Below are 51471 nucleotides of genomic sequence, written 5' to 3' on the forward strand. Positions count from 1 at the left end.
CGTTTGTCGACAGCAACCAAGAGGGGCGTTTTCCCTGCGGCCCGTGCTGCGGCGAGTCGTTCACGGAGCGGCCCGACATCGAAACCTCGATCCTCCATCAGCTTCTCGTTGCCGATGATAATCTCGCTCGTCGCCGTATGCGCGACGATTCCTCGCCCGGCGATCGTCGACAGCCGATCGGCTGCCGGAATCGCGAGGCCTCGTTCCTCGGCCGCTTCCACCACGGCGCGGGCCAAGGGGTGCGAGCTCAGCCTTTGTGCGGCGGCAGCCACGCTGAGGATTTCTCGTTCGTCGGTGCTTGCGTTCGCGACGACGAGATCGATCACGCGCGGCTTACCCTCGGTGAGCGTTCCCGTCTTATCGAAGACGACATGCGTGAGACTCGCCGCGACTTCGAGTGCCGAAGCTTCTTTGATTAAGATGCCGGCTTCCGCACCTCGGCCGGCTGCCGCGACGATCGCCGTCGGCACGGCCAAGCCGAGCGCACAAGGACACGCCACGACCAGCACCGAGATCGCGGCCGACAAGCCGGTACGCCAGTCGCCCGCTAGGAGCCAGGCGATCGCCGTAACAGTTGCGACTAAGAGCACGCCGGGCACGAACACGCGCACGATCCGATCGGCAAGACGCTGGATCTGCGGCTTCGTTTCTTGCGCGTGGCGCACGAGTTCAATCGTCTTGGCGAGGGTCGTTTGTTCGGCGCGGCGCGTCGCTCGAACGGTGAGCGAACCGGCGCCGTTGATGGTGCCGGCGAAAACTTCATCGCCGGGGTTCTTCTCGCTCGGCAACGATTCCCCGGTCAGCCAAGCCTGATCGACCGCGGTCGTGCCGGTGAGCACGAGCCCATCGAGCGGAATTTGAGCGCCGGGCCGAATGAGCAAGGTCGTCCCGATCTCGACGTCCTCGACGCGAACGGTTCGCAACCGAGCGCCGTCGACGAGCGTCGCTTCTAGCGGAGCGAGCTCGAGCAGGTGGCGAATCGCGGAGCCGGTGCGATGCTTCGCTTTCGCTTCGAGCCATTTGCCGAGCGTGACGAAGACGAGGATCATCGCTCCATCCATGAAGTACATCGAATGCCGATGCGTTGCGAAGTCGAACACGCCGGCCGTGAACGCCGCTCCGACTCCGAGCGTGATCAGCGTGTCCATATCGGCCGAGCGTTGCCAGGTTCGTCGCCAAGCTCCGAGAAAGTACGGAGCGCCGAGCACGAGGAGCGTCGTCGTGGCTGCAAGCAGCATCGTCCAGCGCGCGAGAGCGCCGTGCGGTTCACCTGTGAGGTGCAAGATCACGAGCGGCAGCAACAGCGCGAGGCCTGTGAAAAAACGGATCTTCCAACCGGTCGCTTGGCGTCGTTGGCGAGCGGCGCGCTCGTCGGCCGATTGAGGATCGTCGAGCGGGGTTGCGCGGTAGCCGGCCCCGGCCACAGCCGATTCGAGTTGCGCGAGCGATGTGCGCGCGGCATCGAATCGGACGGTTGCTTCGTGGAGCACCATATTGACATCGGCCGACGCCACGCCCGCGACTTCCATCAACGACCGCTCGACCCGCCCGACGCACGCGGCGCAGTGCATCCCTTCGATCGCGAAACGAACGCGCTGCGTGCGCGCGGGAGCGGCGCGAGGTCGATTTTCGCTCGCCGGCCGGGCGTCGTCTCTGGTCGCCCGCTCGTCGTCGGGCACACGATAGCCGGCCGCCGCGACGGCTTCGGCCAGCGCCGGCCGATTCGTCGAGTTAGCGTCGAATTCCACCACGGCGGCGTGCTCGCTCAAAAGCACGTCGGCGCTGGCGACTCCGGGCACCCCGCGCAAGGCTTCGCCGACGTGGTCGGCACAACGCCGGCACGTCATCCCGGCGATCGGTATTTTGATCCGTGAATTCATGCTCGCATTGTATGCGCGGGAGGCAAGCAGCGGCTTAAAGAAGCGAATTTCATCCGGATCGAGAAGCGGGACATCGGTCGTCGTATTCACGGATACCGCATGTTACGATGGAGGTAGCGGGAGGCGCAGATCCGTTCGAAGGAGCGAAACAGAGCCTTTTTCGCCGATAGGAATAACGCCTTGTCGGCAAGTTATCGGGTCGTAGAAGTCGAGAGTTCGCATGCCCCCCTCGCACAGTCGCCGCCGTCGCCGTTCGTCGAGCTCGCATTCGAGTTCGAGATCGAGATCGCGCTCGTCTCGCGCGGCGGCTCCGGCGATCGATACGGCTAGTCTGTGGCTGGTCGTCTCGGGCTTTTATTGGCTGATGCTCGTGATGGCGATGCATCTTCCCGGCGATACGATCCCGCGCGAACTTCGGCCCGAGCCCGGCACCGACGGCACCGTGCATAGCATCGCCTACGCCGGTTTCGCGTTCTTGCTTTGCCGGACGTTCGACGCTTGGCACCGTCGCAAATATCCGACGGTGAATCCTCCGCTGCTGTTCTACGTCTTCATCTTTATCTCTTGCATCACGTACGCCTATATCGATGAAGAGACGCAGCCGTTAACCGGTCGTTCGGCGGACCCGGCCGATTGGCAAGCCGACGTGTTCGGTGCCGCGTTCGGTTGCTGCTGCGATCTGTTTCTCACCATCTTCCTCGGCCGTACTCCGCAGGGCTTGAAGAAGCGGCGCAGGCGTCGACATCGCCACCGGCATCGAACTCGAAGCGAAAGCGGCGAGCATCGCCATCGCCGACGTCGGCGGAGTAATTCGCGTCCGTCGGAGTTGCCCGAGGTGCGCCCGGAAGAACCCAACGAAGGGCTCGACCCGGGCCTCGCATAATCGCGCGTCGAGAGAATTGATTTCTCCGGAAATCGGCCGTCATTCCTCGCATTGCCGGCGGTTTATTCCGTTATTGACCCGCTTTCCAGCCGTTTCTATAATCCCGCCCTTCACGGGCCGGATCGATCGTTTTTTTCGGTCGAAACGCTCGCAGAAGCGGATCGTCGACTGCTCTCAGCGTCGTGCTACAATGGCGGCGTAATGACAGTCTTCGGATCGCGTGAAGTCGTGGGAAGGGGGAGGGGCACGTGTCGTTCGATTGGGCCGACGCCAAACTTCGGGTCCGTCAGGCGGTCGACATCGTCGAGCTAGTCGGCGACTATCTCCCGTTGCGCCGTGAAGGGCGCGGCTACAAGGCGCTCTGCCCTTGGCACGACGACACGAAGCCGAGCTTACAGGTCAACGCCGAACGGCAATCGTTTAAGTGTTGGGTCTGCGACATCGGCGGCGACATCTTCAGCTTTATCATGAAGATGGAAGGGATCGACTTCCCGGAAGCGGTTCAGCTTCTCGCCGACAAGGCCGGCATTAAGCTCGAGCCGAAACGTTCGCCCGACGGCTCCCTGGCACCGGTCGACGATAAACGCGAGCTCCTGCAAGCCCTGGCTTGGGCCGAGCAGCGTTTTCAGGCCTATCTCTTGAACGATCCCGAGGCGGAGCCTGCGCGGCGCTATCTCGCCGAGCGCGGCATTACCGACGAATCGATCCATCACTTCCATTGCGGCTACTCGCCGAATCGTTGGGACTGGCTCGTGCAAGAAGCTCGCAAGACGGCGTTCTCGGCACGCACGCTCATCGGCGCCGGCCTCATCGGCGAACGAACCAACGGCCCCGGCCACTACGACCGATTTCGCGGTCGCGTATTGTTCTCGATTCGCGATCCGCAGGGTCGGCCCGTCGGTTTCGGCGGCCGCGTGTTGCCGGGTATTTCCGACGATAGCCCCGCGAAATACGTCAATTCTCCGGAAACGGCCCTGTTCCAAAAGAGCAGCCTCCTCTACGCGCTCGACCACGCGAAAGAAGCGATTACGCGGACGCGCACGGCCGTCGTGATGGAGGGCTACACCGACGTCGTCATTGCGCATCAGTGTGGGTTCAAGAACGCCGTGGCCGTGCTCGGCACGGCATTAGGCGAACGGCATGTGAAGCTGTTGAAGCGCTTTGCCGATCGGATCGTGCTCGTGCTCGACGGCGACGAGGCGGGGCGCAAGCGAACGGATGAGATCTTGGAATTGTTCGTCGCCGAGCAAGTCGACTTGCGCGTGCTGACGTTGCCGGATGAACTCGACCCGGCCGATTTCTTGTTGCAGCACGGCTCCGCTGCGATGGAGTCGCTCATGGGGGACGCGATCGATGCGCTCGATCATAAGTTTTACTCCGTCACGGCCGGACTCGGATCGCAGCCGAGCACGCATCAGATCAGCCAAGCCCTGGAAAGCATACTCGGCGTGTTGGCGAAAGCGCCTCGTTTGGCCGATAGCCCCGACTCGGCCGCAAAGATGCGCGAAGACCAAACGCTGGTGCGGCTATCACAGCTTTCCGGCATTTCCGAAGAACGGATTCGGCAGCGCCTCGCGGCGATGCGCCGCACGGCAACGAAGCCGCGTGCCTACGAATCGCGCTCGAATAGCGATAAACCTGCCGTACCTGAAGTGGAATCGCCGTTCACCCCGGTGCCCGACGAGCAGCTTTTCGATTCGCCGAAATATGCCCAAGCCGAGCGGTGGTTGCTGGAGATCGCGGTGCATGCGCCGGAGCATATCGCCGAGTTGAAGACGTTGGTCGCGGTGGAAGAGTTGCGTCATCCGGCGCATCGCGTGATTCTCGCAGCGGCATTCCGGATCAGCGAAGAAGGGATTTTGCCCGACTTCGATCGGCTGATGTTGGAGTTCGACGATGCGCGGGCGAAGAACTTTTTAATCGATCTCGATGAAGGCAGAAGAATTAAGGCGCGTGCCGCTACTTCGCAAGAGCTATCGGAGCTAGTGCGAGTATTGCAAGATCAGTCGCTCGCTTTTCGACGACCGCGCAGAACTGCGATTGCCGAATCGGGCTCTAAAGATTCAATTGAGAGAGAGGAAGAATTAGTCGCTCGGCTCAAAGCATTGCACGAGCGTGAGCGCAGCCGCCAAGGCATTTCCGCACCCATGGATGGGTAGGATGTTCGGACGCGGCGGTCACTGCAGGCCGGCCCAAATCGCACGCTTGATTCGGCCGTTTCGGTGACCATAATCGATTGTCTAAGAACCACGAACGGGAGGGATATCGCGTGGACTATTCGGACAAAGATCTACAGGTTTTGATTTCGACGGGCAAAGCGCAAGGCTACCTCACCTACGATCAGGTGAACGACTACTTGCCCGACGAAGCGGTCAACCCCGAGAAGCTCGACAACCTGCTCATCGCGCTCGATGAAATGGGGATCGAGCTCGTCACGGAAGCTCCGGCAGCGAAAGGGAGCGTCGACGTCGCCGCCGTCGAGCCGGAAGAAGAACTCGGCCCCACACGCAGCATTGCGCAAAAGAAGGGCCTCGGCGATTCGCCTCGTTGGAGCGACGACCCGATTCGCCTATATCTCGCTCAAATGGCGGAAATTCCGCTGCTGACGCGCGAGCAGGAAATTTCTCTTGCCAAGAAGATCGAAGTCACGCGGAAGCGCTTTCGCCGCAGTTTGCTCAGCTCGCATTTCGCGCTGCATAGCACCGTGGAAACGCTGAAAAAGGTGCGCGACGGATCGTTGCCGTTCGATCGCACGATTAAAGTCTCGCTGACCGAGCAATTGACCAAAGAACAGATTCTGCAGCGGATGCCGCACAATCTTTCGACGCTCGAACGCTTGCTCAAGGAAAATCGAACCGACTTCAAACGCTGCCTCAGCCGCGGCACGTCGTTCGAAGATCGGAAGCGTTATCGACGACAATTGCTTTCGCGCCGGCGCAAATCGCTGACGCTCGTCGAAGAGCTCAGCTTGCGCACGCGGCGCGTGCAGCCGATGATTCGTCAACTGGAAACCATGCTTACGCGCATGGACTCGCTCAAGCTAAAGATCGGTCAACTCGACGGCAACACGGCTGCGAAAGACGATCGCGCGAATCTTCGCAAAGAGCTGCGCGATCTCATGCTCTCGACGTTGGAAGCTCCGAAGACGTTGCGCATCAAGCTCGCTCGTATTCGCGTGCAGTTCCGCGAATACGAAGCGGCGAAGCGGCAACTCTCCGGCGGCAACCTCCGGCTCGTCGTCTCGATCGCCAAAAAGTATCGCAACCGGGGCTTGAGCTTCTTGGACTTGATCCAAGAAGGCAATACCGGCTTGATGCGGGCCGTCGATAAATACGAATATCGTCGCGGCTACAAGTTCTCGACGTACGCCACTTGGTGGATTCGCCAAGCCATTACGCGGGCCATCGCCGATCAGGCGCGCACGATTCGCATTCCCGTGCATATGATCGACGTGTTGTCGAAGCTTCGCAACGTGTCGAAGCAATTGCAACAAGAACTCGGCCGCGAACCGACGACCGAAGAAACGGCGATCGCCGCAGACTTGAGCATCGAAGAAACGAAGCGCGTGATGAGCATCGGGCGTCAGCCGGTAAGCCTCGATCGGCCGATCGGTGAAAGCGAAGATGCCGCTTTCGGCGAGTTCATCCAAGACGACAACACGCTGAGCCCGATCACGAGCGCTTCGCAAGTGATGCTCCGCGATAAGATCGAAGGACTGCTGAAGACCCTCACGTATCGCGAACGGGAAATCATTCGCCTGCGATACGGTCTCGGCGACGGCTACACCTACACCTTGGAAGAGGTCGGCCGCATCTTCAAGGTCACGCGCGAGCGGGTTCGCCAGATCGAAGCCAAAGCGGTTCGGAAGCTGCAGCATCCGGTTCACAGCCAACAACTCGAAGGCTTCCTCTCGGGCCTCGCTTTAACGTCGTAAGCGAAGATTTTCGCCGAATCGACGAGTTCAGGCAATTTAACGCCGCCGGTCGCACGACCGGCGGCGTTTTTGTTATACTCAACGGTCCCGAACGCCCGGACATTTATTCACGCGCGGAGCGACCGTTCAGCATGAGTTACGCCGTCGTCTTGCGAGAACTACATCGCATCCATATCCAACTGGGAGATTTGCGCGAGCGGATCGAAAAAGGTCCCCGGCAAGTGAAGGCCCATGAGCTCAACGTGGCGCGAAGCGAAGCTGAAGCGACGCGGCTCAAGAACGAGCAAAAGGCGCTGAAGATGGCGTCGGATGCCAAGAATTTGCAGCTCAAGTCCGGTGATTCGAAAATGCTGGACTTGAAGACGAAGCTGAATCAGTCGAAAAGCAACCGCGAATATCAAGCTTTGAAAGATCAGATCGCCGCGGATCAAATGTCGGGCAGCGTGCTGCAAGACGAAATCCTCGAGCTCGAACAAAAGATCGAAGATTCGAAGAAGGTCGTCGCGGCGGCCGAAGCGGTGCTTGTGAAAGCTAAGGAAGAAGTCAATCGCGTACAGCAAAAAGTGCGCGACGAACAAGGTTCGCTCGAAGCCGATTTTAAGCGACTCGAAGCCCAATTGATCGAGTCGGAAAAGGGCCTGCCCGACGACTTGCGCGAAACCTACACGCGTAAAGTCCGCGACATGGGTGCCGATTGCATGGCCGTGGTCGATGGAGAGCATTGCGGCGGCTGTTATCAGAATCTCACTCCGAACACGATGAGCACGCTGATGATGGACAAGATCGTCCAATGTCAGGTTTGCGGACGGATGCTCTACTTTGCGGAAGATCGCTCGATCGGTCAGGATCGCAAGCGCGGCAAGAAGTAGCGGTTGTCCCGAGCGCCGCGCGATGGCAGGTCGAAGCGTGCGGGCTTCACGGCGGTTCCGGCTCTTTACAGTCCGATTCGTTCCAGTCACAATAAGACGGTTGCGGCCTCATCCATTCGGACGAGGTCGTTTTTTTTGACGGTTGTCGAGGTCGCTACTATGTCCGAATACATTCCGATGAGCCGCTCCGGTTACGACAAGCTCATGGCCGAACTGAAGCAGTACGAAGACGTCGACATGCCGAAGATCGCCAAGAACATCGCCGAAGCGCGCGCCGAAGGAGATCTCAAAGAGAACGCCGAATACCACGGCGCCCGCGAGAGCCAAGGAATGTTGCAAGCCAAGATCAACATGCTGCGCGACAAGCTGAGCCGAGCGCAGATCATCGACACCGCGGCCTTGCCGAAAGATGAAGTCCGCTTCGGTGCGACCGTCGTCGTGAAGGATCTCGAATTCGGCGACGAAGAGACGTTCATTCTCGTCGGCGCCGGCGACGAGAACTACGACGAAGGAAAGATCTTGATTACGAGCCCGTTGGCTCAAGGCTTGGTCGGGAAGAAGGTTGGGCAAAAGGTCCAGATCGAAGTCCCCGCCGGGACCATGAAGTTCAAGATTCTCGAAATTCGCATCGAAGACTAACGGCCGAAATCAACTCGCATCGCCGGTCGCGATTCCCTCGAACAGCGCGGAGCCGACCCGGACCATCGTCGCCCCTTCGGCGATCGCCGCTTCGAAGTCGCCGCTCATTCCCATCGAGAGCTCGTCGAAAGCGAATCGGCCCGACCATTGCGAGCGGAGCTTGTTTCGCAGTTCTCGCAGTTCGGCGAACTGCCGTCGCTCGCCATCGGCGTCGGCATTTAAACCGGCCATCGTCATCAAGCCTCGCACGGCGACATGCGGCAACTTCGCGAACCTGTCTAAGAGCGGCTCGAGTTGTTTCGGAGCGAAGCCGTGCTTCGCGACGTCGCCCGATACGTTGACTTCGAGTAATACGGAAGTCGTGTCGAGCTCGAGCGCCGCGGCTTCGCGCTCGATTTCAGCGAGCAATCGTTCGGAATCGCCGGCGTGAATGAGATGCGCGAGCGGCAGCGTGCGGCGAACTTTGTTCCGTTGCAACTGGCCGATGAGATGCCAACGGACGCCGAGCCCGTCGAGCGCTGCGGCTTTATCCCAAAGTTTCTGCGGTCGGGCTTCGCCGAGGTCGAGACATCCCGCCTCGATCAGGTATTTCGTCGCGGCGAGGTCGACATACTTCGTCACCGCGACCAAGCGAACCTCCGCGGGCAACCGGCCCGCGCCGATCGAGGCGGCGGCGATGCGCTCGCGCACCGAGGCCAGGTTCGCTACGATTCGTTCGGCGTGGGCGTCGGACATGAGCGATCGTGCGAGAAGCGGTGCGAAAAGGGACTGCGCAAGCGATCTTAGTCGTCGATCTCGATGAGCGGTTCGCTCTCGCCGGCGGTGGTGAATCGCGAGAGCAAGAAGTTGGTTTGCAGGTTGATCCCGAGCAGCGTTCGGTTTGCGCGCCGTTCGGAGAGGGAGCGGTAGACGAGCCAATGTTCTTTGCCGAGTTGCCAACGATAGCCGCAAGCTTCGTACGGCGGCACCAGCCTCAGGTTCTCGCCGACGGTCAGCCGCCGCCAGGTGCAATCGCGCTTCGAACGCTTGCGGTCGAAGACCAAGCAGATCGGCACATACAGAGCTTCCGCCCCTACGGCTTGTTGCCGCAAGACGACGTTTCCATGATCGAAGTTCAAGTCGCCGAGGCAACTTTCCGTCCGCCATTCTTTGAGCGCGAGAGGCAGCAACAGCAGTTTTCGTTTGCCGATCTGAAGCGTCGCTTCGCGCGTTTCCGTTGCGGGCGTGAAAGCACCCGCCTTGACCAACGGCAGCGCCAACTCGCACGCCAAGTTCGTCACCGTCGGCGAGATGACGGCATCGGCCATGAACAGCAAGCCGTCGCGGCGCGTGAGGATGATTTGCCGTTGGACTCGAACGTCGCCGGCGAGCGCAATTTCGAGCTCGAGATAATCGACGTCGACATTCGACTCCCAACAGACTTCTTCCCAAGGGCCGACCGGATCGCAAGCGGAGCCGCCGACGCGGACGCGCGGAGGGATCCGGCCGTCTAAAATCGCCTTGTTGCCCGACAGCATTTCGATGCGCATCGCCGGCGTCGACCAATCGATCGCGACTTGCACTCCCTGCTCGGTCCAATCGGTGCGCAAGACGCTGAGTTGGTCGGCCTCGCTGTGGTAGGAAGCGGCCGGCTTCGGAAAGCCTCGCTTCTCTGTCGTCGGTCGGCCATCGCGGCGCAAGGTTCGTTTCACCAGCTTGCGAATCGACGCGGCGTTTTCCGGATCGGTCGTTTCCATATCGAGCGCGGCGCTGCGCATCGCTGCGCTCCGGTTCCGCGCATCGAGTTTCGGAGCGGTGCCGTCGTAGAAACAGGGGAGTCGATCGGGCCGCGTCAGATACGCTTCGCGGACGATATCGGCCGGAAGGGCCGCGATCGGCTCTGGGGAAGATTCACTCTGCGGCGGCGACTCCGCTTGCGGAACGACCGGTGGTGTCGGCTTTTGTTCAGCGGCCGAGGTTTCAGGTTGGCCGTTCTCGAAAGATTCGGAACGATTGCGTCGCGTAGGGCTTGTTGTCGACATATTGGCTCAGCGGTGGGCCGAATGGTTTCGCAGCGGCGAAGATTTCGGAATTGGCGGCAATGTTGGAAATGCGATACGATGACCGCAACCCAGCAATACTTAACGGCGAGCGGCAGGTGCCGCGTCGTGCTAGCTGAATATACCGCTTTGCCGACCAGATAGCCAAGGAGCCCGCGCGATGGAGCGTCTCATTTCTCGCTTAGCCGTGTTATCGCAAACGGCGGTTTTCGTCGGCACGTTAGGGCTGACGACGGTCGTGTCGATGCTCCGCGCGGCCGATCCCGCGCCGGCCGAATCGAACAACGCCGAAGCGACCCCGAGCGCCGACCAAGAGCCGCCGCTGCCGGGGCTCAAGCGGCTCTCTCCGGCTGCGCAGGTCTGGATCGATCTGCCGAATAAGCAGCTTGTGTTGCGAGGCGAAATCGTGCTTCGTCGCGGTCCACTGGAGCTGTTGGCTTGCTTGAAGAATACGAAGGAACACGAGGCCGTGGTCTCGGTCGAGACGAAGGCCTACGTCGTGCATGCCGGGCTGCTGGCTTGCGGCGCGACGGTCGGGAACCCGGCGAAGTTCGTTCCGGAGTTCACTCCGGCGCGTGGCACCGAGGTCGAAGTGCTCGTCGAATGGACCGACGCCGCCGGCAAGAAGCAACGTAAAGACGCACGAGAATGGGTGAAGAACGCCAAGACGGGCGAAGCGTTGAAATATCCTTGGGTCTTCGGCGGCAGCGGCTTTTGGGTCGATCCGCAAGACAACAAGCGCCACTATCAGGCGGAAGATGGCGACCTGATTTGCATCTCGAACTTTCCGAGCGCGATGCTCGACGTGCCGGTCGAAAGCTCGGCGGCGAACTCCTCGCTCTTGTTCGAGGCGTTTACCGACAACATTCCGCCCGAGAAGACGAAGGTGCTGATCTTCCTCAAACCGAAGCTCGACAAAAAGCCGGCAGCAGGCGAAAAGCCGGCCGACGCGAAGCCGAGCACACCGGTAGGTGCGACGACGAAGTCTGCGGCGGAGAAAGCGGTCGTTGCGAGCCCTGTTACTCCGGTGGCCGCACCCGTCACGGCAAAGACGACTGCCGCTCCGATCTTCGCGGCAGAATCGCCGGTCGTCGTCTCAACGCCGACACCGCCCTCGGCTGATGTTACTCCGATGGAATCCGGCAATGCTCCAGCACCTTCTCAGGCGTCGCCACATAGCTCACATAAAACGGTCCAAACTCCGCGTAACGTGCGCTGGCTTCGTCGAAACGCATCGTATAGACGATCTCTTTAAGGAACGCCGGGTTGCGGGCCCAGAGCGTGACGCCCCACTCCCAATCGTCGAGTCCGACGGAGGCGGTAATGAGCTGCGTGACCTTGCCGCCGAACTTCATGCCGCTCCGGCCATGTTCGGCCATCAGGCGATTCCGTTCGTCGAAGTGGAGCAAAAACCAGTTCTCCGGCGTCTTCCGCTTCTTGTTCATCGGGTAGAAGCAGGTGTTCGGCCACGCAGGAAAGTCGGGCGTGAGCCGTTGCTTGCGCATCATCACTTCGCGGTTCTCATACGCTTTCAGCTTCGCGGCATAAGCCGGACCGGTCGGGTCTTCCCCTTCGTCGATGAGCCGGCGACCGTATTGCTCGACGGTCGGCACGTATTCCGAAACTTCCGTGATCGACACGTAGGAGTACGTCGCTTCCAGTGCGGCTCCCAAAGGAGACGCCAGCAACTTCTGATGCACGGAGTCGACTTTCAACGGGCATGGGTCCAAGATCATCAAGCCGAAGTCGGCACGATGGCCGCCGGCGATCGACGTTTGTAGCCGAATCGGTTGATCGGCAGCCGCGGGATTGAGCACCTCGGCAAACGCTTTGCGACCTTCGGCGAGTTCCGCCGCCGTAAAGCCCTTGAGCGCTGCGCGGTTGAAACGGTAATACGAGTGCGTGCAGTGCCAAGCATCGGGCGGGGTGAGCGAAACCTCGGTGCTCGGCGCTGCGGCGCCGGGACGAGTGCCATGACCGGAAGCGGCAGGAGTGTGACCCGACGGGGGACCGTAAGACATTGCGGCAAATCCTCAAAACAAAACGAACCGGGGAATGCGACGTTCACGAACTTCTCACGCACGGGCATTATCATACCAATCCGCGAGCGCGTGAACGAGTGGGCCATGTAGCGAGTGAATCGTGCGCCGAAACGCCATGCAGAGGAGCCGTGTAGCGAGAAATTGTTGCTCGCGGTTCGGCGGTTGGTTAGAGTGCGTAGCCGCCTGCCGCTCGCCGTCGCCCCGCCTAGTTTTCCTGAGGTTTCGCATGTCCGAGATATCCCGTCGCACATTGCTCGAACGTGGAGCCGCGCTGGCGCTGTCGGCAAGTTTGGCTACGCCGTGGCAGGTCGAGGGAGCGGAGCCCACGACTGCCGCCAAGCCCGATACGGCAAAGCCTGAGACCGCCGCCAAGCCTGTTGCGCCGAAGGTCGATCCTTACCTCGACGCCGTCTTCGTCGAGGGAGCGCCGCCGCAGCCGGCTGCGGATTCGTTTACGGTCGTCGTGCTGCCCGACACGCAGCACTACAGCGAAAAATTTCCGGAGCAGTATTACGCTCAGACGGAGTGGATCGCGGCGAATGCGAAAGAGCGCCGGATCGCGGCCGTGTTTCATCTCGGCGACATCACGAACAAGAGCACGCCTACCGAATGGAAAGTCGCGCAGCAGGCGATGCGCAAGCTCGATGGAATCGTGCCGTATTTCCTGACGCTCGGCAACCACGACTACAGCGAGATGGGAGCCTGCGCCGATCGGACGACGCTCTACAACGAATACTTCCCGGCCTCGCTGTTTCGGGCCACGAAGAATTTCGGCGGCAGCTACGATCGAGAACCGGAGCGGATGGAGAACAGCTACCAACTGTTCTCAGCAGGAGGCCGAGATTTTCTGGTGCTCTCGTTGGAGTTCGGTCCTCGCAACGATGTGGTTCGCTGGGCGAATGAAGTCGCCGCGGCGAATAAGGACAAATCGATCGTGCTGTTGACGCACGCGTATATGTACTACGACGAGACTCGTTACGACTGGGCGAAGTGCGGGAAAGACCAGAAGTGGAACCCGCACGATTATAAAGTCGCCGCGGCGACGGCCGACGACGTGAACGACGGCGAGCAACTGTGGCAAAAGCTCGTTTCGAAGCATGAGAACTTCGTGCTCACGCTCAACGGCCATGTGCTGAACGACGGCCTTGCGCGGATCGTCTCGAAGACGCCTGGCGGACGCGAGGTGCCGCAGGTGCTCGTCAACTTCCAGATGAAGCCGCACGGCGGAGATGGCTGGCTTCGGCTTCTGGAATTCAAGGCCGACGGCAAAACCGTCGACGTGCGCGATTATTCACCGACGCTCAACCGGCAAAACGAATCGAAGCAAAATCGCTTCCTGATGGAGTTGGCGTCGCCGTTGGTGTAAGTCGGGAAATCAGCCGGCCGCTTCGATGAAGTCGGTCGTGAGATGCCGGAACACTTCGCGCGTCAGCTGGATCGGCACCGGCCGGCGCGATTGATCGGGCTGCTTCTCGTAGCGGCCGAGGCTCAGCTTCCCGCCGCCGCAGACTTGGAGCTCGTAATAAGTGCGGCTGCCGTCGTCGGCACGTCGCGGCGGCGACGACCGCATTTGCACCGTGCAGGTATCGGCATCGGTCTCGATCGTCCGAATCGGTTCGAGCAAGTATGTCAATCGGCCGGCGAGCGCTTCGGCGATCCGCTTCACTTGCGCAAGCGGAGCGGTCTTCCAGCGCTCGTTGCACACTTCGAGTCGCTCGAACGCGCAGGCGAGCTTTTCGGCGGCGAGTAGCTCGCAACCGATGCGCGCGGTGCCTGCCGTTTCGTCGATCGTCGTCGGAAAACTCCCGACCTGGGCCGCACGTTCGACGGCCGCTTCGATGCGGTCGTTGATTTGCGAAGTGGTCACGATGAACGGCGTCGTGGGAGACGTCGTGAATGAATTTGTCCCTAAGTTCATAGCCGTCACTCTTCTCGAAACGCCGGATGAGCCATGGGCTGCCGGCTTATTGCCACGCCTACTTCGTAAAACGACGCTCGCGCGCTCTTCCTCGAATCCCTCTCACTGCATCCGGCATGCCGGATCGGTTCGCATCTTTCGTTAAGCCTCGCATGCCCGCTGCGTATGTTGCGTGCCATCGTACGACAGCACGACCTTCGCATTGTCCAACGTGGTTTCGATATGGACCGGTCGGGCCCACAATCGACAAAGGTTCGTCAACGTATCACGGGCATAGTTCATTTGCAGATCGACGCCGTTATGCAAGTGTTCGAGGTAGAGCTCCCCGCGGTTCTTGTAGTTGCCGTCGACTATCTGAATAATCGGCCGGCCGGCGTTCGTTAGATTAAAAAGCAATCTTTCTTTAATCAGCGGGAACTCGCGGCTCTCGATCTCGTATTGATCGCTCCCTTGGTTGAAACCGAAGCTAAAGAGCCGATGTCGGCGGCAAAAGTCGAGCGTCAGGAAGCTGTCGATGAACGTGAGGTCGTTGTAGACCCGACGAACCTCGAAGATTTTCTGACGGCCTAAGCCTGCCTTCGTGTCCCAGCGGCGTTTGGCGTCGAGATCGTCGCAGTCGTCGTATTCCTTGCCGAATTGGCCCCGATTCCATCGTTCTTCGATGTCGCGATAGAGTTCGACGCCGATCTTGTAGGGATTGAATCGCCCGCCGGCAGTCGACAGCGTCCCCGCGTTATGATCGCAGTAGCAGATCAAGTCGCTCGGTGCCATGCCGTGGCGCGTCATGATCGTGCTGTGCCAATAGCTGGCCCAACCTTCGTTCATGATCTTGGTTTGGGCCTGCGGCGCGAAGTAGTAGGCTTCGTCTCGGATGATCCCGAGCACATCGGCCTGCCACGCCTTGAGCGGTGCGTTTTCCATGACGAACGACATGACGTCGCGCGCGGGCTGAGTCGGGAAGCGTCGGCCCGCTTGGTCGTGTTTGGCGAGGCGAGCTTCCGCCTCCGCGGCCAGCGCATGCTTTGGGTTGATGTACGAATCCATGTAGTCTTTCGACTTCAGCTTGCCGGACGCCGGCGCTTCGTCGTCTTCGTCGTATTGCCCGAGCGGTTGCCGCACGGGTTCCGGTTTGTCGTCGTGGCGCTTGATGTGCGGCGCGTGAATGTCGATGAGGTCTTCGATGCTGAGGCAGGCGTCGATGAACGTTTCGACCGTGTCGACGCCGTAGCGATCCATGTGTCGGCGGATGCGATTGCCGTTGTTCGCCGTTTGATCCATCATCTTGCGATTCGTATGCGCGAACCACAGATTGTTCTTGAAGAAGTCGCAATGGCCGTAGACATGCGCCATGACCATCTTCTGATCGGTGATCTCGTTCGACGTCATCAAGTAGGCGTAGCAGGGATCGTTGTTGATGACGAGCTCGTAGATTTTCTGGAGCCCGTAGTGGTAGCCCTTGGAGAGCTGCTCGTATTCCATGCCCCATCGCCAGTGAGGATAGCGCGTCGGGAAACCTCCATAGGCGGCGACGGCGTTGAGCTGATCGCAGTCGACGAGCTCGAAGATCGTGGGGAAGAAGTCGAGGCCGTAGCTGCGCGCATGCCCTTCCATTTGGCGCTGAATCTCGGCCAAATGAGGCGGAAACGGGATTTCTCTGACTTGCGACATGATTAGTTGCTCTCGCAAAGTGCTTCCTTGCGCCGCGTATCTCTCTTGCTGTCCACCGACCACTGACCACCGACCACTTACTTCCCCTTCCCGAGAAATTGCTTAATCGAATCGTAAATCGCTTCTTTGTTTTTGATTTCCGAGAAGACGAGGTTGTCGAACTTCTCGCCGAGCGCGCCACGCAACGTGCGCAAATACTCGCCGCTGCCGTAAGGGCTTTCGACTTGTCCGTAACAGAAGAGATTGACCTTCGGCAGAATATGCTCGCGCAGCATCGCGAGGCTCTGCTGGTTGTCTTCGCCCCAATTGTCGCCGTCGGAGAATTGGAAGACGTAGACGTTCCACTCGCTGGGGTTGAACGACGTCGTTAACAGCTCGATGACCGATTTGTATGCCGCGCTGATCCGCGTGCCGCCGCTTTCGCGCGTGTGGTAAAACGTATGCTCGTCGACGATCTGCGCCGCGGCATCGTGGATGATGTAGCGCCGTTCTAGGCCTGGATAATGGCTCCGCAGCCAGGTGTCGATCCAGAACGACTCCGTGCGCACGATCGACTTCTGGTCGTCGGTCATCGAGCCGGATACGTCCATCACGTAAATCGCGACGGCGTTGGCGTCGGGCAACGGATGCGTCGACCACGATCGGTAGCGCTTGTCTTCTCGGATCGGCACGATCATCGGGCTTACGGCATCGTACGTCTTCGACGAAATTTGCCGTTTCAACGCCTGCATGTAGGTGCGACGGAAGTGGCGTAGCGATTCCGGGCCGGTTGAGCGAATGCTCGAGTAGCGGACCTTCTCGGTCGTGATGTTGTCTTTTCCCTTGGGTTCGATCCGCGGTAATTGCAACTCGTTGCCGAGGATCTCCGCGAGCTCTTCGAGCGAGACCTCGACTTCGACGATGTGCCCGCCCGGATCTCCGCCGGCCTTGCCGCTGCCCGGCTGCTCGTCTTCGCCTTTGCCGACCGGCGTTCCCTTTTCTCCGGCACCTTGGCCGACGCCGCCGGAGCCGTTCTTGCCGTAGCGAAAGTGGGGCACGTCGAGTTGCGGAATCGGGATGCTGACCAGGTCGCCTCCTTTGCGGCCGATCATTTCGCCGTGCGTGACGTACTTTTTTAGGTTGTCACGAATCTTTCCTTTCACGATCTGTCGGAATCGCGAAAGGTCGTTGTCGATTTTCATCGTCATGTGTGCGTGCCCTCATTCGATCCAGCGGACGCCGAACTCGCTGCCGGGCGACCGGCCATGGTCGCTCTCGTTATCGCGGCTCGATTCGACGTCGAAGCATCGGGCCCTTTCATCTCTTGCCGGAACGATCGCGCAAGCAATCCTAGTCTCGATCGATCGTCCGGCTTGTGATTCCTCTAGTTTCTATACGGTTCGCATGTCTCAGCAGGTCGTCGTTGCGGTTTATTTCTTCACGTCGCCGCGCGCGAAGATGCTGGCGACATACGTCAACACGTCGGTTGCGCTTTCGTCGTCGTAGCCGTAGTCGCGAATGAGCCGGCCTTTCACGACGTCGATCTTCGCCTGCGTATCGGCATCGACGACGTTCGAGACCAGGCTCGTCAGCTTGATCGTGTCTTTCTGGTCTTCGAACAGCTTGAGCTCGAGGGCCCGATAGAGGCGCTCGTTCGTTTTGTAATCGAAGGTCTTGCCGTCGATCATCAACGCGCCGATGTAGTTCATGATCTCGCGACGGAAGTCGTCTTTGCGGCTTTCCGGCACGTCGATCTTCGCTTCGATCGAGCGCATCAGCCGTTCGTCGGGTTCGTCGTATTGGCCGGTGAACTTGTTCTTCACTTTTTCGCGCTGCGTGTAAGCTTTGACGTTGTCGATGTAGTTCGCGCACATCCGCTTCAACGCATCTTCATCTGCTGCGATGGCTCGTTGCACTTCGTTCTTCACGATGTTCTCGTACTCCTCCTTCACGACGGAGAGCAACTCGCGGTAGTGCGTCTTCGTTTCCTCGTTCGTGATGAGGCTGTGATGCTTCAAGCCGGCTTCGAGCTCGTTAATCACCATGAACGGATTGATCGACTTCGCATCGGGATGCGAGACCAATGCGTTCGAGATCTTGTCTTGCACGTAGCGCGGCGAGATGCCGAATAAGCCTTCCGTCGTGGCTTGCTCGCGCAATTCTTTGACGTTGTCTTCGGTGAAGCCGGGAAGCGACTTGCCGTTGTAGAGCTTGAGCTTCTGTAAGAGGCTCAAGCCGGCGTTTTTCGGGGGTTCCAGACGCGTGAGCACGGCCCACATCGCGGCCATTTCGATCGTGTGCGGAGCGATATGCTTGCCGCGCACCTTGCCGCGGTTGTAGTCCTTCTCGTAGATGTGGATCTCATCGCTCAGCTTCGACACGTACGGAATGTCGATCTTGATCGTGCGGTCGCGCAGAGCCTCCATGAACTCGTTGTTCTGCAGTCGACGATATTCCGGCTCGTTCGTATGGCCGATGATGACTTCGTCGATATCGGTTTGCGCGAATTTCTTCGGCTTGATCTTATGTTCTTGGCTGGCGCCGAGCAGGTCGTAGAGGAACGCGACGTCGAGCTTCAAGACTTCGACGAACTCGATGATGCCCCGATTGGCGACGTTGAATTCGCCGTCGAAGTTGAAGGCGCGCGGATCGCTGTCGCTGCCGTACAGCGCGATCTTACGGTAGTTGATGTCGCCGGTCAGTTCCGTCGAGTCTTGGTTCTTTTCGTCTTTCGGTTGGAACGTGCCGATGCCGATCCGATCTTTTTCGCTGAGCAGTTGACGACGCACGCGCACGTCTTGCACGACGCGCGTCCAGTCGCCGCCGTACTGCGCTAAGCGTTCGTGATAGATGTAACGGCAGAACGGGCAGAGCTCGCCGTTGATCTTGACGCGGAAGTCTTCTTCGCCGTTGGGATGCGCTTCGTTGAGCTTGGCCGCCACGTCGGCTCGGAAGCGATGCGGCACCAGATGCAACGGCTCTTCGTGCATCGGGCACCAATGCATATTCTCCGCGTTCTCCAAGTCGACCCAGCCGAGCGTGTAGAGCGCTCCGTCGTCGCTCGCGGTGTAGCGCTCGAGGCCGTGCTTCAAGAGCCGCGCGATCGTGCTTTTGCTGCTACCGACCGGACCGTGCATCAGCAGCACGCGCTTCTCGACGCCGTAGCCTTTGGCGGCGCTTTTCAAGGCGTTCACCAAGGCCGTCAGCGAGTCTTCCAGGCCGAAGACGGCATCGTCGCCGGCGTGATCGGGATCGTCGAAGAAGCGATAGCGCACGCGCCGTTCACGGTTCACTTCGTAGGTTTCGGTGCCGTACGACACGATCATGTCGTACACGCGCACGAAGGCGTTGCGCGTCACCTTCGGGTCGTGCTTGACGAGATCGAGATATTCCTCGAACGATCCGATCCAGTTCTTCTTGCGGAACTGATCGAGATCTTGCCGTTCGGCGATCAGTGAGATGATCGAGCTTCCACTGCTCATGGCATTCCTCCTTGGAGGAGAAAGTGTGATTTCAACTTGTCCACGAACCTGTTCAGACTTCCGAAACAAGACTCCGCAACGGGAAACCGGCCGCAAAAAAGCACGGATACTCCATGGCTTTTCGCGCTATGCGCAGAACGATCCCCTGGGCAAGATCCAAAGCGTCTTAGGTCGTAAAAACGACGATTCCGGGTCGGATCCGCTCAGAGTGAGCAAACTTGGAAAAGAACACCCGGAACTGGGCTAGGCGGGCCGAAAACTCGCAGGTCGTGCTTCTTGCACTCGCCGTAGGCGGGCTTCATGCCCGGCACCTGTCCCTGTTTTCAGTATCGGCAGACACATAAATTGCGGCAAGAGCGAAGTTGCGCGAAGTCTGCTAAAGAGCGCGCTTCGGATCAGGCTTCGTGATGCGAAGTGCCGTTGGCGCAATCGTTTGGGCACGATGAAAAAGAAATGACGAACAAGTTACGAATTTCCAACTGACACAGCCGGAAATAAGACACTTGGCCGGCGACATAACCATCGCGGGTTAACCGTGAAATGTTTCACAGGCGGGGAAGTGGTCAGTGGTCGGTGTTCAGTGGTCAGTTGAAGATAAGCCCCCGTCATAGACATCCGAAAACTGACCACCGACCACTGATCACCGACCACTTCCCCTCGCTATTTCCCTTTGCCGATGAGCTTCTCGACGCTCTCCAGCAAGCGGTCCATTGCGAACGGTTTGCGGATGTAATCGTCGACGCCGAGCATTTCCGCATAGGCTTTGTGCCGCGAGCCTTCGTTGGCCGTGATCATAATGATCTTCATCGGCACGGGCCGTGTGCGGCGGAGTTTTTCCAGCACCAAGAAGCCGCTGCGCTTCGGCATCATCATGTCGAGGATCATCAAGTCGGGGTCTTCGCGCTCGGCCATCGCAAGCCCTTGGTTGCCGTCGCGAGCAACGAGAATCGTATAGCCTTTCGCTTCGAGCAGCATGCGGAGCGAGTCGATGATTTCGTAATCGTCGTCGACTAGGAGCACGCGCTTCGTAGCGGCGATCGGAGGACTCGGATCGGTGGTCATGGCGAAGTTCCTGACTCGGGCAACAAACTGATCGGGTGAACGAAAGAGACCAACACTCGCTATTTCGGCGTTTCCAACGGCGACTACATCAACCGCCAACCATCGGCCATCGTTGCTTCTTTGACGACGCAAATGATGCCGTCGCAAATGGCCGCGGTGCCGTCGTCGGCACGGTCGCGAAGTTCGCGATCGTTGACGATATGCACGTTGCGGCCGATACGGCAATTCTTGTCGATGATGGCCCGCTCGATGATCGTCCCTTCGCCGATTCCCATCGGCGGCACACCGCGCGCATGATCGGCCGCAATCTGGTCGGGCTCTTGGAAGAAGTCGTGACCCATCACGATCGTATTGCGGATTCGGACGTTCTTGCCGATGCGGCAACGAAGCCCGATGACGCTGTTCTCGATCACAGCCCCTTCGTCGATGTGGCACCCGTCGGCGATGAGGCTTTGACGAATCGTCGCCCCTTCGATGCGCGTCGGCGCGAGCGAGCGCGAGCGGGTGAAGATCGGCGAATCGCCCGACATCAGATCGAACGAAGGACTGTTCTGTGCGAGCGCCAGATTGGCCTCGAAGAACGATTGGATCGTGCCGATGTCTTCCCAGTAGCCGTCGAAAAGGTGGACGGAGACTTTGCGCGTTCGAATCGAGGCCGGAAAGATTTCCTTGCCGAAGTCGGCGTAATTGGTTTTCGTCAGCACATCGACGAGCACGTCGCGATTGAACACGTAGATGCCCATGCTGGCGAGCAGGTCGCGCCCTTTGCTCGGGATGCCGCGGGCGTCGATCCAAGCCGGATCGGTGCGGAATGCTTGCGCCTCTTCGTCGGTCTTCGGCTTCTCTAAGAAACCGAGAACGCGGCCGTTGTCGTCGAGCCGCATCACGCCGAAGCCCGAGGCTTGCTTCCGATCGACCGGCAGAGCGGCGATCGTCACGTCGGCCTTAAGCCGCTTATGCGTCTCGAGCATCTCGTTGTAGTTCATGTGATAAAGCTGATCGCCCGACAGAATCAGCACGTAGTCGATGCCGGGCTGCTGCAGGTATCGCAAGTGTTGCCGCACGGCGTCGGCGGTCCCTTGGTACCAGATCTCTTTTTCGTTGGTCTGCTGCGCCGCCAAGATTTCGACGAAGCCGTCGCTGAAGGCGTCGAAGTTGTACGTGCGGCGAATATGGCGGTGCAAACTGACGGAGTTGAACTGCGTGAGGACGTAGATCCGGTTCATCCCGCTGTTGATGCAGTTCGATAGCGGAATGTCGATCAGACGATACTTTCCGGCCAACGGCACGGCGGGCTTCGAGCGAAACTTCGTCAGCGGCAAGAGCCGGGTTCCGCGTCCGCCGCCGAGCACGAGAGCAATCGTCTTATTCATAGCCGTTCCTACCGCCGAATGACCGATTTCCGAACTTCGCCGGCCGCCGAAAACCGAGACCTGCGCGAATAACTATCGTAAGGTTTCGCCTTGCGCTAAGCTAGGGCCGAGAAACGAGGCGGGAAGCTTCACGCTCCCTGCGAATTACGCTTTGAGCAGCGGAAAAAATCGTCCCGCGATCGGCGAGCCCGCGGCCACGCTCGGCACGCCCTTAAGCAGCGGCTCGTCGGAAGCGGAACGAACGCCGTCGCGAATCGCGTTGATGACGACCGCTCTGCGCGGCCGATCAGTCCGATTCTCTTGCGAGCCGTGAATGAGGAGCGGATGGTGGAACGCACATTCTCCCTTCTTCAACTCGATGGCGACCGGCTTGAACTGCGCCATCTGCTCGTCGCAAAGCACCTTGCGAATGGCATCCATCTTGCCGGCCAAGCCGGTGATCGGCAGCAAGTTCCATGTGTGGCTTTTCGGAATGTATTGCAGGCAGCCGTTCTCCGAGGTCGCATCGTCGAGACCGATCCAACAAGTGAGATGGGCCATCGGCACGGTGCGCGTCCAATACGAATAGTCTTGATGCCAAGCCACGACGCCGCCGTCGAGCGCCGGCTTGCAGAAGAGTTGGTCGTGCCAGAAGCGAACCGCACCGTCGAGCAATTGCGAAGCGGCCATCGTGAACCGCGGGTTCCATAAGATATCGTGAAAGCCCGGCCTAATCCGCCACGCACCGAGCGCGTGAAACAGCACCTTGCTCGGATCGGCCGACTCGTTCGTATGGTATTCGTAAAAGAGCTCGTTGCCGTCGAGCGTCGGGTCGAACAAATCGGTCAACTCCTTGCGAAGCTGCTCGACCTGCTCGTCGTCGAGCATGCGCACGCCCGCCAAGTAGCCGTTCTCATGAAACGACGCGACCTGCTCGTCGGTGAGCCGATAGCGGTCCCATTCGGCCGCGCTTTGGGGGATCGAAAACAAATCGCCGACGAGTTCATGACGAAGCGAAAGATCGGCAGCCATCGGGCCAAGGCTCCAAAGCAGGGCGTGATCGATGCGAACGAGCGAAGAAACGATTCTGCCGCCGAACGCCGAACGAGGCAAGTGCCTGCAATGACACACTGGTATCGTCCGAACGACGATGTTCGGCAAGTCGTGACGTAGGAAGTCCGCGGTTCATTCTATTCTACGGCGCCTCGCCATAGGCTTCGCGCTCGAAGGGGTTGTCGCGATAGGGGTCGAGTCCGCGCAAGTAGGCGACGAGGCTCGCCAATAGATAAGCGGGGAGAAAGAAGGGGCCCCAGCGTTCGTATTGGCGCACGTGTACCCGTTCGTGGGCGCGGCTATAGTTGAGGCAGTAGGCGTCGCAGCCCCAGACTACGTGGCCGAGCGTCATCGCCGCTCCGGAGCCGACCCAAGGGAGCCCGCGTCGGAGTAACTTGGTGACGATCCCTCCTTCGATCTCGCAGACTCCCCTCACCCAGCGAACCGTGCCCCCTTGCAGCAACACGATCGGCGCAGGGAGCAGGCCGAGCAGAGTCGTGGGGAGGGCCCAGAGATAGAGTAGGGGTTGAATCCAGCGCATCGTTTCCTCGGCCGTGGGAGCGCGGATCAAACCTTGTGGTTCGCGAGCATCGACATTCCGCCTGGGCACTCACTAGGAGAAAAGCTTTCGACAAGCCCTGCGGCTTAATCTAGCATAGAGAGCGCTTGCCGCTGATCGTCTTTTATGAGCCAAGGTCGAAGTGACATGAATCGTCTGCTAATCGCGGTTTTCCTCGGCACGTCATGCTGTTCGCTCGGTCTCGCCGCCGAGGGGCCGACGTTGGTGCAGCGGATGACCCTCAGCGAGCGGGTCTCGAAGATTAATGCCGAGTTCGCCGATGCGATGAAGCAAACCGGTCGAGATGCGGCGTTGCAAACCATGATCGTCGGCAAGCGGAACGAAGCCCTCGCGCGGCTGGCGCTCGCGGCCGAAGCCGGCAAGTCGACCGAGCACGATGAGCTGACGAAGATCTATTTTATTCTCGACCGCTTCGAAGACTGCGTCCGTCAGGCTCGGCTCGCGATAAAATCGCGAGCCGATGATTATGCTTCGCAGCAAAAGCTCGTCCTCTCGCTCGGGCACTTGGAAAAAACAGAGGACGCGATCGCGGAATTGAAAGCGATGATCAATCGCGACGTTGCGCCGGAAAAGCTGAATCAGTATCTCAGCAACACCTCGTTCACCGTCGCCGCCTACGTTTTACTGCTCACCAACAATCATAAGTATGCCGAGGCCGAAGGAGTGCTTTCCGCTTGGGATGCCAAGCTCGGCAAGCTCACGCTCGCAAGCGAACCGCTCAAGCCCGCCGGAGACAACGCGAAAAAAGGGCTCGCATCCTTACGCGCGCGCATGGAGTTGGCGAAGAAGCGCGACGCGCTGCTCGGCGGGCCTTACTTCCCGATCGTCGAAGCGACTTGGCTCAACGGCTCTCCTTTAACGCCGGAAGAGCTGCGCGGCAAAGTCGTGTTGCTCGACTTCTGGGCCGTCTGGTGCGGACCGTGCCTCGCCACATTTCCGCACCTGCGCGAGTGGCACGACAAATACGCCGACAAAGGGCTCGTCATCATCGGCAGCACGACGCGCTACGGCTACGATTGGAATCCGGAGACCCATCGCATCAAGCGTGTCGAGAACTTGCCGCCGGCCGAGGAAGATGTCGCCACCGCGGCTTTCGCCAAGTGGCATGAGCTGAAACATCGGATCGCCGTCATGCCCGACCGCGACCTGTCGACGAAGTACGCCGTGTCGGGCATTCCGCAGGCAGTGCTCATCGACCGGCAAGGAATCGTTCGGTTGATCTTCGTCGGCAGCAACGAAGAGAGCGCGAAGTTGCTCGAAAAAGGAATTCGCGACGCCCTCGGGCTCAAAGACGAAGCGGCGACGCAGTAGCGGCCTCGCTCGTTGGGTCGGCGACCGAGAGGGGGGCCGGCGTGGAAGGCCGGTCTAGCAACTCTTCGCGCAGAATGACGACGTCCGGTGCGGCCTCGATGCCGAGCCTCACCTTGCCCGGCCCGATCTGGACGAGCGTGACGACGATGTCGTCCCCGATGCGGATACTTTCCCCGACGCGACGTGTGAGTACGAGCATGGCAGCCTCCGTGTTGCCTGTTCTCCGACGACCTGAACGGTCGCAAGCATAGCAATGCCGGCGAGCGGTCGCAAGCAAAAAGGAAGGCTGTCGCGGCTGCTTCTATAAGCTCATACCCTATCGCAACTTATCGCACCAACGCCGGCGGGTTCGCGACTCCTACAGCGCCGCTTGATATACCTCCGAAGCCGCCGCCACGGAAGCTCCGCGATCGAATTTGTATCCTTGCTCAGCGAGCAATTGTTCCAGCGCCCCGAGGAACGAATAAACGCTTGCCGGCCGCGAGCCATGTCCCATGAGGCCGACGCGCCAGACCTTCCCCTTAAACGCTCCGAGCCCGCCGCCGATCTCGATGCCGAAGCGGTTCAACAGCGCTCCGCGGACCTTCATGTCGTCGATGCCCGCCGGAATATGCACGGCGTTGAGCATCGGCAATTGATGCCCCTCGGCCGAGGCGTAGCCGATGCCGATCGCACCGAGTCCGGCCTTGAGCGCCTGGTGATTCAGCAGGTGCCGCGCGAAGGCCGCGTCTTGGCCTTCTTCCAGCACGATCCGCAGGGCTTCGTAGAGCCCATAGGTCATGTTGATCGGGCCGGTGTGATGGTAGACCCGCTCTTGGCCCCAATACTTGGCGAGCATCGAGACGTCGAGGTACCAACTTTGCACCTTCGTCTTCCGATTCATAATCACATCCAGCGCGCGTGGGCTGAACGAAGCGGGAGACAAGCCCGGCGGGCAGCTCAAGCACTTCTGCGAGCCGCTGTAGATGGCGTCGATCTCCCACTTGTCGACTTCGACCGGCACGCCGCCGAGCGCCGTCACGGCATCCACCAGAAGCAGCGCGCCTGCATCGTGAACGAGTTTCGAGATCTCTTCGATCGGTTGCCAAGCGCCGGTCGAGGTTTCGGCCATGACGATGCCGACGACCTTCGGCTTGGCCTTCGCGAGCGCTTCCTTGAGGTGGCTCGGCTCGAAGATCTCGCCCCACGGCCGATCGACCCGCGTCACGGCGGCCCCCGCGCGGCTCGCGACATCGACCATTCGTTCGCCGAACACGCCGTTGACGCAGACGATCATCGAATCGCCCGGCTCGATCAAGTTGACGACCGTGCTTTCCATGCCCGCCGAGCCGGTCGCCGAGATCGCCATGGTCATCGGGTTCGTCGTGCGAAAGAGCGTGCGCAACATCTGTTGCATGTCGCTCATCAGCGTCAGGTAATAGGGGTCCAAGTGCCCGACGGTGTTCGCGCCCAAGGCTCGCAGCACGCGCGGATGGATTTCGCTAGGGCCGGGACCGAGCAACAAACGAACCGGAGGATTGAGCGGCGGAGGGAGCGACATAGAAATGCTAAGTGCTAAGTGATAAATGATAAGTGAAGAGGAGGCGACCGGGGAAATCGTTAGAAGCCGATCGGCTGCGGCGGCTTGGGGCCTTTTTCTTTGACTAGCTTGCTGATCGCTTTAAACTCCGGCGTGCCGGAGCGTTCGCACCATTCGAAGAGGGCCGCTTCCGTGGTGGTGAGCGTCGCGCCGGAGGAGTCGAGTCGGCGCAAGGCCGTCTCGCGATCGAGGTCGAAGCGCGAGCCGACGGCATCGACGGCGATGAACACGCGGAAGCCGTGCGTCATCAGATCGAAAGCCGTTTGCTGCACGCAGACATGCGCTTCGATGCCGACGAGCAAAACCTTGTGAATGCCCCGCTCGATCCACTCTCGAAACAGCGCGCCGCACTCGCCGCAACTGAATGCCGTCTTGCTCGGGATCGACGAAAACTTCTCGGCCAGCTCCGGAACGGTCGGGCCGAGCCCTTGCGGATATTGCTCGGTTGCGGCCTTGGCGACTTGCAAGATGTCGGCCCCATCGATCAGGCGACGGATGTTCCAAATGATGCGGGCATGATCCGGCACCAGCGTGATGAGCTTCCCCTGCACGTCGACCACGAGCAAGCCGGTATCGTCGGCCGACATCAGTTCGGGGCTGCGTGATAAGGGGCGATTTTGCGATGCTTCGGAGGGGGCGTTCATGGAGGGTTAGCATAACGAATCCGAAGACGGCAAACCAGCAGCCAAAGTAGTAGGCACGTTCCACGTGCCGTAACCACTTGCGCATTCGGAGCGAGAAGTACGATTGCAAAACGTTCGATGCTCCTTCAATAGCCCCTGATGCATATCTGAGGCGCGACCGCGTTGATCGTTCGCAGCCGTTCGTGGCGGACGGCACGTGGAACGTGCCTGCTATTTTGGCCGGCGCAGGGCACGGCCGTATTCGCATCGCTTGCGACTTAGAAAACATTCGTGCGTCGTCGCCCGGGTTCGGTCGGGCATCTTGTCGAACGTACTCTGCGCAAAGCATTGCAACCCGGCCGGGCTGCTCGGAGTTAGCTCGCGAGCAACCGGTTGGCCCGAGCGACGACGCACCGGACGACACCCCTGCCGAGCGAAGTCCTCTCCCCGGTTTGCAACCCCGAGAAGAGCTTCGGGCGATTCGATCCGCGGTTTACCTCTTCGTCGGAAGAAGCAGCCCATCGCGCACCTCGCCTGAGCGCGCGACGACCGAGGATCGCGAAGCACGGAGCGTTCGGTTAAGTAAACGCTGCGCACTCCGCAGGCCGGAAGGAGACGCCGAGTTGTTTTCAAGCAACGCGGTCGACCGGCGTCGCGACGGACCGACAATCAAGTCGATTCGGTTCGAGCCCGGGCGGCGACAAGCGGCGCGGCCCCGGCACGAACGTCCCATCGCGATTCGTCGTCGCCTCGTTTCGCATGCATGCAACCGGCGACGTGTCGAAACCTATCAAGGTCGGAGTCGTGCCCCCTTCACACGGAGCTCAACATCGCACTTCGCCGGCTGAAATTCAACGCGAAGATTTAGGCCAAGGAAACGCAGCTTCCGAGCGCTCGCCTCAGATATCCGTGGGGTCGCCGAACGTTTCGTTCAGCTCGATGGCGGCTTTGACGAGCCGCTTCACGGTCTTCGGGGCGACGTCGTCGTCTTCCTGCAGCACGAGCGTCGCCATTTCGTACTTGCCTCCCGGCTTCAAGCGTTCTTCGATCTCTTGCAAGCGCTTCCCTCGCCAGAATCCGAGCAACACGCGTTGCTCTTCGGCACGGATCAGCAGCACGGGGCCATGGGAGAGATAAACCAGATGGCCCCACTTAATCGTTTCCGTCAACTTGGCCGAGGCCATGACGCTTGCCCTCAGCTTCTCAACCATGACGCGCCGCCAACCGTCGAGAGCGGCGACATAGGCATCGGGGTTCGCGGACGGAACGGACTTCTTCATCGCTGCACACGTAGGTCGAGATGATTCGAGCTAGGGAATAACACGAATGCACGTATGCTCGATTCGATCGATAAGCTTCATCTCGCCGACAAGAATGAAGTAGTACATTGCCGTGTGGTGTTGCTGAAAGCCGGGTGGGGCAGGGGCGTGTTTTTGTAAATTCATGATTCCTCGAACCTGTACCAGTCGCCCCTCAGTCTCCTCAGCAGGAAGCAATTTGCCGACGATAAAAACACGTTCGCCATCGAGGATGACATAGGGACGTAACGGTTTAACTAAGCCTCCCCAAGCAATGCCCTGTGCTTCCACTTGTCGGGAAACGCAATCTCGCCAAGACACGGACTCCATGCTGCCGGTGCCGGACATCTTGGATGCATACAGGTGCTGATCAGTACGGCCGTTCTCCGTCTGCTCGCCTTTTGCTGCCGAACAAACCAAAGCCAATGACAGGAACGCGGCAACGACGCATACTTGCTCCAGCTTCAGACTCGTTCGAGTCGGATTTTCCGGCGACATGATGGCTGCACACATAGATGCCTACCAAATCTCAGGCAAGGCTTAATTGCCAACGAATCAAGGAAGCTGAACCATCCCTGCGGTATCGACGAGAAAACGAGTTTCGTTCGACCAGACTCCCATATATCCCTTATGTCGAAGAAAATGCTCGTCGACTTCCATCGAGTCTTGCGACGATTTTATGATAGCGCCGGGCTCATCGTAAATGATAAGTCGAATGCCGTCCGCCACAGTGATCAATCGAGGCATTTCTCCGTAAACCCATTGCATGTGATTCCCTGGATCATCGACGATACGCATCTTGTGGCCGAACCGGAATTCAAATCGAGTCGAAACATAGGGAACACCGTCGGGCTTGCCCCCGATGTAATGAATGCCGGGAAGGCCGAACTGAACAATAAAATATGAGACGAGAACTGGCGCGAAAGCAACGCCAAAGCACAATAACGCGCCGCCTCGGCTTCGCGCAGTCGTCGCGCTCGCTTCGCCGGATGATGAATCGTCCATGGTTCACGCGTATTGCAGACGAACTATTCCACTCGCGCTCGATCGCCTCCGTTCAATAGCCCGGGATGCATATCCCGGGGCCGCGAAGCCCAAGCCCCTCGCAGCAACTCTCCCCGCCGATCACGCCAAGATCGGCTTCACCACTTCCCCGTGCACGTCCGTCAGGCGGAAGTAGCGGCCTTGGAATTTATAGGTGAGCCGCGTGTGGTCGAGGCCTAAGAGGTGCAGCACCGTGGCTTGGAAGTCGTGGACGTGGACATTGATTTCCACGGCGTTGAAGCCGAACTCGTCGGAGGCGCCGTAGCTGATGCCCGGCTTGATGCCGCCGCCGGCCATCCAAGCGGTGAACGCATAGGGGTGATGATCGCGGCCCCATTGCTTCGTCTCTTCGATCTTCCCTTGCAGAAACGGCGTCCGTCCGAACTCGCCGCCGTAGATGACGAGCGTGTCGTCGAGCAAGCCGCGCTGCTTCAAGTCTTTCACGAGCGCCGCCGAGGGAGCGTCGACGTCGGTGCATTGGATCTTGAGCTGCGTGGTGAGATTGCGATGCTGGTCCCAGCCGGCGTGCATCAATTGCACGAAGCGCACACCCCGCTCCGCGAGCCGGCGCGCCATCAGGCAGTTGTAAGCATACGAGCCTTGCTTCAAGACGTCGGGCCCATACATATCGAGGATGTGTTGCGGCTCGTCGGAGAAGTCGGTGAGCTCCGGCACGCTCGCCTGCATCCGATACGCCATCTCGTACTGCGCGATCCGGGTCGCGATTTCCGGATCGCCGTATTCGCGAAGTTGCAGCTGGTTCATCTCGGCGAGGCCATCGAGCATCTTCCGCCGCACGCTTCGGCTCATCCCCTCGGGATTCGAGAGATAGAGGACCGGATCGCCGTTGCCGCGGAACTTCACTCCTTGAAACTTCGTCGGTAGGAAACCGGCTCCCCAATAGAAGTCGTAAAATATCTGCCCGCACGAAGCTTCCTTATCGCGCGAGGTCATCACGCAAAACGAAGGTAAGTCTTGCGTGTCGCTACCGAGGCCGTAGGTGAGCCAAGAGCCCATGCTCGGCCGGCCGGCTTGCTCGCTGCCGGTGAGGAAGAAGGTAATCGCCGGGGCATGGTTCACGGCCGTCGTGTGAAGCGACTTCACGAAGCAGAGGTCGTCGGCGATCTCGGCCGTGCGCGGCAGGAAGTCGGAAACCCAAGCTCCCGAACGGCCGTGTTGCGCAAACTTCGTGATCTCCGCGAGGCAGGGGCGCGCGGTCTGTCCGCCGGTCATCGTGCTGAAGCGCCGGCCGCCGACGATGTCGTCGGGAATCTGCTTGCCGTGTTGCTTGCGGAGCGTCGGCTTGTAGTCGAACGTGTCGACGTGCGTCGGCGCGCCGTTTTGAAACAGATAGATTACGCGCTTCGCTCGGGCCGCATGATGCGGCAGGCCGGCGAGACCGCCGAAGCGCGCCGGCAAGGCCGAGCTTGTCGCGGCGTCGGCAGCGAAGCCGTTCGACGAGAGGCCGTCGCCGGCCAGGAGCGAGCCGAGGGCTGCGGTGCCGAGCCCGAGTGCGGAGCGACCGAAGAATTGCCGGCGCGTGACGTCGGCTTCGGCCGTGCGGAGCGGTTCTGCGGGAGATGGCATGTCGGAGGGGATCATTGTTTGGTGAGCGTTTCGTCGAGGTTGAAGAGCATGGCGCAGAGCGTCGCGAACGCCGCATGTTCGATCGGATCGAGCTTCGCGTCGCGCGGCGACTCGCCGACCTTCAGCAGCTTCTCGGCGGCGGTCGGGTCGGCCGCGAATTCGGCCCGCAATTGCGCGAGCGACTTCGAGAGGATCCGGAGTTCATCCGGCGTCGGGCTGCGCAAAGTCGTGCGCCGAAACGCCGCGGCGAGGCGCTCGTTCGGCGCGATCGCCGAGTCTTTTAGCGTCTGCTCGGCCAGCGCGCGCGCCGCTTCGACGTAGGCCGGATCGTTGAGCGTCGTGAGTGCGTGGAGCGGTGTGTTCGTCCGTAAGGTTTTCACGGTGCAGGTCTGCCGCGCGGCGACATCGAAGAACGACGTCGGGCCGACGATCCGCCGCCAGAAGATATACAAGCTCCGGCGATACAAGGCATCTCCCTTGTCTTGCACATACGATTTCTTCCCGAACGTGGCTTCTTCCCAGATGCCGGCAGGTTGATAAGGCTTCACCGACGGGCCACCTAGCTTTTCGACGAGCAAGCCGGCCGACGCTAAGGCTTGATCGCGCAGCATCCACGACGGCATCCGAAACCGCGGCCCGCGCGCCAGCAACCGGTTCTCGGGATCGCGCTCTAAGATCGCCGGCGAAACTTTCGACTCTTGCCGATACGCGGCGCTGGTAACGATGAGGCGATGCAGATGCTTCACGTCCCAAGGAGATTTACCGTTCGGGCCGTCCATAAACTCCACGGCCAGCCAATCGAGCAGTTCCGGATGCGACGGCTTTTCGCCTTGTACGCCGAAGTCGTCGACCGTCTTCACGAGACCGGTTCCGAAGAACGTTTGCCAGATGCGATTGACCGTGACGCGAGCCGTGAGCGGGTGCTTGCGATCGACGAGCCAACGGGCCAAGCTCAGCCGATTGCGCGGCGCGTCGGCCGGCAAAGGCGGCAGCACGGCCGGAGTTCCCGCCGCGACCTTTGCGCCGGGCTTGTCGTAGGCCCCCTTGTCGAGCATGAACGTCTCGCGCGGAGTCGGCAACTCGTCCATCACCATCACGCGCGGGATGCGCGTCAGAAGTTGATCGCGTTCGTCGACCGCACTCTTTTGGCTCGCCAAGAGTTTGCCGTAAGCCGGCTCTTTGTCTTTGTAGAAGGCCGCCATCTCGCGCAAGGCGTCGGCCCCGCGCTTCGCCGGCTCGAGGTTCAGCGCCGTGAGGATGTTGCCGGAGAGTGCCGCAGCTTTGGTGGATTTACCGGCGGGGAGTTTCGCCTCGCGCGGGAAGAGGGTCGTTTCGAGCGTTGCGACTTCTTCCGCGATCTTCGTTACTTTGGCGGCAGCCGCGGCGGCCGTTTCCAGATCCGTCGGACTAGCGAAATCGACGATGGGCGTAATCTGTCCGCTCCGTCCGCCGCCGCTCGCGCTTCCCGTTTCCGAAGTGGTGTTGAAGTAGGCGTATAGCGCGTAGTATTCGCGGTTCGTGATCGGGTCGAACTTGTGGTCGTGGCAGCGGGCGCAGCCGACCGTGAGCCCGAGCCACACGGTGCTGACGGTCTCCGCGCGGTCCATCACGTTTTCGACGCGCGTCTCTTCGGCGATGCGGCCCCCTTCGCCGTTGAACATGTGGTTGCGATTGAAACCGGTCGCGACCTTTTGCTCGAGCGTGGCGTTGGGAAGCAAATCGCCGGCCAGTTGCTCGACGGTAAACTTGTCGTAAGGCATGTTGTCGTTCAACGCCTTGACGACCCAATCGCGCCAGGGCCACATCGTGCGCTCGGGATCTCCCTGATAGCCGTTGGTGTCGGCATAGCGCGCGGCATCGAGCCATTCCCAAGCCCAGCGTTCGCCGTAGCGCGGCGAGGCCAGCAGCCGATCGACGACTCGTTCGTAGGCGTCGGGAGAGTTGTCGAGTAGGAAAGCGTTGACCTCGGCCGGAGTCGGCGGGAGACCGACGAGATCGAGATAGACGCGCCGCAGCAATGTTGCTTTCGCTGCTTCGGAAGAAGGGCGCAGCTTCTCCTTTTCCAGACGAGCCAGAAGGAAGCGATCTATCGGCGTGCGCGGCCAGCCCGCGAGCGGCGACTTCGCATCGGCGGCCGGCAACGGCGGCCTTTGCGGCGCCTCGAACGCCCAATGTTTTCCCCACGGCGCCCCTTCGTCGATCCAGCGCTGGATCAGCGCGATCTGAGCGGCGTCGACCTTGCGATTCGATTTCGGCGGCGGCATCTGCTCGTCGGGATCGTGCGACGTGAGCCGCTGCATGATCTTGCTCGCAGCGCTCTTGCCGGGCACGAACGCTGCACTGGCGATCGCGGCGGCGCGGTCGTCGAGCCGGAGATCGGCTTCGCGATGCTTCGGATCGGGCCCATGACAATGGAAGCAGTTGTCGCTCAGGATCGGCAGAATATCGCGACTAAAATGGACCGGCTCCGGGACCGACGGAGCAGCGGCGAAGAGCGCCGATTGTGATCCGGCGCAAGCAGCGACTAGAGACGCGACGAAGAGAACGATACGAAGCACGAAAACACTCCGGCGGGCGAAACGGAGAGGGGATTCGAGGCGGGCGGGTAGGGCAGGGGGTGCGGACCAGGAAGACGCTCTAGTTTACACGCCCCAAGCGATTACCGCCAAATGATTCCCCCTCCGTCGGCGGTTATGCCGCTTCCCGCTCTCTGCTTCTGTTCGGGGCGAAGAGCTTAATGGTCGCTAACCGGCTTACCGTTTCCGCAAGATGAACACCGCGTCCGAGAGTTCGTTGTCGAACTTAACCGGGTGGTCGATGTCGTAGCAGAAATCGTAGACCTCGCAGAGCTCGAACTCCGGCACCGCGGCGAGCAGCTTGCGGAATTGCGTGGCCGTGTAGAGCCGCAACGGAAACTCCGTCGCGAGGCGCAGTTCCTTAGCGGGCGAACGGACGAGCATCGACACGCGCAGCTTTTCGATCCGCGTTCGGCGACTACTTTCGACGACGCGCAACGTATAGGTGACTTTCGTTTTCCCGCGCACCGCGGTCCAGCGCTCGATGCATTCGAGCGAGGCGTCGTCGGGCAGAAGGTGGAAGCCGAGGACGTAAAGGCCCCCTTTGCGTAGCGCGCGGTGAGCGCTGCGCAAGTGCGCCAGGGCGGCTTCTTCGGTCGTCAGATGGCGGAAGGTGTTAAACGTGTTGAAGATCGCATCGACTTGCTTCGGGACGCGAAACTCCGTCATGTCGCCGGCGAATGCGGTTGCCGAAAGCTTGCCGCGCGCGATTCGCTGCTTGAGATATGCGAGCATCTTTTCGTTGTTGTCGAAACCCGCGGTGTGGAACCCACGTCGCGCAAGTTCGACGACGAGCCTGCCGCCGCCGCAGCCCGGCTCGAGCATCGTCCGCACAGGGCCGAGCGCATGCTTCGCGCACGCCGCGGCGATGAAGTCGGCCTCGCCCGGCGTATCGTCGGCGAAGGCGAGGTCGTAGTACTCCGGATAGTCGTACCAATTCGCCGGCTCCGGCTTGCTTCGTTTCGAAGAAGTTACGGAAGCTGATTTCTTGCGCGTGGTCTTAGGCGTAGGCATAGAGGCTTAGGTTCGCAGGGGATGAATCGTCGAGAGGCCGGCGTTGTTCGGAGTTGAAGTCGGTGTGGTCTTGGCATCCGTAAAATTAGCCAAGCCGATTTTAGAAAAAAACGAGAGTGCCGATCGTCGGTCGCATGTTAAACGAAACTTAATCTTTCTGGTCTGAAAAATGCGTAATGTTTCTGCGCCGCGAAAATGAGCGCGTGCATAGTTCGAGGGGGTTTCTTCGGAGCCTCGGGATTTTCCAGCAGATTTAAGTTGTTTCTAAAAAGCGAGAGCCGGTCATCCGCTCACAATCGCTTCGTTTGTCGTTCGCCAGATCGCCCAGGAGATAGGCATGATTGCCCGAGTTTTAGACGTATGTAAGCGATATCGCCAGAGATTTGCCTACTGTTTGATAACCGCCGTCTTGTTCACGATTTTAGAGTTCGGCCACTCCACACATTGGAGCTTTGGGTTGGGAGCGCTGTCGGCCAACGCAGCGACGCCCGAAGTCGGGACGATGCAGTTGCCGATCCCGACGAAACATGCCGCCCCACCTAAGAAGTCCAGTGCCACAGAGAAGCCGAGCACAACGGAGAAGCCCGGCACCACGGAGAAATCTCCTCCCGCGGTCGAAGCGAAAGACGGCATCCGGCTCAGCGACGACATCGCCACGCGGAGCGGTATCTCCGTCGAGACGGTCGGCTTGCATCCCGTGCGACAAACGCTCACCGTCAACGGCGTGACCGATTACGACCAAGATCGCCTCGCGCAGCTTTCGGTGCGCGTGCCCGGGCATGTCTGGCGCGTCGAGAAGCGCGAAGGGGAAGAGATCAAGAAGGGGGAGTGCCTCGCAATCGTCGATTCCGTCGAAGTCGGGGAAGCGAAGACGAACTTCCTACAAGCCAGCGTGATGCTCGACTTGAAGGCCAGCAACCTCGAACGACTCAAACGCATCACGAACGAAGTGGCCGAGCGAACGCTCCGAGTTGCCGAAGCCGAAGAGCGGGAAGCTCGGCTCACGCTCTTAAGCGCTCAACAAAAGCTGATCAACCTCGGCTTACCGATCAAGACCGAAGATTGTCGCCGGGTGACCGATGAAGAGCTTGCTTCGCGTATTCGCGTGCTCGGGCTCCCGCCATCGATCGTTGCCGGGCTCGACCCGCAATCGACGACGGCGAACCTCATTCCGCTTACCGCACCGTTCGACGGCGTCGTGATTCGCCGTTCCGCCACGATCGGCGAAGTCGTCACGCCGAGCACTTCGCAATTCGTCGTCGCCGATGTGAATCGGATGTGGATTCTGCTGGATGTCCGCAAGGGGCATGCAGGCATGGTTCGCACGGGTCAGCAATTCGAGTTCCTCGCCGATGGCTCGACGGCACCCGTCGTCGGGCACATCGACTTCGTAAACACCGAACTCGATGAAGAGACTCGCACCTTGCGCGTTCGCGCCTCGGTGGAGAATCCGATCGTCGATTCCGATTCGACCTCTCCCGGCCGAAGACTCATGAAGGCCCACACGTTCGGCACCGGCAGCATCGTGATTCGTGAAACACCGAAAGCCGTGGTCGTCCCTTCGGCTGCCGTGCAGTTCGAGGGGCGTCAGAGCTTCGTGTTCGTGCAAGTTTCGGGAACTTTCTATCGTCGCGACGTTCAGGTTGGCTTCGCGGAAGAGGGTCGCACCGAAATCACAGAAGGGCTCGCTGCCGGCGATGTGATCGCAGTCGGCGGCAGCCATGTCTTGAAAGCGGAATGGATGACCGTGGCGGCCCAGCAATAAACCGTATCGCCATTTCCAAGTCATCGCGTTTGCACCTACCGAGCCTCTGCTCGATCGGCGCTGGCGTTCCTCGCATCCCACCCACCCTTGATTGAAGCTTCGTAATGCTCGAACGTATTATTTCTTGGTCCCTCTCGCATCGCGCCGCGGTGTTGTTCGGCGCGTTGGTGGTCGGCATCGCCGGAGTCATGTCGCTCCGGAATCTCAACATCGATGCGTTTCCAGACACCACGCCGGTGCAGATCCAAGTCAATTCGCAAGCTCCGGGCATGGTGCCGGAAGAGATCGAACGGCAGATCACGCGTCCCGTCGAACTTGCCATGAGCGGTATGCCTGGCGTGGCCGAAGTTCGTTCGATTTCCATGTTCGGCTTGTCTCAGGTGCTCGTCACGTTCGTCGACGGCACCGATATCTATTTCGCGCGGCAGTTGATCAACGAAAAGCTCGGCGCCGTCGAGATTCCCGTCGGCATCGACCGTCCGCAGATGGGGCCCGTCTCGACCGGCCTCGGCGAAGTGTTTCACTACATCTTGCTCGGCCGCGGTCGCGATCTTACCGAGCTGCGCACGATGCACGATTGGGAAGTGAAGCCGCAACTCCGGCCCGTTTCGGGGGTCGCGGAAGTGAACTCTTGGGGTGGGCTCGAGAAGCAGTACCAAGTGCGGATCAATCCGACCTTGCTGTTGAAGTATTCGCTCTCGTTCGAAGAAGTGATGCAAGCGGTGCGCGACAACAACCTCAACGTCGGCGGCGGCAGCATCGATCTGGCCGGCGACAATCTCTTAGTCCACGGCGTCGGCCGGACGATCGGCACCGAGCAGATCGGCAACATCGTCGTCGCGGCGAAGTCCGGCGTGCCGATCCGCGTGCGCGACGTCGCCGACGTCACGATCGGCCATGAGATTCGTCGCGGAGCGGTTTCCGCCTCGCTGCGCGATCCCAACGATCGGCTGAAAATCAGCCAGGGCGAGGTCGTGCTCGGCCTCGGCTTCATGCTGATGGGACGCAACAGTTACGAAGTCACCGCGGCGATGCGCGATAAGTTCGACGAGATCAAGACGACCTTGCCCGACGATGGAACCGTCAAGGCGATCTCCTTATACGACCGAACGGAACTCGTCGATCGCGTCATCTCGACCGTGAAGAACAACCTGCTCGAAGGAGCGGTGCTGGTCATCCTCATCTTGTACATCTTCTTGGGAAACCTGCGGGCGGGCCTGATCTGCGCCGTCGCGATTCCGCTGTCGATGCTCTTCGGCTTTTGCGGCATGTGGTATTTCGGCATCGCCGGTTCGTTGTTGAGCCTCGGTGCGATCGATTTCGGCGTCGTGGTCGATAGCTCCGTGGTCGTCGTCGAGAGCATCGTTGCGAAGCTCGGCCACTCCGGCGTGTTGTACGGTTGGCGCCGGCGCGAAGCGATTCGCGAGGCCGCGGTCGCGGTGCGGACGCCGGCTTGCTTCGGCCAGCTCATCATCATGATCGTCTACTTGCCGATCCTTTCGCTCGAAGGAGTCGAGGGGAAGATGTTTCGGCCCATGGCCCTGACGGTCATCTTCGTCCTCATCGGTTCGCTGATCTGCTCGCTCACGCTGACGCCGGTCCTCTCCAGTTTGATTCTGCCGAAGAAGTGCGAAGAGAAAGATGTGCTCTTCGTCGCCTGGACCAAGCGCGGCTATGCCTGGTTCTTAGATCACGTGCTTCCGCAACGCATCCTCACGGCGGTCTTCGCCTTCTCGGTGCTCGCGGTCGGGGCGTGGCTCGTGGCCGGAATGGGGAGCGAATTCGTCCCACGGTTGTCGGAAGGGGCGATCGTCGTCGGCATCACGCGACCGCCGGGAACTTCGCTCGACGAAGGAGTGCGCATGAATCGCATGATGGAACGGATCATCATGGAACGCTTTCCCGACGAAGTCTCCGTCTGCTGGAGCCGACTCGGATCGCCGGAAGTGCCGACGGACGCCAGCACGATCGAGTCGACCGATCTGTTTATCACGCTGGAAGCTCCGGAAAAATGGAAGCGTGCGAAAACGCAAGCCGATCTCGTCGTCGAGATGGAAAAAGAATTGAAGGATCTGCCGGGTCAAATCATTTGGTTCACCCAGCCGATCGAGCAGCGCATCAATGAAATGGTCTCGGGCGTGCGTGCCGACGTTGCGCTGAAGCTCTTCGGCGACGACTTCCTCGAGCTCGTCGCCACGGCGAAGGCCTTGGAAAAAACGTTGCGGAGCATCCCGGGGGCCGCCGACCTTTCGACGGAACAACTCCTCGGCCAACCGGTCTTGCAGATCTCGATCAAGCAAGACCAAATCGCCCGCTACGGCATCCACGCCCGGGCGGTGTTGGATATTGTCGAATCGATCGGCACGAAGACGCTGGGCAACGTCGTCGAAGGGCAGCTCCGTTTTCCGCTCGTAGTCCGCCTGCCGGAAGCGATGCGCGCCGACAAGAAGGCGATCTGCTCGATCATGGTCTCGGCGCCGAACGGCGAACGGGTCTCGCTCGGTCAGCTTTGCACGGTCGAAGAAGTGAACGGCCCGCGCATGGTCTCGCGCGAGTGGGGCGAACGGCGCATCACGATCCAATGCAACGTCCGCGGACGCGATGTCGGCAGCTTCGTCGCCGAAGCGCAGAAGCGGATCGGCGCCGATGTGCAGTTGCCGAAAGATTATCGTATCGAATGGGGCGGGCAGTTCGAGAACATGCAACGGGCCCAAGCTCGACTGGCGCTCGTCGTGCCGATCGCGCTGTTGTTGATTATCGGGCTGCTCTTCTTAAGCTTCCGTAACAAATTCGACACGATGGCGGCGTTCGCCGGCGTGCCGTTCGCCGCCGTCGGCGGGATCGTCGGGCTGGTGTGGCGCGAGATGCCGCTGTCGATCTCCGCGGCGGTCGGCTTCATTACGCTGTCGGGCATTTCCGTATTGAACAGCATGGTGCTCATCTCGAAGTTCCGCGAGTTGCATCGCGCCGGCGGCTCGACGGCCGAGGCCGTCATGCATTCCGGCATCGAAACGCTTCGGACGATCATCATGGCTACGCTCGTGGCCGGCGTCGGGTTCGTGCCGATGGCGACCGGCACCGGTGCCGGTGCCGAAGTGCAACGCCCGTTGGCGACCGTCGTGATCGCCGGTGTAATCGCGGGCACGATCTTCACGCTCGTCGTCTTGCCGGTCGCTTATGCGTGGTTTATCCCGCGCAAGGTCGGCGGCGATCCTTCCCACGGCGGCGTCGCGCACGCCGCACATTAGGCCGATATTATCGGCCTGCGGCAGCCGCTAGCCTGCGCGCGCCGCAAAGCTTATCTTCTACCTGCGGTACCGCATGGTTTTCGGCTCGGCAGGCTTTCTGCTGAGAGCACCTTCGTCTTCATTCCGTCAGTCCTTAGCGTCAGGATTCTTCGCACATGAGTAAGCGCGTCAATGTGGCGATCGTCGGCCTCGGCTTCGGTGCCGAGTTTATTCCGATCTACAAAGAGCATCCGCAAGCCAACGTCTACGCCATCTGCCAACGCAACGCCGAAAAGATGAACAAGGTCGGCGACGCCCTCGGCATCGAAAAACGCTACACCGACTACGCCGCGCTGTTGAAGGATCCGGCGATCGATTTCGTGCATATCAACTCCCCGATTCCCGACCACGGCGCGATGTCGATCGCCGCGCTCAAGGCCGGCAAGCATGTGATGTGTACCGTGCCGATGGCGACCACGGTCGACGAATGCCGGCAGATCGTCGAACTGGTGAAGTCGACCGGCCTGCGCTACATGATGGCCGAAACGGTCGTCTACTCGCGCGAGTTTCTCTTCATCAAAGATCTGTATAAGAAGGGAGAGCTCGGCACGATCCAGCACCTTGCCGCGTCGCACCCGCAAGACATGGATGGCTGGCCCGACTACTGGGAACGGATGATTCCGATGCACTACGCGACGCACGTCGTGAGCCCTTGCCTCGGCTTGCTCGACGGCCGCGCGGAGTATGTCAGTTGCTTCGGCTCGGGCTTGGTGCGCGACGACATCGCGAAGAAGTCGGGCAATAAGTTCGCCGTCGAATCGTGCCACATTAAGGTAAAAGATTCCGACGTCACGGCCCATATTTGGCGATTCCTGTACGACGTGGCGCGGCAGTATCGCGAAAGCTTCGACGTGTACGGCACGAAGCAGAGCTTCGAGTGGACTCTGGTCGAAGGGGAGCCGCATGTCTTGCACACGGCCAAGAAGCCGGAGCCGGAGATCGCGTCGAAGGTCGAAGTGCCCGACTTCGCGCACCTGCTGCCGGAACCGATCCGCAAGTTCACCCGCTCGATCCAAGACGCCGATCACTTGTCGTTCATCCAAGGAGGGGGCCACGGCGGCTCGCATCCTCACATGGTGAACGAGATGGTTAGCGCGCTGCTGCAAAACCGCGACCCTTGGCCGAATGCCGTAACGAGCGCGAACTGGACCTGCGTCGGCATCTGCGCGCATGAGTCGGCAATGAAGGGGGGCGAGATCGTGCGTCTGCCGGAGTTTACCCTCGGGTAAATCACGGCTTGCGACACGACCCTTCGTCGGGCTTCGCTTTTTTCGTGCGACCGTTCGTGGAGTGAAATGATGAATCGACTTCGCGTCGTCGGCCTCGGTATGCTCGGCGCGATCTTCGTCGCCGCTTGCGCTTCCGGATTTGCGCAAGAGAAGCCTTCGACCGGCTATCGGCCGGCGATCACGGCGAAGCCAGCCGATCTGAAACCGTTCGAGTATGTCGACGCGCGGGTTCCCTTCTATCCGGCCGGCGGGCCGCGCAAGGGGGACGGCGAGTGGAGCAAGATGCAGAAGCCGCTCGATGCCGCGGAGTCGCTCAAGCATTTGCGGGTGCCGGATGATTTCGAGGTGCGGTTGTTCGCCGCCGAGCCGGAGATCGGCAAGCCGCTGGCGATGGCGTGGGACGAGCGCGGCCGGCTCTGGCTCTGCGAAACGCTCGACTACCCGAACGAGCTCGCGCCGGCCGGCAAAGGGCGCGATCGCATTCGGATCTGTGAAGATACCGACGGCGACGGTCGAGCCGACCGGTTCACGATCTTCGCCGAAGCGCTGAGCATCCCGACGTCGCTCGCGTTCTGTCGCGGCGGCGTGATCGTACAGAACGCGACCGAGACGTTGTATCTGAAAGACAACGACGGCGACGATCGTGCCGATGAGCGGCGCTTGCTTATCTCCGGCTGGGGAGCCGGCGACACGCACGGGGGCGTGAGCAACTTCCGCTACGCGCTCGACAACACCTACTGGGGGATGCAAGGCTACAACACCAGCACGCCGAAAGCCGGCGAACGCGAGTTCGGCACGTTTCGCATGGGCTTCTTCCGCTTCAAGCTCGACGCCAAGCCGAAGCCGGAAATTGCCGACGTCGAGTTCATTCGCTCGACGAATAACAACACTTGGGGGCTCGGCTTCAGCGAAGAAGGGCATGTGTTCGGCAGCACGGCCAACGGCACCCCGAGCGTTCACATGCCGATCGCGAATCGCTACTACGAACGGGTGCGCGGCTGGTCGGCGTCGACGTTGAGCTCGATCGCGGAAGACAACCACATCGACCCGATCACCGATCGCGTGCGCCAAGTCGATCAACACGGCGGCTTCACCGCGGCGGCCGGACATGCGCTTTACACGGCCCGCAACTATCCGAAAGAGTATTGGAACCGGACGGCGTTCGTTTGCGAGCCGACGGGGCATCTCGTCGCGACGTTCACCCTGACGCCCGACGGCACGACGTTCCGCTCGCGCAACGCCTGGAACCTCGCGGCGAGCGACGACGAATGGACCGCGCCGATCATGGCCGAGGTCGGGCCCGACGGCAACGTGTGGCTGCTCGATTGGTACAACTACATCGTGCAACACAACCCGACGCCGGTCGGCTTCGAAAACGGCAAGGGGAACGCCTACGAAACGGAACTCCGCGACAAACGCCACGGCCGGATCTACCGCTTAGTGCCGAAAGGTTGGAAAGAAGCGAAGTCGAAGACGCTCCAGGGTGCAACACCGGAACAACTCGTCGCCACGCTTCGTGACACGAATATGTTTTGGCGGTTGCACGCGCAGCGGTTGCTGGTCGAACGGGGGAAGAAAGACGTTGTGCCGGCGCTGGCCGAGCTTATCAATGATCAGTCGGTCGATGAGGTCGGCTTGAACGTCGGCGTGATTCACGCCTTATGGACGCTGCACGGGCTTCGGGCAATCGGTAGCGAAGAGCAGGCGACCATCGATGCTCTCGCATTGGGATTGAGGCATCATTCCGCGAGTGTTCGACGAAATGTAATTCAGGTACTTCCCCGAACGAACTCCGGACTGCAACTCCTCGATCGCGCTAACATCCATAAAGATGACGATCTTCAGATAAAAGTAGCGGTCTTGCTGGCAATCAGCGAAACACCACCGTCGCAGACCGGCGTGCAACTCTTATGTACGGTGGTTAGGCGTTTGAAGAGGCATCGCGTCGCCGACGATCGCTTACTCATCGATGCGACGATCTGTGCCGCAGCACAACTCGATTTTGCTTTTCTTAACCAAGCGCGGACCATTGGGTTTTTGAAAAGCCCCGAAACGAACTACGTTCGAGAACCTGTTCTGCGCGCAGCCGAGCATTTCGCGCGCGGATTCCCCAAAGATTCGATATTCGAGCTCTTCAAACAAATCGAACAGGTAGACCCCTCGCTTTCCGGTCCGATGGTCGAAGGGCTTTCGCTCGGTTGGCCCCAAGATCGTTCGATGACCTGGACAGCGGAAGACGAGCGAGCGATCGTGCGGCTCTTGGGGTCGCTTCCCATGGAATCGCAGGGACTTTTGATTTCTTTGGCTGAGCGTATGGGGAGTGCTGCCATCGTGGATTACGGTCGCATGTATACTCAAGGTATACTCGCCGAACTCACCGGGATGAATCTTTCCGACGAACGAAAACTCGCAACGGTAGTTCAAGCCGTGGCATTCCGCAAACGGGACGATGCGGTCGTTGCGGCGTTGTTGAAACAGATTACGCCCCGTACGTCTCCGACCTTGGCGGTCGGTATACTCGCAGCGCTGCGCAAGAGCGAAGTCGGATCGCTCGGTAAACTAGTCGTTTCAAAGCTGCCGATGCTCGCTCCTTCGACCCGGCCTGCGGCTATTGCGCTGTTGCTGTCGCGGGTTGAGTGGACGTGGGCGCTGTTCGATGCGCTCGACGCGGGCGCCGTGCAAGCCGGTGAGCTTGCGCTCGATCAGAAAATGGCGCTCACTTCGCATCCCTCGTTCGATGTGCGGCAGCGGGCTCGGGCCGTGTTCGCGCGAAGCGGTGGCTTGCCGAATCCCGATCGGCAGAAGGTGTTGGAGGAGTTGCAACCGCTTACCGAAAAGTCCGGCGATGCCGCGGCCGGCAAGCTTGTGTTTACGAAGAACTGCGCGAAGTGCCATCAACATTCGGGCGAAGGAACCAAGATCGGGCCCGATCTTACCGGCATGGCCGTGCATCCGAAGCGGGAGCTGCTCGCGCATCTGATCGACCCGAATCGTAGCGTCGAGGGAAACTTCCGCGTCTATACGGTCGTCACCGACGACGGGCGCGTGCTCACCGGATTGTTGGCTTCCGAAACGAAGACGTCGGTCGAGTTGATCGACGCGGAAGGGAAGCGGCTGCAACTCCAGCGCGAGGCGATCGAAGAATTGACGGCCTCGCCGAAATCGTTGATGCCCGAGGGGTTCGAGAAGCAGGTGACGCGCGACGATATCGTGAACTTGTTGGAGTTTCTCACGACGCGCGGCAAGTTCTTTCCGCTCGATCTGCGCAAGGGGGCGACCGCGGTCAGTACGCGCGGGATGTTCGTCGACCCCGACGCGACGGCCGAGCGATTGATCTTCCCGGATTGGTCGCCGAAGACGTTTTCCGGCGTGCCGTTCACGCTCGTCGACCCGCAAGGGACTCGGACGGCGAACGTCGTGATGTTGTACGGTCCGCAAGGTTACTTGCCGCCGAAGATGCCGAACTCGGTGAAGCTCGCTTGCAATGCGCCGGCGAAAGCGATTCACCTCTTGAGCGGCGTCAGCGGTTGGGGCTATCCCGCCGGCGACGACGAAAGCGTGTCGATGATCGTGCGGCTCCATTATGACGACGGCAAAACGGAAGATCATCCGCTGCTGAACGGCGTCCACTTCGCCGACTACATTCGCCGCGTCGACGTGCCGAAATCGCAATTCGCGTTCGATCTCGCCGGCCGGCAGATTCGCTATTTGGCGATCGTTCCGCAGCGGCCGGATGTGATTCGCGAAGTCGAGTTCTTGAAAGGGCCCGACCGCTCGGCACCGGTCGTGATGGCGGCGACCGTGGAAGCTCGATAGAGAGATGGCAACGAAGCGAAGTTAGATGATTCGGATCATGTCGACGAAGAGCAGTCGCCAAACGGCGAGCCCGACGCAGGCAAAGCCGAGCGGCAAGGCGAGGCCGCGGAGCTTGGCCGAATAGTCGGGCTTCCACCAAGTTTGGCGCTCGAAGTAGTGCAGGGCCAAGTAAACGCCCGACGCTCCGAGCACGAGGTTGCCGAGCAATCCGTGGTAGAAGTAGCCGCGAAACAAACCGTAAGCGGCGACGATCAGCAGCACGCCGCCGATGAGCGTTTGATTGCGGGCATGCAGATTGTCGCGAACTTTCGCCAGCTGCGGCACCGTAGCGACGGGGGCGAACTCGGCTTTCACCAGCACGGCCAACGCGGCGAGCAAGAAGAGCGTCATGGCGATGAGCCGGCCGAGGAAGCCGGAACCGCCGGACCCTGCCGATGTATGCATCGAGGTCTCGGCGAGCTCTTCCGGTGGGGAGACGACGGCCACCGGCCCGCAATACAAGCCGACGACGGTCACGATCGGCGCTTCGACCGGAACCTTGGCTTCTCCGCTCAGCGAGCCTTGCAGATCGCCGCTGAATTTCACTTCACGCTGTTCGCGTCGTTGTAAGGTCGCGACGCCGCTATCGACCCGGGCGATCACGTCGTACGGCGTCTCTTCGGGAAGGCTGTCGAGCCCGGTCTTCTTCTTCATATCGTCCACGGCCGCGCGCACGGCCGGAGCGTACTTGCCCGCGACCGGTTTGCCGTTGATTTCGGTGATGTAGTCGAAGCCCCCTTCGATGCCGTAGCCCCAGCCGGCTTCGTTGCGGTTGGAGCGCAACCGAATGAGCTTGCCGATAAACGCCGGGGCTTTCGTCGGATCGAACTTCTCGTCGGCCTTAATATCTTTAATGAGCGTCGGCCAGTTCACCGCGGCTTCCTTGGTCATCGTCGCGAGGGCATCGCCGTGAGCGACCGCTACCGACGCCATCGACTGGTCGAACGCTGCGATCGGCTGCTGCGCGCGGGCCTGAAACGCCGCGAGCTGCGGGTGGCCGGCGAGCGAGAGGCGCAGATCGTCTTGGCCGAACGATTCGAGGCGATCGCGCGAGCGCTGCGAGAGCTTCGTCGCGGCGGCTTCGGCGAGGATCACGTCGGCGAAGCCCCCGAGCTTTTGATAAGCGGCGGCGCGCTGTGCGCCGATCGAGGCGACGAACTCCTTGAGGGGCGAGGTTTGCAGATAGGGCTTGGCTTCCGTATTGGTTTCCAAGTTGGCGAAGAATTGGTTAGCACGCGAAAGCAGCTCGACGGTCTTCGGGGCGCCGAGCCGCGAGTTCGCCGCACTCGACTGCGTCACCAAATCGGCGAACTTCGGCGGGGTGGTTTCCGCTTCCCAACCGGCGATCTCGTCGATGCCGATCTCCCAGTTGCGCTTCAAGCGATCGGCGATCTCGACGACCATCGCGGTGCCGTACAGGGCGTCGACCTGGGCCTTCATCTTGTTCATGCGCGTGGCGAGCTCTGCCACGGCCGAGCTGCCGACGGGGACTTCCTTCGCGAGCCCTTGGAATTCGTCGAGCCGGCGCTGAAACGATTGCGCGGCCCCATCGCGTGAGTTGGGGGAGTCGCTCTTCAGATCGGTGAGCCATTCGGGGAACTTCGCTTCCGTGCTTTCGACCCCGCGCTTCATCACGGCGATGGTTTCCTCTTGCATCTTCTGCGTGTTCACGGCGCGGAAGGTCGAGAGCTTGGTTCGGTATTCGGTCGTCTTCTCGGGGCCGAGCGCGGCCGTGGTCTTCGGGTCTTTCAGGAGCGCTTCGAGGTCGTCGAGCTCTTTGTTGATGCCGGTCTGACGGAGCCCGAGCTGGCCCTGGGCTTGCTCGAAGCGTTTGTCGAGCTCGCGGCCGAGGTTCTTTTTGAATTCGTCGGCGGCCGCCGTTTGCATGCCGGTGCGGAGCGCGGCGATCTCTTTCAAGATCGGATCTTTCTTGGCCTGGTCGACGCCGGTAAGCTCCGCTTCGGAGAGGCGGAGCGTGATGTCGATCTTGTCGGCCGTCTCTTTGTCGGCGACTTGTTGCTTGGCTTGGGCCAGATACTTCTGCGCGCCGGCTTCATCGGCCGAAGTCGTCGTCGGCGCGAAGAGCGACAGCGAGAGAGTGAGCACAACGGCAAGGCGGAAGCAGGTGCGGCGCATGACGAAAATCCCTTGAAGCCGTACACGAAAGTCGAAGCGAGAAATCAGAGACGTGCGTGCGGCGATGCGCACGTGCCGATGCTACCTTGCGAGGGGGAGACCGTCAATTCTCGCGATCCGGCGCTCGGCCCGCCGACAAGCATCGTCGCTGTGCTTAGTCGACCGGATTAGTTGTCTTCTTCTTGCAGGTCCGCTTCGCCGATCATCGGGAAGCCGGACTTGCTGAGAATTTCTTGGCCCATCTCGATGTTGTCGACCATCACCGCGACCGAAGGTCGGCCATGCGGACGGACCAGCAGCGGGTACGCTTGAATGAGGTTCACTTCCCCTTGCAGCAAGGCCGTGCAGATGCGCAACAGCGCTTGGGAATCATCGGGAAGCTCGACGCCGATCACATCGGTCTCGATGATCGCGAGCCCTGCGCGCTCGAGAATTTCGCGCCCTTGCTCCGGATGGCTCAGCAGAAAACGTACGAAAGCACACTCGGCCGCGTCGGCGATCGACAGCGCGACGATGCGGACGCGCGTGCCCTCGAAGCGACGAATCACTTGCAGCAAACTGCCGACGCGGTTCTCCAGCAGAACGGTAAACTGCCGAATCGCCGGATAATTTCGGCCGCGCATGGTATCGAACCCGACGCCGGTCCCTTCGCCGATGCTCATGACGGTTCCTATGGTTGCGTCGTAACGCTCAATCGCCTTTTAAGCTAGCGTTCGGGCCGGAAACCGTCAACGCGTGGGAGAAAGTCGTGGTTTCCGAAGTTCAGGGTTCGTGGGGGGGCCGCACGACGATTCGTCGCAGTCGGCGGCGCTGGTCGGGGTGTGTGTTCGGCCGATTGTCGGGCGGCGGTGCGGCGTCGTAGAATCGTCCCTCTACTCGCACAGCTCGGCCTCCGCGTGTCTTCGCCTGCTCAACTCCACCTATTTAATTCGTTGCCGCGATTCGCTTATGCTCCGTGAACTCGATCTGGAAATTCGCGTCCGCTACCAAGAGACCGACGCGATGGGGGTGTTGCACCACGCCAATTACTTCACCTTCTTCGAAATGGGCCGCACCGAACTCCTGCGCACCACAGGTCGCACGTATCGCGAGATCGAAGCGGCGGGGACGTTCATGGTGATCGTGAAGATCGGTTGTAGCTATAAGCGGCCGGCTCGGTACGACGACGTCTTGCGGTTGCGCACCGTGACGACGCGGGTCGGTGCGGCGAAGATCGAGCACGAATACCAACTGTTTCGCGGCGAGGAATTGCTGGCCGAAGGATATAGCACGCTCGCCTGCGTCGACGGCGCGGGCAAGGTGCAGCGGGTGCCCGAGTGGTTGCATTTCGATCAAGAAGAGGCGTCGTCATGACGACGAATCGGGCCGCTTTGCGAAACGCGGCCGGCGAAGAATTCTCCACGGAAACATTGGCCGGGTTGCGTGCACGGTTCGATGTCGTCGTGCAAGAGATCACGGTCGCGGGCCGAACTTGGAAGCTCGCGCGACCGCGCTCGGCCGATGCGCTGATCGACGAAGAAGCCTTTCAACGCGACGGACGCATTCCGTATTGGGCCGATGTGTGGACGTCGTCGCAGACGCTTGCCGAGGAGCTGGCGAAACGGGTCGGCGGAGACGGCCCGAGCGATGAGCCGCGCAGCGGCCGGCTGTTGGAGCTAGGGTGCGGCATCGGGTTCTCGTCGCTCGTAGCGGCGGGCTTGGGATACGACGTCACGGCGACCGATTACTATCCCGAGGCGCTCGAGTTCGTGGCGGCCAATGCCGAGCTGAACGGGCTTGCCAACATCACGACGCGGCATCTCGATTGGCGTGCGCCGGCCGACGATCTCGGCCTGTTCGACGTCGTCGCCGCGGCCGACGTGCTGTATGAACGACCGAACGTGCCGCTTGTCGCGGCGCTGTTCGCGAAGTATATGCGGCCCGACGGAGTCGGCTATTGTTCCGACCCGGAGCGGCGCGTGGCTTCGAGCTTCGCCGACGAGTGCCGCCGGCTCGGCCTCACCGTGAACTGCTTCATCCGCGCCACGCGAGAAGCGGACGGAGCGGCGAAGGATATCGATTGGTATGTGGTGAAGAGATAGGGGGCAGTGGTCAGTGGTCAGGTAGGGAGGCTTCGCGATTCGCGGGTTCGATAGCCGCGGATGGATATCCGCGGTCGCCTGGAAAGTAGTAGGCACGTTCCACGTGCCGTAACCACAGGCGACTTCGGACAGCGCGACACGACTCCATCGCCGAATGGTGCATGGGGCGGACGGTACAAGTGGCAAGCTGTGCATGTCGCCGAACGACGCATGTGGCGGACGGCACGTGGAACGTGCCTGCTACTTGGGTTCGCCTATTGGCGTAGTCCCGCGGCGCGCATCAAATCCGCCGTCGCTTGATACGCTTCTTCGACCCATTCGACGATCTTGTCCGGCTCCGGCGAGTATTCGAGTTCGATCGAGATCGTGCCGTCGATTTCGAGGTCTTTGATTTCGCGTAGGTACGGCTCGAACGGCACCACGCCTCGGCCCGGCGGAAGGTCGCCGTGCTTGAGACCGTCGCAATCGGAGATATGCACGTGGCCTGCGCGGCCCCGCAGGCGACGCAGCTCGCGCGGTTGCACGCCGGAGAGGACGAGATGCGAGATGTCGATGTTGGCCTTCACGGCCGGCGAGGCAACGTCGTCGAGCAGGCGGTCGATCGTGTCGAGGTCTTTCACCAGCGAAAGCTCGAACGGCTCAAGCTCGACGACGATTTCGACATTCCGTTCGGCAGCGTAGGCGCCGAGCTCGCGACAGGCTTGCACGGCCCAACGCCACTGCTCGGCCGGCGGAATCACTTCGCGATTCCAAATGTATTCGCCGATGACGAGCAGAATGTTCTTCGCGCGGTATTCGGCGGCGAGATCGAGATAGCGCTTCACGCGCGCGAGATGGAACCTGCGCACGCTCGGGTTCAAGTCGATCAAGCCGACGGCGACGCAACAGAGCGACACGATCGGCAACTCGAGTCTGGCGCATTCCGCGGCAATGCTCAGCCGCTCGGCATCGGGCATGTCGAGCGGATCGACGAACAAGTCGACCGTGTCGAAACCGATCTCCTTCGTTTTGCGTAAGCCGAAGGAAGTCGGTTGCCCGGCTTGAACCCAAGCGGAATTAATCAGGCCGAGGTGCATCATGGCGAATGGGGATTAGAGGTCTGAGTGATCAAAGTGCAACGTTCATTGATACGGTTCAAGCAGCATCGGAAATATCGGATATGCAATCGGCATTTTCAACCGACCTCTGACCCCCGACCCCCGACCCCTCCGTCATCCCGGCACACTAAGCGACTGCCCATTATGCTTCGCTGCGAGGCTCAAGATAAACGGCACGGCGCGATCGGCCCAGCGGTCGGGCCCTGGATACGAGCCGGCTTCACGGCCGAAGCAAGTGCGCAGCATGTCGGTATCGATCACGCCGGGGTTCAGCGGCACGGCGGCCATCCCTTTCGGCAATTCATGCGCGAGCGCCAGCGTCAGTCCTTCGATGGCGTATTTCGTGGCGCAATAGGGAGCGACGTCGGCCGAAGTCGAGCGCCCCCACCCGGAGCTGAAGTTGACGATGATGCCCCGTCGCCGATGCACCATCGGCGGGACGAAATGCCGAATGACGTTTGCCGTGCCGAGGATATTCACATCGACGAGCTTGCGGAGTTCCGCCGCGGGAACGTTCCAGAGGGGAGCGGGCTGATTCATCACCGCCGCATTGTTGATGACCAGGTCGAACGGCCGTGCTTCGGCTTCGACTGCCGTGGCCCAAGCGGCGACCGCGGCATCGTCGACGACGTCGACGACATCGAATCGGTGCGGCGGCCCGAACTTCGCTTTCAACGGGGCGATTCCGGCTTCGGTCGTCGCGCAGCCGATGGTCTCATGCCCTTGAGCGGCAAAGCGACCGACCATGGCCCGGCCGAGCCCGCGCGACACCCCGGTGACTAGAATTCGTAGCTTCATGTTCGTCTCCTTGCGCATCGGTTATAAACCAAGCAAGCCGGCCTCGCTATCGAAGGGGCCGACGCCTCGCAGCGAGGTTTTGTTTTCGCAGGAGCATCGATGTCGCACGAATTGCCGTTGTCGTCCCCGCCGCCGACGTTTAGCTGCCATGTCTACGTCGGGCCCGCCGCCGATGCCGTGGGGATCGTGCGGGCTCGCATTGCTACACTCCCCGCGATCGTCGGCGAAGGCTCGACCGAGCGAACCGCGCTCGCCGCCGTCGTCGCGGCGTTTAAGAAGTACGCCGCCGCTGCCGTGGCCGCGGGAACGCCGATCCCGTGGTTGCCGACGCCGGAAGCTCGCCGCGAAGGAGAAGCGGAGCGCTGGCTCGCGGTTCATTTGTGAGTGCAGTTAGCCGCATGCTCGGTGGGCAATTTCAGCGGAAATGCCTTTTCTCCCGAACGTGCCATCGGCTATCATAAGTCTTACTCCCGCCCGACGTTGCCGCGGCCCGAACGGTCGTCGCGGCGAGGTCGATTTCCTGCCCCACGCCACCCCGGACGAGATGGCGAACGATGCCTGTCCGCCCCGCACGCGCGCCTCGGCGCCGGCAACTCCTGATCGCTCTCGTACTCCTCGCGACTTTCTCGGTTGCGCTGCCGGTTCGCGCTGCGTCGGAACTCGATCGAGAAGGGCTCAAGCACTTCGAGGCGAAGATCCGGCCGGTGCTCGTCGAGAAGTGCTACTCGTGCCACTCGGCAGGGGCGAAGGCGCTGCGCGGCGGCTTGCTGCTCGATACCAAAGAGGGGCTCATCCTCGGCGGCGACTCCGG

42 protein-coding genes are annotated in these 51471 nt (G+C 60.7%); 17 read left to right on the plus strand and 25 right to left on the minus strand.

The genetic code is table 11. The features are described 5' to 3' along the window. Positions 1–1970, minus strand: a 1970-nt coding sequence (locus tag K8U03_22380; protein MCE9607644.1) for a heavy metal translocating P-type ATPase, incomplete at its 3' end; no start/stop codon positions are given. Positions 1971–2060: 90 nt separating this feature from the next. Here K8U03_22380 and K8U03_22385 point away from each other — a divergent pair. The 6 genes from K8U03_22385 to greA all read left to right on the plus strand — a co-directional run bounded on the left by K8U03_22385 (position 2061) and on the right by greA (position 8205). Beyond that, on the plus strand, positions 2061–2210 hold the full coding sequence (locus K8U03_22385; protein MCE9607645.1) for a hypothetical protein: 150 nt from the start codon (positions 2061–2063) through the stop codon (positions 2208–2210). A 43-nt stretch (positions 2211–2253) separates the two neighbouring features. Beyond that, complete coding sequence (locus tag K8U03_22390) at positions 2254–2763, plus strand: VanZ family protein (protein MCE9607646.1); 510 nt, start codon at positions 2254–2256, stop codon at positions 2761–2763. 248 nt (positions 2764–3011) lie between these two features. Beyond that, a complete protein-coding gene (dnaG, locus tag K8U03_22395) occupies positions 3012–4922 on the plus strand; it encodes a DNA primase (protein MCE9607647.1) in 1911 nt (636 codons plus the stop codon). Between the two features lie 110 nt (positions 4923–5032). Further along, complete coding sequence (locus K8U03_22400; GenBank protein ID MCE9607648.1) at positions 5033–6697, plus strand: sigma-70 family RNA polymerase sigma factor; 1665 nt, start codon at positions 5033–5035, stop codon at positions 6695–6697. Positions 6698–6828: 131 nt separating this feature from the next. Then, on the plus strand, positions 6829–7566 hold the full coding sequence (locus tag K8U03_22405; GenBank protein ID MCE9607649.1) for a phospholipase: 738 nt from the start codon (positions 6829–6831) through the stop codon (positions 7564–7566). Positions 7567–7725: 159 nt separating this feature from the next. Further along, positions 7726–8205, plus strand: coding sequence for a transcription elongation factor GreA (greA, locus tag K8U03_22410; GenBank protein ID MCE9607650.1), 480 nt, complete (start codon positions 7726–7728; stop codon positions 8203–8205). A gap of 9 nt (positions 8206–8214) precedes the next feature. Here the strand turns inward: greA and K8U03_22415 are convergent, their stop codons facing one another. From K8U03_22415 to K8U03_22425, 3 genes are all read right to left on the minus strand, one after another. Then, on the minus strand, positions 8215–8940 hold the full coding sequence (locus tag K8U03_22415) for a YggS family pyridoxal phosphate-dependent enzyme (protein MCE9607651.1): 726 nt from the start codon (positions 8938–8940) through the stop codon (positions 8215–8217). 47 nt (positions 8941–8987) lie between these two features. Then, positions 8988–10226, minus strand: a complete 1239-nt coding sequence (locus K8U03_22420; protein ID MCE9607652.1) for a hypothetical protein — start codon at positions 10224–10226, stop codon at positions 8988–8990. A gap of 1142 nt (positions 10227–11368) precedes the next feature. Next, positions 11369–12265, minus strand: a complete 897-nt coding sequence (locus K8U03_22425) for a heme-dependent peroxidase (protein ID MCE9607653.1) — start codon at positions 12263–12265, stop codon at positions 11369–11371. 136 nt (positions 12266–12401) lie between these two features. Here K8U03_22425 and K8U03_22430 point away from each other — a divergent pair, with 136 nt between their 5' ends. Further along, positions 12402–13652 (plus strand): metallophosphoesterase, encoded by a 1251-nt coding sequence (locus K8U03_22430; protein ID MCE9607654.1) that lies wholly within the window; start codon positions 12402–12404, stop codon positions 13650–13652. A gap of 9 nt (positions 13653–13661) precedes the next feature. Here K8U03_22430 and K8U03_22435 read toward each other — a convergent pair whose 3' ends face one another. The 4 genes from K8U03_22435 to K8U03_22450 all read right to left on the minus strand — a co-directional run bounded on the left by K8U03_22435 (position 13662) and on the right by K8U03_22450 (position 19333). Beyond that, entirely contained in the window at positions 13662–14204 is a 543-nt protein-coding gene (locus K8U03_22435) for a hypothetical protein (GenBank protein MCE9607655.1), read from the minus strand. A gap of 141 nt (positions 14205–14345) precedes the next feature. Further along, complete coding sequence (locus K8U03_22440) at positions 14346–15872, minus strand: SpoVR family protein (GenBank protein ID MCE9607656.1); 1527 nt, start codon at positions 15870–15872, stop codon at positions 14346–14348. Between the two features lie 77 nt (positions 15873–15949). Next, positions 15950–17059, minus strand: a complete 1110-nt coding sequence (locus K8U03_22445; GenBank protein MCE9607657.1) for a DUF444 family protein — start codon at positions 17057–17059, stop codon at positions 15950–15952. 222 nt (positions 17060–17281) lie between these two features. Beyond that, a complete protein-coding gene (locus tag K8U03_22450) occupies positions 17282–19333 on the minus strand; it encodes a serine protein kinase (protein ID MCE9607658.1) in 2052 nt (683 codons plus the stop codon). Here K8U03_22450 and K8U03_22455 point away from each other — a divergent pair. Continuing rightward, positions 19332–19580 carry a hypothetical protein gene (locus K8U03_22455; GenBank protein MCE9607659.1) on the plus strand — a complete coding sequence of 83 codons (249 nt, stop codon included), beginning with the start codon at positions 19332–19334 and terminating at the stop codon, positions 19578–19580. The genes K8U03_22450 and K8U03_22455 overlap by 2 nt on opposite strands. Positions 19581–19993: 413 nt before the next feature. Here K8U03_22455 and K8U03_22460 read toward each other — a convergent pair whose 3' ends face one another. The 4 genes from K8U03_22460 to K8U03_22475 form a co-directional block, all read right to left on the minus strand. After that, a complete protein-coding gene (locus K8U03_22460) occupies positions 19994–20395 on the minus strand; it encodes a response regulator (protein ID MCE9607660.1) in 402 nt (133 codons plus the stop codon). Positions 20396–20478: 83 nt separating this feature from the next. Further along, positions 20479–21768, minus strand: coding sequence for a glucose-1-phosphate adenylyltransferase (locus K8U03_22465; protein MCE9607661.1), 1290 nt, complete (start codon positions 21766–21768; stop codon positions 20479–20481). Between the two features lie 144 nt (positions 21769–21912). Then, on the minus strand, positions 21913–22779 hold the full coding sequence (locus tag K8U03_22470; GenBank protein MCE9607662.1) for a phytanoyl-CoA dioxygenase family protein: 867 nt from the start codon (positions 22777–22779) through the stop codon (positions 21913–21915). A gap of 163 nt (positions 22780–22942) precedes the next feature. Then, positions 22943–23341, minus strand: coding sequence for a hypothetical protein (locus K8U03_22475; protein ID MCE9607663.1), 399 nt, complete (start codon positions 23339–23341; stop codon positions 22943–22945). A 165-nt stretch (positions 23342–23506) separates the two neighbouring features. Between K8U03_22475 and K8U03_22480 the strand changes: the two genes are divergently transcribed. Then, on the plus strand, positions 23507–24691 hold the full coding sequence (locus tag K8U03_22480) for a TlpA family protein disulfide reductase (GenBank protein ID MCE9607664.1): 1185 nt from the start codon (positions 23507–23509) through the stop codon (positions 24689–24691). Here K8U03_22480 and K8U03_22485 read toward each other — a convergent pair. The 9 genes from K8U03_22485 to K8U03_22525 all read right to left on the minus strand — a co-directional run bounded on the left by K8U03_22485 (position 24666) and on the right by K8U03_22525 (position 34412). Then, positions 24666–24890: a carbon storage regulator gene (locus tag K8U03_22485; GenBank protein ID MCE9607665.1), complete on the minus strand. Its 225-nt coding sequence runs from the start codon at positions 24888–24890 to the stop codon at positions 24666–24668. The two genes, K8U03_22480 and K8U03_22485, sit on opposite strands and share 26 nt — an antisense overlap. 159 nt (positions 24891–25049) lie before the next feature. Next, positions 25050–26231 (minus strand): alanine--glyoxylate aminotransferase family protein, encoded by a 1182-nt coding sequence (locus tag K8U03_22490; protein ID MCE9607666.1) that lies wholly within the window; start codon positions 26229–26231, stop codon positions 25050–25052. A 59-nt stretch (positions 26232–26290) separates the two neighbouring features. Further along, positions 26291–26914: an isochorismatase family protein gene (locus tag K8U03_22495; protein ID MCE9607667.1), complete on the minus strand. Its 624-nt coding sequence runs from the start codon at positions 26912–26914 to the stop codon at positions 26291–26293. A gap of 878 nt (positions 26915–27792) precedes the next feature. Next, positions 27793–28173, minus strand: coding sequence for a DUF1801 domain-containing protein (locus tag K8U03_22500; GenBank protein MCE9607668.1), 381 nt, complete (start codon positions 28171–28173; stop codon positions 27793–27795). Between the two features lie 30 nt (positions 28174–28203). Further along, complete coding sequence (locus K8U03_22505; GenBank protein ID MCE9607669.1) at positions 28204–28704, minus strand: hypothetical protein; 501 nt, start codon at positions 28702–28704, stop codon at positions 28204–28206. A gap of 42 nt (positions 28705–28746) precedes the next feature. Next, positions 28747–29196, minus strand: coding sequence for a hypothetical protein (locus tag K8U03_22510; GenBank protein MCE9607670.1), 450 nt, complete (start codon positions 29194–29196; stop codon positions 28747–28749). Between the two features lie 120 nt (positions 29197–29316). Then, positions 29317–30822, minus strand: coding sequence for a DUF1501 domain-containing protein (locus K8U03_22515; protein MCE9607671.1), 1506 nt, complete (start codon positions 30820–30822; stop codon positions 29317–29319). Between the two features lie 11 nt (positions 30823–30833). After that, positions 30834–33371: a PSD1 and planctomycete cytochrome C domain-containing protein gene (locus K8U03_22520; GenBank protein MCE9607672.1), complete on the minus strand. Its 2538-nt coding sequence runs from the start codon at positions 33369–33371 to the stop codon at positions 30834–30836. A 204-nt stretch (positions 33372–33575) separates the two neighbouring features. Beyond that, the gene (locus K8U03_22525; protein ID MCE9607673.1) at positions 33576–34412 is read right to left on the minus strand and encodes a class I SAM-dependent methyltransferase; all 837 of its coding nucleotides are present in this window, start codon (positions 34410–34412) and stop codon (positions 33576–33578) included. Positions 34413–34821: 409 nt separating this feature from the next. Between K8U03_22525 and K8U03_22530 the strand changes: the two genes are divergently transcribed. The 4 genes from K8U03_22530 to K8U03_22545 all read left to right on the plus strand — a co-directional run bounded on the left by K8U03_22530 (position 34822) and on the right by K8U03_22545 (position 44509). Next, positions 34822–36177 (plus strand): efflux RND transporter periplasmic adaptor subunit, encoded by a 1356-nt coding sequence (locus tag K8U03_22530; protein ID MCE9607674.1) that lies wholly within the window; start codon positions 34822–34824, stop codon positions 36175–36177. A gap of 104 nt (positions 36178–36281) precedes the next feature. Beyond that, entirely contained in the window at positions 36282–39425 is a 3144-nt protein-coding gene (locus K8U03_22535) for a CusA/CzcA family heavy metal efflux RND transporter (GenBank protein MCE9607675.1), read from the plus strand. Positions 39426–39580: 155 nt separating this feature from the next. Further along, positions 39581–40693, plus strand: coding sequence for a Gfo/Idh/MocA family oxidoreductase (locus K8U03_22540; protein MCE9607676.1), 1113 nt, complete (start codon positions 39581–39583; stop codon positions 40691–40693). 69 nt (positions 40694–40762) lie between these two features. After that, positions 40763–44509, plus strand: a complete 3747-nt coding sequence (locus K8U03_22545) for a c-type cytochrome (GenBank protein ID MCE9607677.1) — start codon at positions 40763–40765, stop codon at positions 44507–44509. 21 nt (positions 44510–44530) lie between these two features. On the opposite strand, the gene K8U03_22550 is transcribed toward K8U03_22545, so the two are convergent. Together K8U03_22550 and K8U03_22555 are read right to left on the minus strand one after the other, a co-directional pair. Beyond that, the gene (locus K8U03_22550; protein ID MCE9607678.1) at positions 44531–46684 is read right to left on the minus strand and encodes a hypothetical protein; all 2154 of its coding nucleotides are present in this window, start codon (positions 46682–46684) and stop codon (positions 44531–44533) included. A gap of 167 nt (positions 46685–46851) precedes the next feature. Then, a complete protein-coding gene (locus tag K8U03_22555) occupies positions 46852–47307 on the minus strand; it encodes an acetolactate synthase (protein ID MCE9607679.1) in 456 nt (151 codons plus the stop codon). A gap of 325 nt (positions 47308–47632) precedes the next feature. Here K8U03_22555 and K8U03_22560 point away from each other — a divergent pair, with 325 nt between their 5' ends. Further along, positions 47633–48037, plus strand: coding sequence for an acyl-CoA thioesterase (locus K8U03_22560; GenBank protein MCE9607680.1), 405 nt, complete (start codon positions 47633–47635; stop codon positions 48035–48037). Beyond that, on the plus strand, positions 48034–48765 hold the full coding sequence (locus tag K8U03_22565) for a methyltransferase domain-containing protein (protein ID MCE9607681.1): 732 nt from the start codon (positions 48034–48036) through the stop codon (positions 48763–48765). Before K8U03_22560 ends, K8U03_22565 begins: the two co-directional genes overlap by 4 nt. Positions 48766–49019: 254 nt before the next feature. On the opposite strand, the gene K8U03_22570 is transcribed toward K8U03_22565, so the two are convergent. Continuing rightward, a complete protein-coding gene (locus tag K8U03_22570; GenBank protein MCE9607682.1) occupies positions 49020–49841 on the minus strand; it encodes a sugar phosphate isomerase/epimerase in 822 nt (273 codons plus the stop codon). Between the two features lie 135 nt (positions 49842–49976). Beyond that, entirely contained in the window at positions 49977–50660 is a 684-nt protein-coding gene (locus K8U03_22575; GenBank protein ID MCE9607683.1) for an SDR family oxidoreductase, read from the minus strand. A gap of 99 nt (positions 50661–50759) precedes the next feature. Between K8U03_22575 and K8U03_22580 the strand changes: the two genes are divergently transcribed. Further along, positions 50760–51044: a hypothetical protein gene (locus K8U03_22580; GenBank protein ID MCE9607684.1), complete on the plus strand. Its 285-nt coding sequence runs from the start codon at positions 50760–50762 to the stop codon at positions 51042–51044. A 170-nt stretch (positions 51045–51214) separates the two neighbouring features. Further along, a partial coding sequence (locus K8U03_22585; GenBank protein ID MCE9607685.1) for a hypothetical protein occupies positions 51215–51471 on the plus strand: 257 nt, incomplete at its 3' end.

Source organism: Planctomycetia bacterium, from assembly GCA_021413845.1.
In the GTDB taxonomy this organism is placed as follows: Bacteria; Planctomycetota; Planctomycetia; order Pirellulales; family PNKZ01; genus PNKZ01.

Excerpts from the sequence above, each read along its gene's own strand:
- K8U03_22405 (MCE9607649.1), top strand. The coding sequence starts at position 6,829 with ATGAGTTACGCCGTCGTCTTGCGAGAACTACATCGCATCCATATCCAA.
- K8U03_22510 (MCE9607670.1), bottom strand. The coding sequence starts at position 29,196 with ATGGACGATTCATCATCCGGCGAAGCGAGCGCGACGACTGCGCGAAGC.
- K8U03_22545 (MCE9607677.1), top strand. The coding sequence starts at position 40,763 with ATGAATCGACTTCGCGTCGTCGGCCTCGGTATGCTCGGCGCGATCTTC.
- K8U03_22440 (MCE9607656.1), bottom strand. The coding sequence starts at position 15,872 with ATGTCGCAAGTCAGAGAAATCCCGTTTCCGCCTCATTTGGCCGAGATT.
- K8U03_22575 (MCE9607683.1), bottom strand. The coding sequence starts at position 50,660 with ATGAAGCTACGAATTCTAGTCACCGGGGTGTCGCGCGGGCTCGGCCGG.
- K8U03_22415 (MCE9607651.1), bottom strand. The coding sequence starts at position 8,940 with ATGTCCGACGCCCACGCCGAACGAATCGTAGCGAACCTGGCCTCGGTG.
- K8U03_22515 (MCE9607671.1), bottom strand. The coding sequence starts at position 30,822 with ATGCCATCTCCCGCAGAACCGCTCCGCACGGCCGAAGCCGACGTCACG.
- K8U03_22500 (MCE9607668.1), bottom strand. The coding sequence starts at position 28,173 with ATGAAGAAGTCCGTTCCGTCCGCGAACCCCGATGCCTATGTCGCCGCT.
- K8U03_22390 (MCE9607646.1), top strand. The coding sequence starts at position 2,254 with ATGGCGATGCATCTTCCCGGCGATACGATCCCGCGCGAACTTCGGCCC.
- K8U03_22485 (MCE9607665.1), bottom strand. The coding sequence starts at position 24,890 with ATGCTCGTACTCACACGTCGCGTCGGGGAAAGTATCCGCATCGGGGAC.
- K8U03_22535 (MCE9607675.1), top strand. The coding sequence starts at position 36,282 with ATGCTCGAACGTATTATTTCTTGGTCCCTCTCGCATCGCGCCGCGGTG.
- K8U03_22430 (MCE9607654.1), top strand. The coding sequence starts at position 12,402 with ATGCAGAGGAGCCGTGTAGCGAGAAATTGTTGCTCGCGGTTCGGCGGT.
- K8U03_22455 (MCE9607659.1), top strand. The coding sequence starts at position 19,332 with ATGGCATTCCTCCTTGGAGGAGAAAGTGTGATTTCAACTTGTCCACGA.
- K8U03_22495 (MCE9607667.1), bottom strand. The coding sequence starts at position 26,914 with ATGAACGCCCCCTCCGAAGCATCGCAAAATCGCCCCTTATCACGCAGC.
- greA (MCE9607650.1), top strand. The coding sequence starts at position 7,726 with ATGTCCGAATACATTCCGATGAGCCGCTCCGGTTACGACAAGCTCATG.
- K8U03_22470 (MCE9607662.1), bottom strand. The coding sequence starts at position 22,779 with ATGGCTGCCGATCTTTCGCTTCGTCATGAACTCGTCGGCGATTTGTTT.
- K8U03_22450 (MCE9607658.1), bottom strand. The coding sequence starts at position 19,333 with ATGAGCAGTGGAAGCTCGATCATCTCACTGATCGCCGAACGGCAAGAT.
- K8U03_22540 (MCE9607676.1), top strand. The coding sequence starts at position 39,581 with ATGAGTAAGCGCGTCAATGTGGCGATCGTCGGCCTCGGCTTCGGTGCC.
- K8U03_22525 (MCE9607673.1), bottom strand. The coding sequence starts at position 34,412 with ATGCCTACGCCTAAGACCACGCGCAAGAAATCAGCTTCCGTAACTTCT.
- K8U03_22580 (MCE9607684.1), top strand. The coding sequence starts at position 50,760 with ATGTCGCACGAATTGCCGTTGTCGTCCCCGCCGCCGACGTTTAGCTGC.
- K8U03_22560 (MCE9607680.1), top strand. The coding sequence starts at position 47,633 with ATGCTCCGTGAACTCGATCTGGAAATTCGCGTCCGCTACCAAGAGACC.
- K8U03_22445 (MCE9607657.1), bottom strand. The coding sequence starts at position 17,059 with ATGACGATGAAAATCGACAACGACCTTTCGCGATTCCGACAGATCGTG.
- K8U03_22475 (MCE9607663.1), bottom strand. The coding sequence starts at position 23,341 with ATGCGCTGGATTCAACCCCTACTCTATCTCTGGGCCCTCCCCACGACT.
- K8U03_22465 (MCE9607661.1), bottom strand. The coding sequence starts at position 21,768 with ATGAATAAGACGATTGCTCTCGTGCTCGGCGGCGGACGCGGAACCCGG.
- K8U03_22490 (MCE9607666.1), bottom strand. The coding sequence starts at position 26,231 with ATGTCGCTCCCTCCGCCGCTCAATCCTCCGGTTCGTTTGTTGCTCGGT.
- K8U03_22565 (MCE9607681.1), top strand. The coding sequence starts at position 48,034 with ATGACGACGAATCGGGCCGCTTTGCGAAACGCGGCCGGCGAAGAATTC.
- K8U03_22420 (MCE9607652.1), bottom strand. The coding sequence starts at position 10,226 with ATGTCGACAACAAGCCCTACGCGACGCAATCGTTCCGAATCTTTCGAG.
- K8U03_22435 (MCE9607655.1), bottom strand. The coding sequence starts at position 14,204 with ATGAACTTAGGGACAAATTCATTCACGACGTCTCCCACGACGCCGTTC.
- K8U03_22555 (MCE9607679.1), bottom strand. The coding sequence starts at position 47,307 with ATGCGCGGCCGAAATTATCCGGCGATTCGGCAGTTTACCGTTCTGCTG.
- K8U03_22550 (MCE9607678.1), bottom strand. The coding sequence starts at position 46,684 with ATGCGCCGCACCTGCTTCCGCCTTGCCGTTGTGCTCACTCTCTCGCTG.
- K8U03_22505 (MCE9607669.1), bottom strand. The coding sequence starts at position 28,704 with ATGTGTGCAGCCATCATGTCGCCGGAAAATCCGACTCGAACGAGTCTG.
- K8U03_22570 (MCE9607682.1), bottom strand. The coding sequence starts at position 49,841 with ATGCACCTCGGCCTGATTAATTCCGCTTGGGTTCAAGCCGGGCAACCG.
- K8U03_22425 (MCE9607653.1), bottom strand. The coding sequence starts at position 12,265 with ATGTCTTACGGTCCCCCGTCGGGTCACACTCCTGCCGCTTCCGGTCAT.
- K8U03_22480 (MCE9607664.1), top strand. The coding sequence starts at position 23,507 with ATGAATCGTCTGCTAATCGCGGTTTTCCTCGGCACGTCATGCTGTTCG.
- K8U03_22460 (MCE9607660.1), bottom strand. The coding sequence starts at position 20,395 with ATGACCACCGATCCGAGTCCTCCGATCGCCGCTACGAAGCGCGTGCTC.